We start from the raw sequence: 55814 nt of genomic DNA, 5'->3' as shown, positions 1-55814 counted from the left end.
TGTCAAAGTGTGTGGCGGGCTTCTATCCGCAATAGAACAAAGGGGTCGGGCTGCCATGCCTGCTATAGGAAAAAAGGCAATGCCAAAAATACCGCTAGGTCAATGGCCCCTCAGGGTGAATCTGTTGCAGATCTCATGCCGGAAGTTGCCGATCGTTTCATAAGGTGCCTCACAGACCCTTCGCGAAATCCTGGGAATTTGCGGTTGCGCAGCAATATCCTTTGCGAATGGCGCTGCCAGACGGGCCTTCATGTATTTACTGCAGGCGTGTTCGTGGTGACAGGGGCTAAAGAGCGGCGCTGCTGCAAGGGGCGCAGCGGATCCACGTAGATTTGCATTCATCGCCAGTTGGGTGACATCTGGTATTAAGTTGGATTAGAGTCATTTCGTGTCTAAGATGGATTTGGAAGCTATCGGTGAGTTGCTGCAGGAAGCACGGAAGCGGAGCCGCTGTTCGGGCGCTTCTCTGGCTGCACGTGCAGGGGTTTCGCAGCCGACCGTGTCCCGGGTGGAGAGCGGGCAACGCGTCGCCAGCGTGGAAGCGGTAGAGCAGTTGATCGCGGCTCTGCCGTTCTCGCAGGAAGAGGCCAAGCGGCTGACCCTGATGGCCCGGGATGCCTACGCGCTCGCCTCGTCGGAGAAGCGGGTGGATGCCGGGGTCTCCCTCGTTCCTGGTGCTGGGCGGAAGCTCCTCGCGTCAGCGTCGGCGGTATGGGGATTCCAAGACGCGATGGTTCCGGCGGTGTTGCGGGTTCCCGAGTACGCGACCGCTGCCGGTGGTGGCGCAGGCTCGTTTGCGGACTGGGACAGGGTTTTGGCGGACGAAGGCAAGTCCTTCCGACTGGTGGTGACCGAGTCGGCGCTACGCACCTGGCCCGGGTCGGGTGAGTTCATGCCCGCCCAGCTCGAACACCTCGCTGCGGTCGCTGAACGGCCGAACGTGTCCCTCGGGGTCATCCCTTGGGGTGTGGGCCTGCCGGTGATGCCTCCGCACGGGTTCACCGTGTGCGATGAGGCCGGGGTGCTGGTGGAGACCTTCACCGCCCAGATGACCCTGACCGGGCCCGAGCACGTCACCCCCTATCGGGAAGCCTTCGAAGCCCTGTTCGCCTCGCTGCTCGAACTGGCTCCGGTACGGCATCCAGCCCCAGGACGTTAAAGCCGGTCAGCGTCCCGGGTTCTGCCGCTCCAAAGCCCACCGACGCGAACACCTCGGCTACGCGGGCCGTCGCGTGTTGGTCTCCCGTAAGTGGTCCGGCAAGACCCTGGCCGACCACAAGGCGGACCGGCTGGCCTGGGTCCTGGACGCACTCGGTGTCGACCCCACAGGCGAGGGCCAGGGCGACGACGAACACCCGCGTTCCCCGGTGCTGACCTCGGTCAACTCCGATGACTACGCCTGGGAACTCGCACGTCCCACCGATCCGGACGTGGCTCCCCGAGAACAACGGCTCCTCCGCGCGGTGGGTGAAGCTCTCAAACGCCGTTCCCAGCTCGACGCCGCACGGCAGAACGATCTTTCGGCAACCACCGAGACGAGGGCCGCATGAGAACCGCTGGCACCACTCCGACCGTGCCCCGGTCCCGTGCTGAGGAAGGGCTCTGGTCGGTCAAGGACACAGCCGCCTACCTCCGTGTGCCCGCCAAGACGCTCTACGAGTGGCGCTACAAGGGCGACGGTCCTCCCTCCCACCGCATCGGCCGGTACGTGCGCTACGTGCCCGCTGAGGTCCACGCCTGGGTCCGAACCCGGTAACCCCCCCAAGGAGACTGACTATGGCCCGTGCCTGGGTCTACGACCGCACCAAGGACAAGGCGTACACCGAAGCCGTACGCAAGGCCAGAGCCGCCAAGCGCACCCCTCCCGCGCGGTGGATGGTCCGCTACTACGACCCCTCCGGGAAGATCAAAAGCGCCGGCACCTACAAGAAGAAGCCGGACGCCGAGAAGCGGCAGACCGAGATCGAGAACAGCCTGCGCGAAGGCTCCTACCGCGACCCCTCGGCCGCAAAAGTCACCCTCGGGCAGATGGCTGAGAAGTGGTTGACCACCCGTACCGACATCAAGCGGTCCACCTGGTGGCAGTACCGGGCCGTGCTCGACAACCACGTGCTTCCGCGCTGGGGAGACCAACCGCTCTCGGCAATCCACGGGGAGGACGTCGCCGTATGGGTGGCCCAGCTCCAGAAGCCGCGGGACGAGGGCGGATCGAACCTCGGGGCCTCCCAGACCAGGCACGCGCACGTCGTGCTGTCGATGGTGCTCGGCTGGTGCGTGCCCCGGCGCATCCCCTACAACCCGGCCAAGGGCGTGCCGCTGCCCAAGCCCTCCGAGTCCGAACACGTCTACCTCGACCACGTCCAGGTGGAGGCTCTGGCCAACGCCGCTGGCGGGCTGCGCACCAAGTACGGGCAGATCGCCTCGACCGCTCCGGTCAACCGTGCGCTGATCCTGCTGCTGGCCTACACGGGTCTGCGCTTCAACGAGGCTGCTGCCCTGCGGGTGGGAAGGATGGATCTGGAGCGGCGCCGGGTGCGGGTGGTGGTGGCCTTCGCTGAGGTGGAGGGCGAACTCATCGAACAGACCCCCAAGACGGGCAAGCCCTGCACGGTGCCCGTGCCTCCCTCGCTGGTGCCCGAACTGCGGCTGCTCCTGGAAGGGCGCGACCCCGATGAACTGGTGTTCACGACTCGTCGGGGCGCTCCGCTGCGCATCCGCAACTGGCGTTACCGAGAGTTCGGCAACGCGGTGCAGGCGGCCGGTCTGGCGGGCAAGGGGCTCACCCCGCACAAGCTCCGGCACACAGCCGCCTCACTCGCCATCGCCTCCGGGGCCGACGTGAAGGTGGTGCAGTCGATGCTCGGACACGCCACGGCCACGATGACCCTGGACCGGTACGGACACCTGTTCCCGGACCGCCTGGACGAGGTGGCCGAAGCCATGGACGTCGCCCGGCTGGCCGCACTGACCGCGTGAGCCCTCCTTCACCGACCCCAGCGGGGACAAGACCCCGGATACACCGAAGGCCGGTGGCCTATGGACCATGTGCACTGAATGTGCACCGGCCCGGGACCACCGGCCTTCGCCGTGTTCCTTGGAAGCCTCCCACCTGGGGAAACTCCCTGATTCTGCGGAGGGTATGGGATTTGAACCCATGAAGCCCCGTCAAGGACTTGGTGCTTTTCAAGAGCACTGCACTCGGCCGCTATGCGAACCCTCCCCCGGGACCTCTCGGTCTCCGTGGGTCATCGTAGCCCACGTGTCCAGCCGGCACGTGGTCGCCGGGGAACTTCCCGGCGCCAGGGTGGCGTGTGTGGGTTACTCACGAGTAACATTCGAGACATGGCAAACATGAACGCCGAGACGGCGGAGATGGTCAAGTCCGGTTTCCTGGCCGCGGTGCCCTTCGCCCGCACTCTCGGCCTCTCCTTCGTCGACCTGGACCTCGGCCGCGCCGAGATGCGCCTGCCCGACGACCCCGACCACCACAACCACATCGGTGGCGCGCACGCGGGCGCCATGTTCACCCTGGCCGAGTCGGCCTCCGGGGCCATCATCGTCGGTACCTTCGGCGACACCATGGACCGCGCCCTGCCCCTGCCCACCAAGGCCGAGATCCACTTCCTGAAGATGGCCACCGGCGACCTGACCGCCGAGGCCGTGCTCGGCCGCCCGCGCGAAGAGGTCATCGCCGAACTCGACGGGGGCCGGCGCCCCGAGTTCCCCATCGACGTGGAGATCCGTACGGCGGACGGCACCGTCACCGGCAAGATGACGATCATCTGGACGCTCAAGCCGAACCGGAAGTGACACCCGCCCCCACAGCCACATAACGAACACGATCGGCCCTGGTCGCGCCCCTTTTCACGGGTCCGTCCGGGGCTCGTCGCTTTGTCGTCGACGCTGGGTACGTTGACCCTGAAGCATGCCGACGAGGAGGCAGATCGTGAAACTGCGTGTGGACCGCGACGCGTTCGCCGAGGCGGTGGCCTGGACCGCGCGGGCCCTCCCCAGCCGCCCCGCCGTACCCGTGCTCGCCGGAATGCGACTGGAGGTCCCTCAGGGCGGTTCCACGATGGGGCTGTCCGGCTTCGACTACGAGGTCTCCACGCGGGCCTCGGTCGAGGTGCTGGTGGAGGAGGCCGGCGCGGTCCTGGTCCCCGGCCGACTGCTCGCCGAGATCGTGCGCACCCTCCCCGAGGGCTCGGTGCACATCGACACCGACGGCACCAGGGTGCGGATCAGCGGGGGCGCCGCCCGGTTCACCCTCATCACCATGCCTCTGGAGGACTACCCCACCCTGCCCGGCATGCCGGACAGGATCGGTTCGGTGCCCGCCGACACCTTCGTGGAGGCGGTCCGCCAGGTCACCCCCGCCGCGAGTCGTGACGACACCCTGCCGATGCTGACCGGCGCCTACCTGGACTTCACCGCCGACACGTTGAGCCTGGTGGCCACCGACCGCTACCGCATCGCGGTGCGCGAACTGTGGTGGAAACCGGACGACCCCGGCATCGACGTGTCCGCGCTGGTGCCCGCGCGCACCCTGCACGACATGGTCCGGGGCGTGATCGGCGGCTCCAACGTCGACGTCGCCCTGTCGACCGGGCCCGGAAGCGGCGGGTTGGCGCCGGGGGAGGGGACCATCGGCTTCGAGAACGGGGTGCGCAGCAGCACCACCCGATTGATCGACAGCGATTTCGTCAAGTACGCCGCCTGGTTCCCCGCCGAGTTCGCCGCCCGTGCCGAGGTGGCGGTGGCCCCCCTGATGGAGGCGGTCAAGCGGGTGGCCCTGGTGGCCGACCGGCACACCCCGCTGCGATTGGCGTTCAGCGAGGGCGAGGTGTCGCTGGAGGCGGGTTCCGGCGAGGACGCCCAGGCGGTGGAGGCGATCGCCGTCGACTACCGGGGCGATCCGCTGCGGGTCGCGTTCCGTCCGGACTATCTGATGGACGGCCTCACGGCGATCTCGACGGACATCGCCCACCTGAACTTCACGGAACCGACGAAACCCGCCGTGTTCACCGATGTCCCCTCCAAGGAGGGTGAGGCCCCCTCCTTCCGGTATCTGGTACAGCCGTTGCGGGTGTCCTGATCAGCGGATTCGGGTCTTTTCCCCGACTTGCCGGCGATCTTTCCACAGGTTTTCCACAGGCCGGCGGTCAGCCTGTGGATAACCCGGGGTAATCAGCCCCAGGAGCACCCGAATCGCCCCCGCTTCGCTCTCGCATTTACGCTTTGACGTGCGAGAACGTCGCAGGGGGCGTTTCTGTGCACAGCCTGTGGAAAACTTCGTGGATCGGAGCCTTCTCCGACCCCCCAAAGTGACGCAAACTAGGACATGAGGCGCAAGGCTCGCAAGTCTTGCCCGGTCACTCTTTTGTGGGCAGAGAGGACGTACCCCCGCCGGTTACGGACGTCTCCAGGCCCAACTGTGCCTGCCGCCCTCGCTGGTACCCCGCCCGTGCCCCGGCCGGACTGTGCGTCCGCTCCGGCCGGTGCTTGCGCAACTGCGGGAACTGCTTCTGGAACTCCTCCTGGACGCGGTGCACGTCGTCGCGGAGCACCAGTTCGGCGCCGCGGATCGAGGTCCCGTCCTTGCCGGCCGAGAAACCCCCCGTGCCGTTCGGCCCCGCCATCTCCTGCAAGCGCCGACGGAACTCCTTGATGCGCTCGGCGACCGCCTGCCCGTAAGCGCGCACGAACGACCGGTAGTACCTTTTGCGCTCGGTCTCCAGAGCCGACCGTGTGTAGTTGCGCAGTTCGCGGATATCGGTCACGTGCGCCGAGCTCATGAACTTCGCCGACGACTCCATCTGCATGGAGATCGACGGCATCAGCATGCGCAGCGCGTCCAGCGCGCTGACCGTGCCCACCAGGATGATCACCCGGTCGGTGTTCTCCGAGGAGTTGCCCCGGACCGCCGACTGGCATCCGTAGGCGGCGGCGATGTCGGCCAGGGCGCGCACGCGGGCCTTGCCGTGGCCACCCGCCCCGGAGACGGTGTAGTCCATGCGGCCGATCGCGTCGGGTTCCTCGCCCCGCTCCGCGCGGGTCTCGGCCTCCGCGATCGCGTGGCGGGTCATCAGCTCGGCGGCCTTGGCGGTGAACGCCTGGCTCTCGGCATCGGTGACCGAGGGGTCCTCCGCCATGCGGAGGAGCCCTCGGACCCGCTCGACCATCTTCTGACGAGCAGCTTCAGTCATCGGCGCCCGGTTGCTCCCGTAGGTGTGTTCTCCCTTTCCGCACCTGAGCGGAAAACACCGAGCCTACTTCTTGTCCCCGACCACCATGGCGATCACGCCCACCGTCGCCCAGATCGCGAGGGCGACGAAGATCGCGGTGAACGGGCTCAACGTGAGGATCCCGTAGCCCACACCGCCCACGATCGCGGGAACCGCGGCGTATCGGAAGGGGTAGGCGGCGGCGTACCGCCTGCCCCGTCGGTCGGCCTTCTTGCTGAGCACGCCACCCACGCCGCCGATCAGCGAGAAGAAGATCACGGCCGCGCCCAGGCCCGACATGACGGCGGGGAGGATGCCGCCGCTCAGGCTGGTCAAGAAGAAGAGGGCGCCACCGGCGGCCCCACCCAGCACGGACATCGTCCAAGGCCAGATCATCGTCGCCGAGGCGACGGGAGTGAATGCGTTACCGCGCTCCAGCGTCATGTCCACCGCTCCAGTCCGTTCGCGTGACGACCGCTCTCGGCCGGGCCGTCCCCATCAGAATGCAATGCCCAGGGTCGCACGCGCATCAGGGCACACCCCTGACTTACCCCCGAGGGACCGCCACCGCACTCCGGAGGGTGCGGCCGGTGGACGGACGGGGGATACGCGGACCACGTCGGCACAACGAACGGTCGACTCAAGAAGTGCCCGCCGGGGACGCCCCACCCGTTCGGCCGAGTCCGGTGGCCCTGGTGGCCCCGGTGACGCCGGGGGCGTCGACGCTCCTGCTCAGATCCGTCACCAGCGACGGCCAGGCCGTCCGGAAGGCGGGCAGCAGCGGCAGCGACTCCGCCGTCGTCACCGGCACCCACCGGATCTCGATGCTCTCCTCGTTGCCGGGTTCGAAGGGGGCCAGCTCCGGAACCCGCACCAGGAAGGTGTCGTAGCGCCACACCGCCAGGTCGTGTTCGTGCACCCCCACCACCGTGTAGCCGGCCAGGTCGCCGGCGATCTCCTCGCGGAACTCCCGGATCGCCGCCTCCAAGGGGGTCTCGTCCCGGTTGCGCGCACCACCGGGAATGCCCCACAGGCCGCCCATGTGCGTCCACTCGGCCCGGTGCTGGAGGAGGACATGGCCGGTTCCGGCCACGTCGGTGCCGTACAACAGCAACCCGGCGGCCCCGTAGACTCCCCAGCGCTTGGACCCGTCCGGCAGACCCACCCAGCCGTTCCCGTCGCCGTCCTCCATCAATGCCTCCCGATTCCCCGTGCGCCCTGCCTCGCGCACACCGTCCGTCATCCGTGATCCGTCGTTCGCCGAGGCGCCCGTGCGCGGACGGTGACGCCCACTACTCTCCTGAACCCACGGCACGCTCGACGACTTCCGCAATCCTCTTACCCGCGTACGCGCCCGGTCTCGCCGGACGCTACTGGGTCCCATCGTCGTGCGTCCACACCGCCGGAACGCTGCTGCACGCGGTGCTGCCGCGCGGGCCGGATCCGACTCGCCGACGTCGACCGGAGCCGCCCGCTCGCCGGACTCGGTCCGACCCCGATCACGTTCGTGATCATGTCCCAGGTGGTGCGCTCGGGACCGCCGCCGATCGACGCCGAACCGCGCGGAGGTGGTCCGGGAGGGACCGCCGGACCGGTTCGTCGAACGCGGGCGCGGGGGGCGCGGCGCCGCCCCGGCGGTCACGCCGTTCCTGCCGGTGAGGTCCCGATCGCGTTTCGTCCGATGCCGCCGGGGTATCGGAAAAACCGAATACGCTCTCGGAGTCGATTACCATTCCACTCCGTCCCGCCGTGCGCCGGCCCTCCCGCCCCGGTGCTCCGGGAAAAGCCACGGGTGCGTGATCGGGCATTCCGGAGCCCCCGCCCGGAGTGAGCCGCCAACCCGGTCTCCTCGCGGACTGTAAGTGGACTGAAAGCGCCCTGAAAGAGGGTGGCTCCAGTGTTGAACACGTTCGGCACGACCGGTCGTCGCGAGAGGACGGCTCGCGTACCCCTGGACCGGGTCGACGTTCGTTGGACACATGCCACCCGTGGCGTTCCCCGAGGCGGAGTTCGCCACGGGTGGCCCTGTCCGCCCGAAGGGCGGTGAGTTCCGTGATGACACTCAGACGACGTAGGGCCACCTTGCGGCTCTATACGAGCGCGGTGAGACGAGGAGTGCGAGTCCCCCAGATGCTGACTCTCGATGACCGTTTCGGGGCGATCGTCGCCGACGGGATGCCCGAGGCGAAGATGAGGCCCTACCAGGAGCCCGACCCGGTGGCGCCGACCCCCGCTTACCCGGAACCCGACCCGGTGGTGCCGGCCCCCGCCGAGGAGCCCGGTCAGGGAATACCGGTCGAAGAAGCGCCCAAGGAAGAGAAGTAGCGGCTTGAAGTAGCCAAAAGATCACTCCGGGTATCTGATGTGAGGGGAAGACGCTCGGAGCTTTTGGCGTGCCCGGAATCCGATTGTGCGCAATTCGCCTTGCTAGGGTTGCTGCTTGTGGAATTCGGTGTGCTCGGCCCCATCACCGTCTGGTCCGACGGGCGTCCGGTTTCGATCGGTGGACCGCGCCAGCGTTGTGTCCTGGGCGCACTTCTGGTGGATCTCGGCCGCGAGGTCACCGTGGACCGGATCATCGCCTACCTGTGGAGCGACGACCCGCCGCGCACCGCCCGTTCGGTCATCCAGGTGCAGGTCTCCCACCTCCGTCGGCTGCTCCCCGACCGCATCTCCACCACGGCCGGCGGCTACGTCCTGGACGTCGATCCGGAGAGCGTCGACCTGCACAGGTTCCGTCGTCTGCGGGACGAAGCGGTCCGCGCCGAACCCGAACACGCGGTGGAGCTCCTGGACCGCGCGCTGGCCTGCTGGAGTGGAGTCCCCTTCTCCGGTATCGGCTCGGAGGCCTTGGAGCACACCGTCATCTCGCCCCTCCGGGAGGAGCGCTGGGCGGCCGTCATCGCCTGGGCCACGTGCGCCCTGGGACTGGGCCGGTACGCCGAGGTGATCTCCCGCCTCACGCCGCTCGCCGGGGAGGAGCCCTTCCGCGAACGCCTGCACCACCTGCTCATCACCGCGCTCTGGCAGGACAACGAGAAGGCCCGCGCCCTGGCCGCCTACGAGGACTTCCGGGCGCGGCTGGCGGACGAACTGGGCGTCGATCCCGGCCCCGAACTCGCCGCCCTGCACGCGCGCATCCTCCACGAGGACGCCGCACAGGGACGGAACGCGGCGACGGAACCAACGGAACCCGGGGTCCGCTATCGGATCCGCAACGACCTGCCCCGGGACCTGCCCGACTTCACCGGACGGGGAGACGTCCTGCGGAGCCTGGAGGAAGTGGCACTGGCCGATGACGACCGGGCCCAGGTCTGCGTCATCACGGGTGCCGGCGGAGAGGGTAAGACCACCACGGCCGTGCGGTTCGGTTACGAATCCGCCAAACGTTATCCCGACGGCCAGCTCTTCATCGACCTGTACGGGTACACGGCGGGCAAGGAGCCCCTGGACCCGTCCTCCGCGCTCGGTTCCCTCCTGCGCGCCGTGGGCGTGGAACCGGAGACGATCCCCGAGACCCTGGAGGAACGGGCCGCCCTGTGGCGGGCCACCCTCATGGGGCGCCGGATCCTGCTCATCCTGGACAACGCCGTCAACCACGCCCAGGTCAGTCCGCTGCTGTCGTCCTCGCCCGGATCGCTCACCCTCATCACCACCCGCAACGAACTCTCCGGCCTGAGCGGGGCCCGGTTCCTCTCCCTCGGCATGTTCGACGAACAGTCCTCCCTGGAGCTCTTCTCACGGGTGCTGGGGGAGGCGCGCGTCAGGGACGAGGAGGACCGCGCCCGCGAGATCGCACGCATCTGCGGCGGCCTCCCGCTGGCCCTGCGCGTGATCGCGGGCCGTATGCTCAGCCGTCCCCGGTGGTCCTTCGAGCACGTGGTGCGCCGGCTCACCGAGCAGAACCGCAAGTTCCGCGAACTCCAGGTCGACGGACAGAGCGTCGAGACCGCCATCGACCTCTCCTACCGCAGCCTCACTGAAGAACAGAGCCATGCCTTCCTGACCCTGGGACTGATGATCGGCAACACCATCGACCTCGCGGGCGGGGCGGCGCTGCTGAACGTGTCCCTGGAGGAGGCCGACGACATCCTCCAGGAACTCGTGGGAGTGTGCCTGCTCGACGAGCCTCAGGGCGACGTGTACCGGATGCACGACCTCATAAGGGAGTTCTCGCTGGACCGGGCGACCGGCGAGTTCGGCGCGGAGCGCGTGGGCCGGATCAGGACGGGGCTCGCCGACCACTATCTGGCGACCGCCCAGCACGCCGCCGACCTGCTCGGGCCCCGCGCCATCCAGGACGAGGAGATGATCAAGCCCGGCTACCGCACCGAACTGATGAGCCGCGCCGACGCGGAGAGCTGGTTCGATCTGCACCGGGACAACCTCGCCGACACCATCGAGCACTTCGCCGCGCACGACAACGGGGAGCACGCCTGGCGCATGGCCGAGTCGGTGTGGCGCTTCTACGCCCTGTACGGCCAGATGGGGCTGCTCATCAGCTCCCAGGAACGGGCCCTCCAGATCAGTGACCGGCAGGGCAATCTCCGCGGCCGTGCCGTCACCCTCATCGGTCTGGGCATAGGACACTACTTCTCCGGCCGGTTCGAGGACGCGCTGCGGATGCTCGTCGAGGCCCGGGACCTGCTCACCCGCGTGGGCGACAGCCGGGGCATCATCCGGGCCCTGGCCAATCTCGGGATGGTCTACGAACGGGTCGGACGTCTGAGGGAGTCGGCCGAGGCCATCCAGGGTGTCCTCGAACACGCGGTGGCCTTGGGGGACCGGCGGCTGGAGGCCCTCCAGTGGGGCAACCTGGCGGTCGTGCGGCAGAGCCTCGGCCAGCACCGGGAGGCCCTCCACTGCGCGGAACAGGCGCTGGCCAAGGTCCCGAAGGAGGACGACCAGGACTCCAGGGCCCTGGTCAAACGGGTCATGGGGGAGGCCAGGGTCGGTCTCGGGGACGTGGAATCGGCGTTGCGCGACCTCGACGAGGCACTGGATCTGTCCCATCGGCTGGGGCTGGTCGCCAGCCGGATCTACATCCACAACTCCCTCGGTGTCGCCTACCGGGCGGCCTGCTGCTGGGACGAGGCGATCGAGGCCCACGAGGAGGCCCTGGCCCTGGCCGAGAGCTCCGGTCACCGCAGCGGCGACGCCGAGATCCTCACCGACCTGGGCATCACCCACGCCGAGGCGGGTCACCACGAGGAGGCCGTGATCGCCCTGGAGAAGGCCCACGCCCTCGCCGTCGAACGCGATGAGCGCTACATCGTCGCCCGTGCCTGCCTGGCCCTGGGCACCCTGCCCGCGCCCACGATGACCGCGGATCGGGGGGAGGGGTTCCTGCGGACGGCCGCGGAGATCTTCACCGAGGTGGGATCGCCCGACGCCGAGCGCGCCCGTGCGGCCCTGGCCGAACGGTTCGGCGGCTGAGACGGGCCGCTTCCCCGCGACGCATGGACCACAGACACACCGTGGCGGGCAGGACCCGCAACGGTCGGGGCAGACGCGGGTAGACGGTCCGCGTGACGCCGATGACCGCGTCGAAGACCCGCTGTCTGCGCGGCGACCAGGGCAGGCCGAACCCTTCGCGCAGGTCGGGGGGGAGCAGTCCGGTGGTCAGCAGCCGTTGCAGGGGCATCAGCGCCCGCAGCACCGGTTGACGGGGCCGGAACAGGCGGTGGGCGATGTCGCGCGCCTCGTCGCCGACCTTCAGGCCCGACACCGCCTTCTCCCAGTAGGCGTCGAACTCCTCGGGAGTGCCCGGCCAGGCCGACTCCGGCAGCCCCAGGGCGGTGCCGAGCACCGATGCCTCGCGCAGGAAGAGCGCGTACTCGTCGCGGTCCCGGAACCCGCCGAACACCATCGTGTGCAGGCGGGCCGCGTTGTGGCACAGCGTGGCGGCGACCCACAGCAGCAGGTCGTCGTCGAGCGCCCGGTAGCCGGGGCCGGTGACCTTCTTGTGCATCGCGCGGACGATGGCGTGCAGCCGTTCCCTCTCGGCCTCGGTGCCGTAGACCGTCCCGTACACGTAGGCGAGGGTGCCGAACAGGCGGGAGAACGGCCGGTGGTCGAAGTCGCTGTGGTGGAGCACCCCGTGGGCGACGCTCGGGTGGGCGATCTGGAGCAGCACGGCGTGACCGGCCCCGCCCAGGAGGCAGGACTCGGCGGTGATCCGCCGCAGCGGGGATGCGTCGGACGATCGGTCCATGTCCAGGATCGTAGGAGATAACCGCTTCCGCCTGCTGTGACACACGCCGTACCTTCGGGCGCGTGCGCGCCCCCGGCGATGGCGACACGGCTCTCCCGCTCCTCTCGTGTGACGGGGATCGTACCCGAGTCGACGCTCTCGTCCACGAGGGAAGGCCCCTCAGGGCGCCCGCCGCGGTGGGAGGCGTTCTCGCCCCGGGGCCGGTCTTCGGCCGTACGGCGCGCGGGGACCGTCCCGGAGTGGTTCCGGACACTCCGAAGCTCTCGGGCCGAGGCTCCGACCGGGTCCTCGGCGAACGGGTAAGGGAAATATGACCTTTTGGTCAGGTCTGGTGCCGTGACCTCGCTCACCCCGGATTGGTCTACTCCTTTCGGGAGCGGACCGGTCGCACGGCGTGTCCGAGTCCCCCCTGTTCCCTCTGCTCACACCCTTCCCCTCGGTGCCCGTACCAGCGCTCGGATCGCGCACATTGGGCCGGCGGGCGGTCTGGTCCGGCCGCTCCACGGCCCGCCACCAGGGCTCTTGACCGTTCGTCACGGACTGCTTACGTTCGTCCAGAACGGGCGGGAGACCCCGGTGCACAGGGGTCTCCGGGACATCGCCGTCCGGTGCCAGGGGCCCATCCGAACCCCGAGCGCCCAGCCCCGCCCTGGACCGGTCACGGTCCGGGTCATCCCGCTACGCGTCCCCCTCGGCGTGTTCCCGTGCGAAGGGGGACCATGACCCACCACAGAAGGGCCCCGCATGTCGATCCTTGAGTCCGCGCCCCCCGGCGCCACCCCGCGCAGGAAGCGCCGCCTCCGCGCCGCGACGGCCATCGCCGCCGCCACCACGCTGTTCTTCGGCCTCATGCCCGCCGGTGTCGCCAACGCCCACGGCTACATCTCCAATCCGCTGAGCCGGCAGGCCCAGTGCGCCGCCGGCATCGTCCAGTGCGGCTCCATCCAGTGGGAGCCGCAGAGCGTGGAGGGCCCCAAGGGCCTCACCAGCTGCTCCGGCGGTAACTCCCAGTTCTCCGAGCTCAACGACGACGGCCGCGGGTGGCGGGTGACGGACGTGGGCCGCACCCAGCCCTTCACGTGGACCATCACCGCCAACCACCGCACCTCCACCTGGGAGTACTTCATCGGCGGGCAGCGGGTCGACGTGTTCAACGACAACGGGGCGCAGCCGCCTTCGACCTTCACGCACAACGTGGACCTGTCCGGCTACAACGGCCGGCAGAAGCTCCTCGCGGTGTGGAACATCGCCGACACCCCCAACGCCTTCTACGTCTGCGTCGACATCAACATCCGCAGCTAGGGCGGGTTCGGGGATCCCGGGTCTCGGGTCCGCGGCTCCAACGGTCGGTGTACGACCGGGACACGAGCCGCGGACCCGAGCCCTTCGACGACGAGCGGGACCCGATCCGGCACCGCCGGAGCACGGAGAGCGCGTCGCCGGTCAAGCGGACGGCTCCGGACCGCCCCGTCCCCTGGGGGCGCGCGCTCCCCGGCCCGGAAACCCCGGCGCCGGGGTTTCCGGGCCGGGGAGCGGGGGCCGTCAGCGGTTCGCGCGGTAGGAGAGCCCGCGCAGCAGGGTCTCCGCCGGGCCGCGCACACCGGCGCGGTCCATCAGGAACGCCACCGCCACGGTGGCCGCCCACGTGGCGACCGCCACGAGCACCGCCGACCAACTGGACAGGTGCACGCCCCAGCCCAGGCCCCAGGCGGCGAGGAACGGGGCGAACACCAGTGACTGGGCGAGGTAACCGCTCAGGGAGCGGCGGCCCAGGGACACCAGCGCCCGGACCGGCAGTCGGTCCCGGGTTCCGCGCGCGCTGACGCGGTGGGCGATGAGGCCGAAGAGCGCGGCGTAGCCCACCCCGGTGAAGATGCCGGTGAAGAAGTGCGCGGAGGCGGTCACCGCCATGTGGTCGGGGCTCAGAACGCCCACGTGCTGGAGGGCGAACACCGCGCCGACGGCCCACCCGACGGAGATGCCCCAGAAGGCGACCCGGCGCAGCAGCGGCAGGTGGCGTCCGGGCTCCTCCAGGATCCGCCGCCGGGCGGCGAGCAGGCCCATGAGGAAGGCCGTGGGCAGGGCCAGCGTGAGCACGCCGGAGAACAGGGTGAGGAACCAGGTGGGCAGGCGGATCGCGGCGGAGACCAGGTAGTCGGTCTCGGAGATGCTGAGCCGCTGCACGTCGGCGGCCCCTCCGGCGGACGCGACCGGATCCGCGGCCAGGGAGAAGAACAGGGTGAGGGCGCCGAACAGGGCGCCCAGGGCGAGCAGCACGACCACCCCGATCTTGACGGTGCGGTCGCTGCGGTCGAAGAACAGCGGCAGCATGACGAGGCCGATCAGCCCGTAGACGCCCAGGATGTCGCCCTGCCACAGCAGGGCGGCGTGCACCGCGCCGAAGACGAGCATCCACAGGTGGCGGCGGCGCAGGATCCTGCGGGCGTCCCGTTCGCTCGTGCCGCGCGTCCTCTGCCGGGCGTACATCTGGCCGATGCCGTAGGCGAAGAGGAAGGCGAACATGGTGTGTGTGCGGGCGTCCACGACGATGATCGTCAGGGCCTGGGCGATCCGGTCGGCGAGGTTCCCCTCGGTGGGGTGCAGCAGGGCGGTGCCGCCGGGAGCGTCGTAGATGAACCAGGGCACGTGGGCCAGGGCGATGAGCAGCAGCATCATGCCGCGGGCGAGGTCCGGTGCCAGCACGCGTTCGGCGACCGGGGTGGAGCGCGCCGAAGGCCCGGCTTCGGGAGCGGACGGTGGGTGCTCGGTGTGAGAGGACATGACCTCACCGTCCCCCGGCGGCCCGCCCCGGGTCAGTGCCGTCGCGTCACCGTCCCGTGTGACGTGACGTCACACGGGACGGTTTCCCCGGCCTCCTCGGTCGCCCGTGGCGGTGGCCGGGCCGAGGTCGTCCTGGCTGTCGCCGAGCGAACACAACAGGGCGCGCAGCAACCGGTCGAGTCCCGCCCGATCCTCCTCGCTCAGCCCCGCCAACAGACGGCGTTCGGTGGCCAGATGGCCCTCCAGGACCCGGTCCACCCACGCCTCCCCCTCGGGGGTGAGGCTGATGAGCAGCCGACGCCGGTTGTCCGGGTCCACCTCGCGACCGACCATGCCCTTGGCGACCAGCCGGTCCACCCTGTTCGTCATCGCGGCCGAGCCGACCATGGTCATCGCCGACAGCTCCTTCGGGGTGAGGGTGTGCGGTGGTCCGGAGCGCACCAGCGTCGCCAGTACGTCGAACTCCCACGCCTCCATGTCCTCCCGGGCGAAGTTCTCCTTCAGCCTTTTCCCCACCAGGTGGGAGGCCCGCGACAGACGGCCGATCGGCCCCATGGGGGAGACGTCGAGGCCGGGGCGCTCACGCGCCCACTGGTCGAGGAACATGTCCACCGCGTCCCGCATCGTCGCGCAACCTTTCGACGTCGAACTGTTTGACATGCAGGTTATCAGTGTGCCTATGATCTCGGCATCGGAAAGTTCGACATCGAAAGGTTCGTGATCGAGTCATGAGTGCCATCGCCCGGGGAGGCTTATCCGACCTCCTCCTCACCACCCTCCCCCCGGTCGTGTGGGGCAGCACCTACCTCGTCACCACCGAACTCCTCCCCCCGGACCGCCCCCTGCTGGCCGCCACGGTCCGCGCCCTTCCGGCCGGCCTCGCCCTGATCGCCCTGGGCCGCGTCCTGCCCCGCGGTTCCTGGTGGTGGCGCTCCGCGGTCCTGGGCGTCCTCAACATCGGCGCCTTCTTCCTCCTCCTCTTCGTGGCCGCCTACCACCTGCCCGGCGGGGTGGCCGCGCTCGTCATGGCGATCCAGCCGATCCTCGTCCTGGGCCTGTCCGCCCTCCTGCTCGGCGACCGGGTCCGCCCGGTCCAGATCGTCGCCGCGACCACCGCCATCGCCGGGGTCGCCCTCCTCGTCCTGCGCCCCGACGCCGCCCTCGACACCGTCGGCGTCATCGCCGGTCTCCTCGGCGCGGTCAGCATGGCCACCGGTATCGTGCTCACCAAACGCTGGGGACGCCCACCGGGCACGACCCTGTTGACCTTCACCGGATGGCAACTGACCGCCGGAGGGCTGGCCCTGCTCCCCTTCCTGCTCCTCGTCGAGGGACTCCCCGACCGGATCACCGTCGGCAACCTCACCGGGTTCGCCTACCTGAGCGTCATCGGTGCGCTCATCGCCTACGCGCTCTGGTTCCGCGGCATCGAACGCCTGCCCGCGCCGACGGTCTCCTTCCTGTCCTTCGGCAGCCCCCTCGCCGCGGTCCTCCTCGGTTACCTGGTCCTCGGCCAGGCGCTGGCCCCCCTCCAACTGGTCGGTGCCCTCGCCGTCATCACCGCCGTCGTCCTGGCCGGTCGGCCGCCCCGAGCGCCGGCCGCCCGCACCCCCGTCCCCACCCCCGTCCGCTGAAAAGGAGACCGCCGTGTCCCGGCTCTTCACCCCCACCACCCTCGGCAAGATCCCCCTCGCCAACCGCCTGGTGATGGCGCCCATGACCCGCAACCGCGCCACCCCGGACGGTCGCGCCACCGCGCTCACCGCCGAGTACTACGCCCAGCGCGCCGGAGCCGGGCTGATCATCACCGAGGGCGTCCACCCCGACGCCGTCGGCCAGGGCTTCATCGACACCCCGGGCCTGCACACCGACGCCCAGGTCGCCTCCTGGCGTCCGGTCACCGAGGCCGTGCACCGCGCCGGCGGACGCATCGTCGCCCAGCTCATGCACGCCGGGCGCATCGGCCACCCGGACCTCAACCACGAGGGCCACCACCCGGTCGCGCCCTCCCCGGTACGGGCCGCCGGTCGGGCCTACGCCCCGGGCCGCGCCCTGGAGTACCCGGTTCCCCGCGAACTCACCGCCGACGACATCGCCCGCACCGTCGAGGGTTTCGCCAGGGCCGCCCGCAACGCGGTCGACGCCGGGTTCGACGGGGTGGAGGTCCACGCGGGCAACGGATTCCTCCTCCACCAGTTCCTCGCCGACAACGCCAACCGGCGCACCGACTCCTACGGGGGTTCCCCCACCGGGCGCTCCCGCGCCGTCGTCGAGACCGTCGACGCTGTCGCCGAGGCCGTCGGGGCCGATCGCGTGGGCCTGCGGATCTCCCCGGCCAACCCCTACAACGACATCGCCGAGAGCGACGCCGCCGACCTCTACCCCGTGCTCCTGTCCGCCCTGCCCCCGCTGGCGTTCCTCCACGTCGGCGAGACCGGGGACCGGGGCCTGACCGCCCTCGTCCGCTCCGCGTGGTCCGGCTCGCTCATCCTCAACCCGCACCCCGTTCCGGACGCGGGCCCGGTCACCCCCGAGCGCGCCGAGGAGACCATCGAGGGCGGCCTGGCCGAGGCGGTGTCGCTGGCCACCCTGTTCCTCGCCAACCCGGACCTGCCCGATCGCATCCGCGCCGGCGGCCCCTACAACACCCCGGACCGCCCCACCTTCTACGGCGGCGACCACCGCGGTTACACCGACTACCCCGCCCTCGCCTGATCCCTCCCGGTGGACGGGTCCCGGCCCCGGCCCCGGCGTACACTGCGGGGCCGGGGCGGAGGCCCGTCCGACACCTTGAGGACGCCCACGCCTTGTACCGGGCGCGGCGACGTTCGGAGCGCAAGGACGATCCCAGGTCTCCTCGGACCCCGACACCGATGGGCACATCTCGTCAGACTGGTTCCGTCGCCAGACCTGGAAGCCCGCCCTCAAGGCGGCCGACATCGGCATCGGTCTGTGTATGCACGACCTTCGCCACGCGCACGCCTCGTGGCTGCTCGCTGGCGTCGCGGACCTCCAGATCGTGAAGGAACGCCTCGGCCACGCCGACATCGCCACCACGGCGCGCTACCTGCACACCCTCCCCGACGCTGACGAGACCGCCCTCGACGCCCTCTCCCGCATCCGCAACCGTCCGAGTCGTGAAGCGCGGGAGTGACGAGCAGCCCGTGATCATCGCGCCCGGTGCTCGGAACGGCGGGGGAGACGGGGAGGACCCTGAGCACGCAGGACAGCGCCCAACTCGTCCACGTCGCCAGCGCACACCAACACTGCGTGTCCGGTGTGGAGTGCGTTCGACTTGAGCACGGCGATGTACTCGGGGGACCCAGAGGGGTCGTGCACCTTCATCAGTTCGTAGTGGGTGAACTCGCGCCGTGCCCGGTACAGGGCGGCGCTGGGGTTGAGTTCGTAGGTCATCGTCGTGAGTCCTCCGTCCACGTGAGCTGGAAGAAGACACCGCATTCAGGCCAGGGCAGCTCTCCCCACTCGTCGGCCAACGTGTCCACCAGTGCCAACCCTCTCCCGGACTCCGCGAGAGGGGTCGCATGGCGTACTACTGGAGCCCGGGCGGGATCACGTGGTTCCCCGGTACGGACGGTGACCCGCACAAGCCCCGGTTCGGCGATGACCACCACGACGAAGCTCTCTCCGTCGTCTCCACTGCGCGTGTGCCGGATCGCGTTCGTCGCCAGCCCGGAGGCGAGGAGTTCCGCCCGGTCCACCACGTCCTCGGGAACGTCAGCCTCCGTTTCCCTCAAGGTCGTGACGGTGAAGCGTCGGGCCTCGACCACGTTCTCCCCGGTGCCCGGGAGCCGTACGGAGCAAGTGGGTACCAAGGCGGTCTGTCGGGGGTTCTGGGTCATCAACCTCACCCTGTGTCCCAGTCGGCTGTTCTATCGTGGTGGTGACGTTACGGAGCGGTCATGCCTGGTCGAAGTGACTGCCAGTACGAGTCCGAACCCCCTTCGAGGCCCCCATGCCGAAGAACAGCCGACCAACACTGACCACGGGTCAGGGTTTCTCCGCCGCGCCCGACTCCGAACGCGAGGGGCGGGTGTCCGGCCACGTCCTCAAGGCCCTCCGGAGGGCGGTCGGGCACACGCAGGAGTCCCTTGCCGAACGGATCGGCGTGGACGTGAGCACCCTTCAGGGATGGGAGTCCGGACGGCGCCCGCTGATGGCGGTCAGCACTGGCCAGTACTTCCGGCTGCGGCACCTCCTGCACCGGCTCGGGGCCGCTCCCCGCCTGCTCACGCAACTCGACACGGCACTGGAAGCCGACCGCTTCCTGGGATACGTGCTCGGAGCAGGGCGCACGGTCGACCTTGAGAGCCATCCGCTCGCCACGTGGGTGATCACGAGGCCGTTCACCGACCTGGTGGCCTGGCCGTTCATCGGGGTCGCTCCGGCAGTTCTCGCGGAGACGGGTTCATCCGTCAGGCGTGGGCCGACGGGCAGCGGTCCCGAACTGGCGGCGGATGAGCGCCAGCACATAAGCGCGCACTTGAGGGCTGCGGCCGAACAGGCGTCACGCGACACGGTGAAGGGGTCTCTCCTCCGTCGGCAGGCGCACTACGTGACGGGGTTCGACACCTCTGCGGAGACCGCCGAATGGCTAGCTGTGATGCAGGGAGCGGAGAAGCGCCGTCTTCGCGCCGCCGCGGAGTGGTCGCCCTCATGGGCGGTCGTGCGCTCCGGTGCCCACTCACTGGCCCGGAAGGGGGATACGGAGGCGCTTCCCGAGTTCATCGACGCGCACGTGTCCACCGATGCGTGTGAGACCGCCAACCTGAACTACTGGGCGTACTGGCTGGGCGAGGTGGCCGATCCACAGTTGGCCGACACGTTCATGGTCGAGTTGGACGTGGACGCCTGGCGGGGCGATCGCATGCTCAATCACCTCACGGGCAAGCTCGACCCCGCGAATCCCTATGTCGACATCGTCGTCCACAGCCTGTGGGCACTCATCATCCGCAAGCCGGGCCTCCTGGATGACAGGAACGCGGCGAGCACGACTCCGATCGTGCTCCGCCTTCTGGACGAGGGGACGGTTTCACAGCGATCCCGACGCGAACTGGAGGCCGTCCTCTACGCTCTTCGGATGGCACAGCGGAGGTAGAGGAGCCCCATGGCAGACGAGCAGGACACCAGCACCGTCGACTTCCTGTACGAGATCGGCCTGCTGAAGCGCTACAAGCGCACGGGCTGGCAGATCGCCGGGGTGACGGACCCCGAGTCCATCGCGGACCACTCGCACCGCACGGCCGTCGTCGCTGCGGTGATCGCCTCGCTCGAAGGTGCGAACCCCGAGCGAGCGGCGTTCCTTGCGCTGTTCCACGACACCCAGGAAACCCGGGTGATGGACATCCCTTACGTTGGCAAGCGCTACCTCAAGGCCGCACCCAACACCGAGGTGACCGCAGACCAGACGGCCGGTCTTCCGGAACCGCTGGCGGAGGTGATCGGCTCTGTGGTCGGGGAGTACGAGGCCAAGGAGTCGTTGGAGGCCCGCTGCGCACGCGACGCGGACAAGTTCGAATGTCTGTTGCAGGCCGTGGAGTACCGAGAGCAGGGCAACACGCACACGCAGGCGTGGATCGACACGTCCCTGGCCGCTCTCAAGACCGCCTCGGCGAAGCGCCTCGCGGAGGAAGCTCTGGCGCGTGGTCCCCTGGAGTGGATGCACGAGGCCCGAGACCGGTAGCTGGCGTCCGACCCCATCAGCCACACGAAGCTCAGTTGTGCACACGGCTGGGTCTTTTTCCTGTGCCAGTGAGCCGAGAAGTCCGTCTCGATCGCAACAAGTGGGCAGGAGCGCTCGCACGGGACGGACGGGAGGTGATGACAAAGGAAGGCACGGGGCGACACTACGGATGGCGGTCTCAGCGATTGCCCACCTACGTCAACCGGGTGGCCGTTGAACCGGTCGTTGCCCCCGTCCCTATGAGGGGCTACCCCTGCGTATGTGGCCTCCCAGATCAGTATGGGTGCAGGGGTGGACCATGGGTCCCCGACACGTGTCGCTCGCGACCGCTGTCAAATGTGGGGCGGCGTCGTGGCAGTGAGCTTTCCGAAGTCGACAGATCGACTTCTCTGGAGGCCTTGTGGCTCTGACCCTGGATGAACTCAGACAACTTCCACCCACCATCGACCTGATGACCGCCGCCAGCATCCTCGGCATCGGTCGTACGAAGGCGTACGAGCCGGCGCGCTGCGATGACTTCCCATGCCGGGTAGTCAGGATCGGTGGCCTCTACCGTGTCCCCACGGCGGATCTGCTGCGCGTGATCGGGGCGGCGGACGTCGATCATTGAGGATCGCGCGGTGTCGGGGGTGGCCGGTCGCGGCCATCTCGTGACGTTCAATCTCACGGTCGAACCACGGTCAAACAAGAAGAGGCCCGATCGCGGATGTCCGCGATCAAGCCTCTCGCCTGCTACTTCACAGTCGGGGTGGCGGGATTTGAACCCACGACCTCTTCGTCCCGAACGAAGCGCGCTGCCAAGCTGCGCTACACCCCGAAGCAACGAGCCCAAGTCTAGCGGACATGGGGAGTGCTCGGGTAATCGATATCGGTGACGTCGCTCAACCGCCCCCGGGGCCGGCCACGAGGTCCAGCAGTGATGCCTCCGGGCGGCAGCAGAACCGCACCGGCGCGTACGGCGAGGTGCCCAGGCCGCCGGACACGTGCAACCACGCCCCCGCGTACTCGTTCAGCCCCCACGCCCGCGGTCGGTCGATCCCGCAGTTGGTGACCAGAGTCCCGTAGAACGGCAGGCACAGCTGGCCGCCGTGGGTGTGACCCGCGAGCATCAGCTGGTATCCGTCGGCCGCGAACCGGTCCAGGTTGGCCGGCTCCGGCGAGTGCAGCACGCCCAGCCGCAGGTCCGCGGTCGGGTCGGCCGCTCCCGCGATTTCGTCGTAGCGGTCCAGCTTGATGTGCGAGTCGTGCACACCCGCCAGCGCCACACCGAGTCCGCCGGCCTTCAGCGACCCCTTCCGGTTGTTCAGGTCCAGCCACCCCGACCCGGACATCGCCGCGCCCAGTTCGCGCCAGGGCAGGTCCGGCACCCGGCGCTTGCGGTAGTCGTCCTTGCTGGTCCGCCACAGGTAGCGGGCCGGGTTCTTGAACTGGGGGGAGAACAGGTCGTTGGATCCGTACACGAACGCGCCCGGCCGGTCCAGGAGCGGCCCCAGGGCGTCGATGAACGGCTCCACCGCCTCCGGGTGCGCCAGCGAGTCGCCGGTGTTGATCACCAGGTCCGGTTCGTACCTCTCCAGGCCCCGGATCCAGTCGATGAGCATCCGGCGCCCCGGCGTCAGGTGCGCGTCCGACAGGTGCAGGACGCGCAGTCGCGGGCTGCCCGGGGGCAGCAGGGGAAGCTCGTACCGGCGCAACCGGAACCAGTTGCGCTCGATGACCGAGGCGTAGGTCAGCCCCGCCACCCCGACGGCCCCCGTGATCGCCGCCGTACGGCCCACGTTGCGCAGGAGTCGTCCCTTGTCGATGCCCATGCCGCCTTCTTCCTCATCGGGCCCGGCTCAGGGATGCGGTGCCATTGGTCGGCGTGCCCCGTGCGGGACGGAGCGGTCGCGAATCGGCGTCCCCGCACCCCCGCTGATCGTCTCAGATCCGCGTCGCCCGTGCACAAAACGTTGGTGGGTCCGCCCGCCGCCACCGTAGGATCGGCCCATGTCCGAACTCAAAGACCGTCTCAAGAGCGACCTGACCACCGCCATCAAGGCGCGTGACAAGGTGCGCACCGGCACCCTTCGCATGGTCCTGGCCGCGATCTCCACCGAGGAGGCCGCCGGTTCCACCCAGCGCGTCCTCGGTGACGACGAGGTCGTCACGCTGCTGACCCGCGAGGCCAAGAAGCGCCGGGAGGCCGCCGAGGCGTTCGAGAAGGGCGGTCGGCCGGAGCAGGCGCAGGCCGAGCGGGCCGAGAGCGCGGTCATCTCCGACTACCTGCCGGCGCAGCTCACCGACGAGGAGCTGGCCACCATGATCTCCGACGCGATCCGGGAGACGGGCGCGGAGGGACCCAGGGGCATGGGCCAGGTCATGAAGGTCGTCAACCCGAAGATCGCCGGCCGGGCCGAGGGCTCCCGGGTGGCCGCCGAGGTCAAGCGGCAGCTGGCGGGCTGACACCCCGCGCACACGAGGGGGCCGCGGCGTGCGCCGCGGCCCCCTCGTCGTGCTCCGGTCAGTCCCGTGGTCCGGTCGTCGGCGTGTGCGCCGGTCGCACCCGGAACCATCCGTCGTCGTCATCGGTGGTTCCCGCGGTCCCACCGCCCTGGCTCAGGAACACGTTGACCGTGGCCCCGCGCGGCAGGCGCGTCCCGGGGTCGGGGTTGACCGCGGCCACCGCGCCCTCGGGCTCGGACGAGTTGAGGCGGGTGGCGGACACGTTCACCTCGTAGCCGGCCGCCTCCAGGAGCCTCACGGCCTCGGACTCGGTCTGGCCGACCACGTCGGGCACACCGCCGTCGTCGGACGCCGGGCTGGGGTCGTCGTCCGGTTCGGGTGAGGGAGGCCTGGGCACCGACGTCGAACCGAACCGGCCCGGCGCGGACGGCAGCTGCTTCACCTCCAGTCCCTCGTGCGCGCCCTGGAAGGTCTCCTTCCAGATCTGCCCGGAGATCGTCGCCCCGTACACCACCGGGAAGTAGCGATCGCCGATGGTGACGTTGGTCAGCGGGTACTGCTGCGGACCGCGCGGGTCGGCGACGAACACCGCCGCCGCCATCTGAGGTGTGAACCCGGCGAACCAGGCCGCCGCGGAACCGTCGGTGGTACCGGTCTTGCCCGCCGCCGGGCGACCGATGCCCAAGGCGCTCGCGGTACCGCCGTTGAAGGTCTGCGACAGCAGGTAGGAGACGCCGTGGGCGACGTCCTCGTCCAGCGCCCGCTCGCACTCGGGCTCGATCTCGATCGTGGTGTCGGACTGCTTGTCCTCGATCGTGGTGATGGCCTGCGGCTCGCAGTACATGCCGCCCGAGGCGAACGTGGCGTAGGCGTTGGCGACCCGCAGCGGGGACACCTCCTCGCTGCCCAGGGTGAAGCTGCTGTTGGCCAGCGAGTTCTCGTTCTCGGTGAACAGGGTGCCGTCGGCGCGCTTGAGGCCCAGCTTCTCGGCCATCTCCATCACGTCGCAGATGCCGACCTTGGCCTGCAACTGCGCGAAGTAGGTGTTGGACGACGCCTTGGTGCCCGAGACCATGTTGTGCGTGGTGCCCGAGGCGGTGTCACCGGCGTTGCTCGGTTCCCAGGTGGACAGGGATCCGCCGTTGCAGCTGCGCTGCCCCGACACGGACACCTTGGTGGGCGAGTTGAACGCCGTGCTGAACGGCATCCCCTCCTCCAGCGCCGCGGCCAGGGTGATCGCCTTGAAGGTCGACCCTGCCTGGAACCCGCTGCTGCCGCCCCGATCGGCGTCGGTGGCGAAGTTGATGGAGGTCTCGCCGAGCTTGCTCTCGTCGGGGCCGTAGTTGCGCCCCTGCGCCATGCCGAGGATGCGGCCGGTCCCCGGTTGGATGACGACCTCGGCCGCGACCTTGCGGGACTCGTTCTTGCGCGGCACCCACTTGTCCACCGCCTCCTGCGCGGACTTCTGGGTCTGCGGCACCAGGGTGGTGTGGATCTCCAGGCCGGCGGTGCGCAGCCAGCGCGCCCGCTCGGTCTCGTTGGGGCCGAAGCGATCGTCCTTCTCGATCTCCTGGACCACGTAGTCGCAGAAGAACGGCTGCTTGCTGGGCACGCACCCGTTGGGCGGGGTGTCCAGGTCCACTTCCAGCGGCTCGGCCTTGGCCTCCTCGGCCTCGGCCTCGGTGATGGCCCCGGAGGCGACCATGCGGTCGAGCACCACGTTGCGGCGTTCGACGGTCTGCTCGGGGAAGAACCGCGGGTTGTACAGGTACGGGTAGCGGACCAGGCCGGCGATGGTCGCGGCCTGGTGCAGTTCCAGCTCGCTGGCGGGGACCTTGAAGTAGTGCTGTGCGGCCGACTCGACGCCGTAGGCGCCATCGCTGAAGTAGGCGATGTTGAGGTAGCCCTCAAGGATCTCGTCCTTGGTCATCCGCTTCTCCAGGGCGATCGCGTAGCGCAGCTCCCGGATCTTGCGGGCGATCGTCTCCTCGCGAGCGGTCTCCAGCTCCTCCTGGGAGGTGGCCGCCTCGATCTGGACGTTCTTGACGTACTGCTGGGTGATGGACGAGGCGCCCTCGGTGTTGCCGCCGAGGGTGCGCAGGGCCGCGCGCAGCGTGCCCGACACGTCCAGGCCGCCGTGCTCGTAGAAGCGGGCGTCCTCGATGGAGAGGATGGCGTCGACCATCACCGGGGAGACGTCGTCGAGGGAGATGAGCTCGCGGTTCTGATCGAAGATCTCCGCGATGACACCGCCCTCGCTGTCATAGATGGTGGAGCGCTGCGGGGGAGGCGGCGTCTCCAGATTGCCGGGCATGTCGAGGAAGCCGGCGGCGACGTTGCGGGCGGTGATGCCGACACCACCGACGGCGGGCAGTGCCAACGCGGCGACCAGGAGTCCGGCGATGGCACTGACGACGACCAGTTGGCTGATTCTCTGAAGCAATGTCCCCTGACCCACCCCATCAGATTAGGTGACCACATGAGCGCCGAGAGGGGCGCTGTGGAACGGATGGTGCTCGGGCGTACCGAAACGCCCACGGCACCGCGCGGGCTCTGCCCCCAAAACATCTTTTCACGTGTTATCGCAGCCTCTACACCCTTCGGTTCGGTCACGAAGGGGCACCGGGTCATCACAGGTGGAGGGTCGACACCGTCCGCGCAATGGCCCGAGCGGACCATATTCGGTGGGATGGAAAGTGGGTCGAGTGGGTTCTGTCGCGACGGCCCCGGAGTCCGTAACTTTTTGCACAACGGGGCGGATCTCCGTCCGTCCCACTCGTCAGCCGGAGCCTACCCTTTCCCGGCAACCGCTCGGAGCACACGGATCGCCGGGCTCCCGCGGCCGCGGCTCACCACGGGGGAACAGCGCACATGTGGATTGACCAGTGGACGACCCGGGCACGCTGCCGCAGGATCGACCCCGACGCACTGTTCGTTCAGGGGTCGGCGCAGAACCGCGCCAAACTCATCTGCCATGACTGCCCCGTGCGCACCGAGTGCCTGGTGGACGCGTTGGACAACCGGGTGGAGTTCGGTGTCTGGGGCGGCATGACCGAACGCGAACGCCGCGCCCTGTTGCGCAAGCACCCCCAGGTCACCGATTGGGCGCCGGTCCTGGACGAGGTCCGGCGCGAGGGTGACGAGGACCTCGTCCGTGATCTGGTCCGCTACGCCGAGACCCACGCGGCCTCCGCGGACTGAGGTCGCCGCGTCGGACGGTGCGGTACGGCCGGCGCGACCGCGCCGGCCGGGGTTCACCCGCCGGCCAGGGCCCTCCCGATGCCCCGCAGGCCGTCCAGGTCGTGCACGTCCTCGGGCAGCGCGGGCACCTCCACCACCGGGACCTCCCGATGGTCGGCCGTCGACCGGTCCCGCAGTTCCCGCTCGCGCAGGTGGGTGCGGACCAGGTCGGCGTGCAACCGCAGTGCCGCCACGGTCTCCGGGTGCTCCCCGGCGGCGGCCAACGCGTCCGCCGACGCCGACGCCGTGTCCGCGTCCAAACCGGCGCCCGCCCCCTGTGGCAGCGGATGGGTGCGGTTGATCACCAACCCCGCCAGCGGCATCGCGTCGGTGGCCAGCCGTCGCATGAAGTAGGAGGCCTCCCGCAGGGCGTCGGCCTCGGGCGCCGCCACCACCACGAACGCCGTCCCCGGCGCCTGGAGCAAACGGTAGGTGCGCTCCGCGCGCTCCTGGAACCCTCCGAACACCGTGTCGAACGCCGTCACGAACGCTCGCAGGTCGTTCAACAGCTGCGTCCCCAGGACCTTGCCCAGGATCGACGTCACCAGCCCGACACCGGCGCCCAACAACCGGAAGGCCCCACTGGGCGCGGGGGCGCTCAGGAACCTGACCAGTCGTCCGTCCAGGAACCGCCCCAACCGTTTCGGTGCGTCCAGGAAGTCCAACGCGGACCGGCTGGGCGGGGTGTCCACCACGATCAGGTCCCACTCCCCGGACTGGCGCAGCTGTCCGAGCTTCTCCATCGCCATGTACTCCTGCGTGCCGGAGAAGCTCGTGGAGAGGGTCTGGTAGAAGGGGTTGGCCAGGATCTGCCGGGCCCGCTCCGGGTCGGCGTGCTCCTCGACGACCTGGTCGAAGGTCCGCTTCATGTCCAGCATCATCGCGTGCATGCTCCCGGTGGCCCCCTCCGGCAGCGGCACCGGACGCGGGGTGTCGTCCAACGACGCCAACCCCATCGACTGCGCCAGTCGCCGGGCGGGGTCCACGGTGATGACCACCGTGCGCCGGCCGCGTTCGGCGGCCCGCAGGCCCAGGGCCGCCGCCGTGGTGGTCTTGCCGACCCCGCCCGCGCCGCAGCACACCACGATCCGCGTCGAGGGATCGTCGAGCAGCGCGTCCACGTCCAGGCGTTCGGCGCTCACGGGCGCACCCCCTGTTCGATCATGCGGTTGGTCAGTGCCTCCAGTGCGGCCCGTCCCATTCCGCCCTCCATCAGGGGCAGGTCCAGCATCGGCGCGCCCGTGTCCGCGAGTTCCCCGCGCACCCGCCGTTCCAGGCGCACCCGCAGGGCGTGCGCGGTCACCTCACGCGCCAGCGAGACGGAGAGCGCGTCGGCGTCGTCGAGGCGGGCCGCCTTCAAACCGGTGGCCAACGCCTCCAGGTCGATCTCGCCCGCGGCGGCCGTGGCCAGCCCGGCCTCCGAGAGCAGGGACGGGCGCACCATGTTCACGACGACCATGCCGACGCGCAACCCCAGGTCGGAGATCTCGGCGATACCGTCGCGGGTCTCCTGGGCGGGCATCTCCTCCAGCAACGACACGAAGTGCACCCGGGTCCGCTCCGAACGGATCACCTCCATCACCCGGTCGGCGTGATTGCGGATCGGACCGACCCGGGCCAGCCCGGCCACCTCGGAGTTGACGTTGAGGAACCGGCCGATCCGACCGGTGGGCGGCGCGTCCATGACGACCGCGTCGTAACGGAAGGGGCCCTCCGGGCGACGCCGACCGCCCTCCCGTCGGCGCACCGCCTCGGTGGCCTTGCCGGTCAGGAGCACGTCCCGCAGCCCGGGGGCGATGGTGGTGGCGAAGTCGACGGCGCCCAGCCTCGTCAGCGCCTGCCCGGCCCGGCGTATCCCGTAGAACATCTCCAGGTACTCCATGAGCGCCGCCTCGGCGTCCGCAGCCAGTGCGAAGACGCTGCCGCCGCCGGGCACGGAGTCGATCTCGCGCTCCTCATAGGGCAACGGCGGAAGACCGAACAGCGTCGAGACGCCCTGCCGTCCCTCCACCTCGACCAACAGCACCCGGCCACCGTCGGAGGCCAGGGCCCGGGCCAGTGCCGCCGCCACCGTCGTCTTCCCGGTCCCGCCCTTGCCGGTGACGATGTGCAGTCGGGCCCCGGCGCACGTCCGACCGGGCTCCCGTGGTCCGTGTTCGTGCTCGCTCACCCCACGGAGTCTATGCGGGTGTCCTCGCCTCGCACGGTGGGCGGCCGGGGTGAGTAATGTGGCGGCGTCGACGTGCCCGGACCAGCCGGGCGCACCGCACAGGGGGTAAGTGACCACATGAGCAAGTGGGAGTACCAGACGGTGGCATTGCTGTCGCACGCCACCAAGCAGATCCTCGACAACTGGGGTGCCGACGGCTGGGAACTCGTCTCCGTCGTTCCCGCGCCCCTGCCCGAGGGCACCGACCCGCGCAACCAGCAGTACGTCGCCTACATGAAGCGGGAACTCTAGATGGCCACCCCGGAAGAGCGGATCACCGAACTCGGACTGACCCTGCCGCCGGTGGCGGCCCCCGTGGCCTCCTACGTTCCGGCCGTGCGCAGCGGATCCCACGTGTACGTCTCGGGCCAGCTGCCGTTCGTGGACGGGAAGCTGCCCGCCACCGGCAAGGTCGGCGCGGAGGTCACCCCGGAGGCCGCGCGGGAGCTGGCGGCGCTGTGCGCGCTCAACGCGATCGCCGCGGTGCGCTCCGAGGTCGGTGAACTGTCCAACGTCGTCCGCGTCGTCAAGGTGGGGGGCTTCGTGGCGAGCGCACCCGATTTCACCGGGCACCCCGGCGTCATCAACGGGGCCAGCGACCTCCTCGCCCAGGTGTTCGGCGAGGCCGGCGTGCACGCCCGCGCGGCGGTCGGTGTGGCGGCCCTGCCGTTGGACTCGCCGGTCGAGGTCGACATGATCGTCGAAGTCGTCTGAGGAGCGAGGAGGGAACGATGTCGAGCGGTTCGGAGCAGGGCGGGGCCCCGGTGCCCCGTCCGGCCGCCACGGTGGTGCTGCTGCGCCGGGCGGGCGAGGGCATGGAGGTCCTGCTCATGCGCAGGGTCCGCTCCATGGGCTTCGCCCCCGGCGCCTACGTCTTCCCCGGTGGCGGGGTGGACGAGCGCGACGCGGCCGGTGACCTGCCCTGGACGGGGCCGTCCCCCGAGGAGTGGGCGGCCGTGCTCGGCGTCGACGTGCCCCGGGCACGGGCCCTGGTCTGCGCGGCGGTCCGCGAGACCTTCGAGGAGACCGGCGTGCTCCTGGCCGGTGGGCCGGGGAGCGACGGCCTCGTCCTCGACACGACGTCGGAGGAGTGGGAACGGGACCGGTTGGGGTTGATCGACCGTTCCCGTTCCTTCACCGAGGTGCTGTCCCGTCGCGGTCTGGTACTGCGCTCGGAGTGGCTGCGCGCCTGGTCGCGGTGGATCACCCCGGTCGGTGAGAAGCGCCGGTTCGACACCTGGTTCTTCGCCGCCGAACTGCCGCGGGGCCAGCTTTCCCGGGACGTCGGCGGCGAGGCCGACCTGACCCGGTGGATCGACCCGGCGCTCGTGGAGGAGGAGTGGGCGCGGGGGCGGATGCCGATGCTGCCGCCGACCCTGGTCACCTGCGGTCAGGTGGCCGAGTGCGGCACCCTGGCCGGGGTGAGGAGCGCGAAACGGGATATCGTCGCCATTGAGCCCGAAGTGCGCGTGGTCGACGGTCGGCTCCGTGTCTTCGCCCCCGACGGGATCGACTATCCCCTTCCCAGTTGAGTGAGGTGCGATGAGGATCGACGGTTCAGGCACACTGCGCGCCGGCTGCGTCCTGTGCCCCAACCCGGGGCCGATGACCCTGGAGGGGACCAACACCTGGATCCTGCGCGAGCCCGGTGCCCGCGGGGTCGTGGTGGTCGATCCGGGCCCGCACGACGAGCGGCACCTCGAACGGGTGGCGCGCACCGTGCAGGAACAGGGCGCCCAGGTGCTCATGGCGATCCTCACCCACCGGCACCCCGATCACACCGAGGGCGCGCGCTACTTCTCCGAACTCACCGGGGCCCCGGTGCACGCCGTCGACCCGGACCTGCGGGTGGGCGGCCGGGGCCTGACCGACGGTGAGGTGTTGGACGTCGACGGTCTGCGGCTGCGGGTGCTGGCCACCCCCGGGCACACCGACGACTCGATCTGCCTGCTGGTGGAGGCGGACGGCGCGATCCTCACCGGCGACACGGTCCTGGGGCATGGGAGCACCGTCATCGACGGCGACGACGGTCTGGGGCCCTACATGGAGTCGCTGTACCGGCTGCGCGACCTGGTCCGCGAGGAGCAGGTGCGCACCCTGCTGCCGGGGCACGGGCCGATCATCACCACGCCCGCCGCGGCGCTGGACTCCTACATCGACCACCGCGAGTCCCGGCTCGGCCAGGTGTTGGAGGCGGTGGCCGCGGGTGCCGTGCGGGTGGAGGAGATCGTCGACCGGGTGTACCCGGACATCACCGAGCAGATCCGGTTCGCGGCGATGTCGTCGGTCCGCGCTCAACTGCGCTACCTGGCCGTGAACGGACGCCTGCCCGACGGCGTCGAGGTCTGAGCCGCACCCTCTCGAACCTCCGCCGCGGAAACGGCGACGGGCTCCGGTCCGCGCGATTCCCGACGAGGGGATTCGACGCGGGCCGGAGCCCGCCGGCCCGGGGCTCCCGCCGTGCGGGGCCGGGGCGTCGCCGACCTAACGGGCGCGGCGGCGCATGCGCTCGACGTCCAGCAGGACGACGGCCTTGGCCTCGATCCGCAGCCAGCCCCGCAGCGCGAACTCGGCGAGGGCCTTGTTGACCGTCTCACGGGAGGCGCCGACCAGCTGGGCGAGTTCCTCCTGGGTGAGGTCGTGGTGGACGTGCAGGCCGTCGTCGCCCTCCTTGCCGAACTTCTCGGCGAGTTCGAGCAGGGCCTTGGCCACACGGCCGGGCACGTCGGTGAAGACCAGGTCGGCCATCACGTCGTTGGTCCGGCGCAGACGCTCGGCGAGGGCCTTGAGCAGCTGGAGCGAGACCTGGGAGCGGATGGACAGGAACGGGCGCAGGTCGTCGTGGCCCAGTCCGGCCAGGACGGAGTCGGTCACCGCGACGGCGCTCGCCGTGCGCGGGCGCGGGTCGAACAGCGACAGTTCGCCGAACATCTCGCCGGGGCCGAGCACCCCGAGCAGGTTCTCGCGGCCGTCCACGGCCGTGCGGGTCAGCTTCACCTTCCCGCTGAGGATGACGTACAGGCGGTCGCCCTCGTCGCCCTCGTTGAACAGGGTCTGTCCACGACCCAGGCGCACCTCGTTGACCGAGGAGCGCAGCGCAGCCGTGTCCTCCTCGTCCAAGGCCTCGAACAAGGGGGCCTTGCGCAGAACCTCGTTGATGTCGTCCACCACACGTCCTCCTACTAAAACCTGACCGCCAACAGTGTGACGTATATCGCACCCGGGTGTGAAACCAGGTCGTTACCTCGGCTTGTCCGCCGGGAGACCCGCGCCCACGACTGGCAGACGTCAGCCTCTGCGATCTTAGTCGTGATCGGCTTCCAGCAGGGATCTCCGCGCCGTGCCACCGGGACATTGGTTACATAATCCCGTCGGTCGTCCTCCGTCCCGCGAGCGGGTGGGGTCCCACGGATCCGCGCGGATCCCCACGGCCCCCTACCCTGTGACGATGCCCCGTGACACGACGAACGCGAACATTCCAGAGCGCACCCCCACGGGCGAGAGCCGTCTCGCGCTGGTCCGTCGCGCCCGCAGGACGTACCGGGAACTCACCGGGCTCTACCCGGACGCCCACTGCGAACTGAACTTCACGACCCCGTTGGAGTTGTTGGTCGCGACGATCCTGTCCGCCCAGTGCACGGACAAGCGGGTCAACCAGGTGACCCCCACCCTGTTCGCGCACTACCCCGACGCCGAGGCCTACGCGTCCGCCGACCGTGACGAACTTGAGGGGATCATCCGACCTCTCGGCTTCTTCAGGGCCAAGGCGAACAGCCTCGTGGGCCTGGGGTCCGCGTTGTGCGAGCAGCACGGCGGCGAGGTCCCTGGGAACCTCGCCGACCTGGTCAAACTACCGGGTGTGGGACGGAAAACCGCAAACGTACTCCTCGGTAACGCCTTCGATGTGCCCGGAATCACCGTCGATACCCACTTCGGGCGTCTCGTCCGTCGATTCGGGTGGACCGACGAAGAGGACCCGGTCAAGGTCGAGCACGCCATCGGCGGCCTGTTCCCGCCCAAGGACTGGACCATGCTCTCCCACCGCGTCGTCTGGCACGGGCGCCGCGTCTGCCACGCCCGCAGGCCCGCCTGTGGGGCGTGCGGACTGGCCCGCTGGTGCCCCTCCTTCGGTGAGGGCCCCACCGACCCGGAGACCGCCGCCAAGCTCTTGCGCATGCGCTCCTTCGCCTGACGCGCCGCGTCGTCGCCCCGTCGGCATCCGGACGGGTCGACCGGGTGAACGGAGAGGGCGCCCACGGGGCACCCGGTCCCCCATGGCGTCCGCTCGGTCGGCTCGGCCCCGGCCTCGCCGTGCCCCGCACGCGCCCGACTCCGACGGGAGCCGGGCGCCGTACAACGAGAGGACCGGGCACCGCACCTCACGAGCCCGGGCCCGGCCGCCCCCGACGGGCGGCCCGCCCGCGCACCGTCGAGAACGGGCGGTCGCGCTTTGTACTCTGATGGTGTGAGCGTTGACACCGGAGAGCCGACCCGACCCCTCCACGAGCGCCATCCGGGCCCGGCCACGCGCCCTCGGCGTACCGAGGGCGTTCGCGTGGGGCGACGCGGGTCCGCATCCGCCTCGCCCGATGTCGCGGTCGGGGATCCGCACGCCCGCCGAGGTCCCATCACATGACGACCGACGGGAACGGCGCGGGGGATCCGCGTCGCGGGCGGGTGTCCGCCCGCCCGTGTCCACCGGTCCGCTCCCTCATCGAAGGCAGGTGCCGCCCATGAACCCCGTGCCGCCCTGGCTCGCCACGCTCGCCGACTCCGCGTCCGGCATGACCGTGCCGCCGCAGATGCGCCCGCCGCGCGACGGCGGCCGAGAGTCCGCCGTCCTCATCCTCTTCGGTGAGGGCCCCCACGGCCCCGACCTGCTGCTCATCCAGCGCAACGCCGGTCTGCGCCGGCACCCGGGACAGCCCGCCTTCCCCGGCGGTCGCATCGAACCCACCGATCCCTCCCCGGAGGCCGCTGCGCTGCGCGAGGCCGCCGAGGAGACCGGCCTGGTGCCCGCCGGGGTGGACGTCCTCGGCCGCCTCCCGGAGCTCTACCTCAGCTTCAGCGACTTCCGGGTGGCCCCCGTGCTCGGCTGGTGGCGCGACCCCAGCGAGGTGCGCCCCACCGACCTGCACGAGGTCGCCGCGGTCTCCCGGGTCCCCGTCTCCGACCTCGCCGACCCCGCGAACCGGGTCATGGTGCGCTACGGGGACGGCTCCCGGTGGGGTCCCGGATTCCGTGTGGACGGCATGCTCGTGTGGGGGTTCACCGGTGCGATCGTCGACCGACTGCTCGCCCTGGGCGAGTGGGAACTTCCCTGGCGTCGTGAGGGTCTCACCGATGTGTTCGAGGCGACACCGAACGGACTGCGCCCCGTCGGCTGAGGCCGGCACCGCTCACCTCGCTTCCGTGGGTAGCGCTCACCTTTGGAGGGCAATGTGCTCGACGTGATCCTGATCGTCCTGTTGCTGCTGTTCGCGGTGACCGGGTACCGACAGGGTTTCATCGTCGGTGTCTTCAGCTTCGCGGGGTTCATCGGCGGCGGCGTGCTCGCCGCCCTGACCGCCCCCGGGTACATCCAGCAGTGGGTGGCCGACCCCGGACGGCAGGCCCTCATAGCCATCGCCGTGGTGTTCCTGTCCGCCGCACTCGGCCAGTTCCTGCTCTCCTACCTGGGCACGATGGTGCGCAACAAGGTGACGTGGGACTCGGCCCGGGTCGTGGACGCCATGGGCGGCGCCGTCGTCAGCGGCTTCTCGGTGCTGCTGGTGGCCTGGTTCATCGGCAGCACGGTCGCCAACTCCGCGCTGCCCTTCGTCGCCGAACAGGTGCGGGGCTCCCGCATCCTCCAGTCGGTCGACACGCTCATGCCCGAGTCGGCGCACAGCGGCTTCTCGACCTTCCGCCGTGTGGTCGACCAGAGTGCCTTCCCGCAGGTGTTCAGCGGCCTGGGCACCGGGGAACTGGCCGAGGTCGAGCCGCCGGACCCCGACGTGCTCACCACCCCCGAGCTCATCGAGGCCAGCCGCAGCGTCGTCAAGGTGCTGGGTACCGCGCCCTCGTGCCAGCGCCGGGTGGAGGGCACCGGGTTCGTCTACTCCGACGGTCGCATCATGACCAACGCGCACGTGGTCGCCGGGGTCACCGACGACCTGCGGGTGGTCACCCGGGAAGGACACCAGCTCGACGCCACCCTGGTGCTGTTCGACGCCCAACAGGACCTGGCCGTGCTGCACGTCCCCGACCTGGAGCTGGCACCCCTGGAGTTCACCCACGACGCGCCCCAGGGCGGGGACGCCGTCGTCGCCGGCTTCCCGCGCAACAGCGGGTTCACCGCGGTCCCGGCCCGGGTGCGGGCCCGCCAGACCGCCCAGGGGCCGGACTTCTACCACTCCCAGCAGGTGAGCCGGGAGATCTACCAGGTGCGGGCCGTGGTGCGGCCGGGCAACTCCGGTGGGCCGCTGCTGGCCCCCGACGGCACCGTCTACGGGGTGGTGTTCGCCGCCGCCACCAACGAGCCCGAGACCGGGTACGTGCTCACCGCCGACGAGGTCGCCGCCAACGCCGAGAGCGGACTCACCGCCACCGCGGAGGTCTCCTCGCAGAACTGCGACTGAACGGGGACGGGGTCGGAGGGCGGCCGGCCCGCGAGACCCCGAGACCCCGAGAACGGCGAAGGGCGCCTCCCCCGCGGGGAAGGCGCCCTCATCGCACCGTGTCCGGAACCCTAGTTGGCACTCGGGTCCGGCGTGATCGGCCAGCTCATGCGCACGATGGTGCCGTGCTCGCCGGGATCGATCTTCACCTCGTCGGCCAGGCCGGTGATGACCGCCAGCCCCAGCCCCGGGGAGAACCCCGAGATCCCGCCGGGAGGGGTGTCCTCACCGTCGAGGAAGAGCCCGTCGAGGAGGGGCTCGGTGTGGTCGGTCTGCTCCAAGGCCTCCTGGGCGGGAGCCCTGTCGGAGACGACCACCTCGAAGCGTCGCGTCGCGCTCCCGTTGGCGCGCAGGATACGGCTCGCGGTGTCGGTTCGGGAGTCCGACACCGGCTCGGGCCCGCCGTCGTCGATCAGCTGCAACAGGATCGGCTGCGTCGGACAGTGCAGCTTGTGCGCCGCCACCGCCCGGGAGCACGCCTCACCGACCGCCAACCGGATCTCGTCGATCGTGGAGGCGGGGATCCCGGCACGCCGGGCCACGGTCGCGGCCATGAGCCGGGCCGTGCGCACGTGTGCCGGAAGCGCGCTGATCGTGAGCGTGATGGTCGCCATCGCTCGCTCTGTACTACTTCGCGGCACGCTTGTCGATGGCTTCCTGCACGGTGTTGTGGATACCGAAGACCTTGGTCAGACCGGTGATCCGGAAGATCTTGAGGATGCGCTCCTGGGTGCACACCAGATCGAGGGTGCCGTCGTGCGCGCGAACGCGCTTGAGCCCGCCCACGAGCACACCCAGACCCGTCGAGTCCAGGAACTCCACCTTCTCCATGTTGACCACGAGGTGGAAGTTGCCCTTGTTGACCAGGTCGATCAGCAGCTCGCGGAGCCGGGGTGCGGTGTAGACGTCGATCTCACCCTCAACGACGACGATCTCGGTGTCGCCCTCGGTGTAATGATCAAGTTTCAAATCCACTAGTCCTCCAGCGCCGATGATCTCTGCCGGGCGTTACCCCACCAGCACGCATTCAACCACGGGTGTCGTGTTCGTCCTCCCGTGATGCACGGAAAAACCCTGACACCGCGCGACCGTTCCCCCGGATGGCACACTGAAACCAATGTCCATCAGGAAGAACACGCCCGGTGAGGAGGGGTCTCGGATGAGGCGATCGGAGCCCGTGCTCCCCGGTGTGTGGCGTGACGAAACCCGGTACCCGCAGGTGACCCACGTCGAACACGTGGCCCGACATGACGGGGTGAGCGAGCGGTGGCCTGAGTGGGCCCCACCCCACCTGGTCGAACGTCTGGCCGCTCGGGGGATCACGGAGCCGTGGTCCCACCAGGTGGCCGCCGCCGACCTCGCACGCTCGGGCCGTGATGTGATCATAGCCACGGGTACCGCCTCGGGAAAGTCACTTGCCTTCCTTATGCCCGCGGTGGAGGCGGTTGACTCGGGTGGAACGGTGCTCTATCTCTCGCCGACCAAGGCGCTGTCCCGAGATCAGCTCCGCGCCATCGAGGAACTGGGACTTCCCGGGATGCGGGCGGCCGTCTACGACGGGGACACCCCACCGGAGGAACGCTCCTGGGTGCGCGAGCACGGTGACTATGTGCTCACCAATCCGGACATGCTCCATCACGGCCTGCTGCCCCGCCACGAGGGGTGGCGACGCTTCCTGCGCCGGCTGCGCTACGTCATAGTGGACGAGGCGCACCTGTACCGCGGGGTGTTCGGATCGCACGTCGCGCAGATCCTGCGCCGGCTCCGCCGGGTGTGCGCCCGCCATCGCGCCGAACCGGTGTTCGTGCTGGCCTCCGCGACCTCCGGCAGCCCCGGGGAGAGCGCCACCCGGTTGACCGGGATCCCGGTCACCGCCGTCACCGAGGACGGTTCGCCGCGCCCGGGGATGTCGGTGGCGCTGGTGGAGCCCGAACTCACCGACCTGACCGGCGAGCACGGTGCGCCGGTGCGCCGGACCGCGCCCTCCCAGGCCGCCGAGATGCTCGCCGACCTGGTACGGCAGGGGGTGCGCACGCTCGTGTTCGTGCGTTCGCGCCAAGGGGCCGAACTGGTGTCGCTCACCGCCCGGCGGATGCTGGAACCGGATCTGGCCCGGCGTGTGGCCGCCTATCGCGGCGGCTACACGCCCTCGGAGCGGCGCAGGCTGGAAGAGGCGTTGCGCTCCGGGGAACTGCTCGGGCTGGCCAGTACGAACGCCCTCGAACTGGGGGTGGACATCACCGGATTGGACGCGGTGATCATCGCCGGCTGGCCGGGGACCCGCGCCTCCCTGTGGCAACAGGCGGGCCGCGCGGGGAGGGGCGACGAGGACGCGCTGGCGGTGTTCGTGGCCCGTGACGACCCGTTGGACACCTATCTGGTGCACCACCCGGAGGCCATTTTCGGTCAGTCCGTGGAAACGGCCGTGCTCGACCCGGAAAACCCGCACATCCTGGGTCCGCACCTGTGCGCGGCTGCTCAGGAGTTCCCGATCACGGAGAGCGACTTCGGTGTCTTCGGGTCCACCATCGAGGAACGGCTGGCCGAACTCGTCGAACGGAGGCTTCTCAGGAAGCGTCCCAGAGGCTGGTTCTGGACAAGCAATGAAAGGGCAAGTGACCTGGCCGATATCAGGGGATCAGGCGGTTCGCCGGTCCAGATCGTCGACGTTTCCACCGGCGGTCTGCTCGGCGAGATCGACGAGGCCGCCGCCCACGGGACCGTGCACCCCGGAGCGGTCTACCTCCACCAGGGGGAGACCTACCTGGTCGACGGGTTGGACCTGGACGAGGGGGTGGCGCTGGTCCACCCCGCCGAACCGCCGTACGGAACGTGGGCGCGCGACACCACCGACATCACCGTCCGGTCGGTCATCCGCGAGGAGGAGTGGCCGAGCGGGATCACCCTTCGCTTCGGCGAGGTCGAGGTGACCCGGCAGGTGATCGGCTACCTCAAACGGGACGTGCGCACCGGTTCGGTCCTCGGGGAGCAGTCCCTCGACCTGCCCGCGCGCACCCTCCACACCCGGGCCGTGTGGTGGACGCTGCCGCCCGAGGCCGAACAACGCCTGCGCAAGGAGGAGGTCGGCCTGCTCGGCGCCGCCCACGCCGCCGAGCACGCCGCGATCGGCATGCTGCCGCTGCTGGCCACCTGCGATCGCTGGGACATCGGTGGGGTGTCGACGGCGACCGGCCGGGTGGAGGTGTACGTCTACGACGGGCACGAAGGCGGAGCGGGGTTCGCCGAACGCGGCTACGCCGCGGCCCGGGAGTGGCTCACCGCGACCCGCGCGGCCATCGCCGACTGCGAGTGCGAGGAGGGGTGCCCGTCCTGCATCCAGTCCCCCAAGTGCGGCAACGGCAACGAACCCCTGAGCAAGTCGGGCGCCCTGCGCCTTCTCGACGAGGTGCTCGCCACACCCTGAGACCTTCCGGGACCGCGGGGACCGGGACGCCCGCCCGATCGATGCCTCCTCGTACAGGTACCCGAACAGGGGCGGCACCCCGACCTCCGCTGTGGCCGTATCCGTGCGCGGGCCCATGTCGACCGGCTCCGCCGGTCCCCGGCCGCCGTTGAGGGCGGTGGGATGGGGGAGGTCTCCGGGCTGAGGGGGCGGTTGGGGTCCGCATCGATCAGGCGGAGGCGTTCGCGCGCGTCGGCGGGTACGGGAGGGGGCGTGATCCCGGCACCCCGGCCGCCTCCTCGGACGCCGCGAGAGGCGGTGTCGGGGCGGCGGGAAAGTTATCCACAGGCTGGGGAAAGTCCTTTCGCTCCGACCTCCCGCGACCGAACCTGGAATCGGGACCGACACCTCTGCCGGTCCTCCTACCAGGGAGGTCCCGTGTTCTCTTCGGCATGCCTTGCCGCTCTCGCCCGCTGTCCGTTCCCCCTCCTGCCGGCGGTGTCGCGCCGTGCCGCGCCCCCGGAGGCCGAACGGGGGATCACCACCACCGAGTACGCGCTGTGCATCATCACCGCCGTCGCGTTCGCGGGGGTCCTCTACGCGATCGTCAAGAGCCCGGCCGTCAACGACGCCCTCACCGGCATCGTCGTCAATGCGCTCGGCACGGGCTTCTGACCGGGGCGCCGTCACCGTCGAGGCCGCCCTCACCCTGCCCGCCCTCCTCATCGTCCTGGCGGTCGCGGTCGGTGCCGTCACCGCGGCCGACGCCCGGCTCGCGTGCGCCGACGCCGCCCGCGTGGGCGCACGGGCCCTGGCCCGGGGGGAGAGCGGGGAGCTGGCCCGGGAGGCGGCCCTCGACGCGGCTCCCGTCGGGGCCGAGGTCCACCTCGCCCGGGACGGGGGGACGGCCCGCGTCACCGTCACCGCCGAACTCCGCTTCGGCCGTGTCCACGTCCACCCCGTGGGGGTGCGCGGCACGGCCGCCGTCCTCCTCGAACCCGGGATCCCACCATGACCGCGGACTCCGGTGGGGCCACCGTCCACTGGATCACCCTGAGCACCCTGTTGTGGACCGTCGCGCTCGCCGCCGTCCTGGCGGCGACCGCCCGGCTCGACCGGGACCGTGCCGGCACCGCCGCCGACCTCGCCGCCCTCGCGGCGGCCTCCGTCGCCGTCCATGGAACGGACGCCGCCTGCGAGCGCGCCCGTCTGACCGCCGAGGCCAACGGGGCCTCCCTCGACACCTGTGAGATCGCCGGCCACACCGCCGAGGTGGTGGTCGCGGTCCCCTCCGTCCTGGACCTGACCGTCAACGCGCACTCACGCGCGGGGCCGGTCCACGGAACCGTCCCACACGAGGAAGAACCATGACCCTCACCGTCGTGATGTGCGCCCTGCTCCTGTGCGTCCCACCCCACCCCGAACCCGCGCCGTCCCTCTGTCCGCCGCCGTCGGCGGCCCCCGACCGGCCTCACCCGGATCCGGCGAGGACGGCCTGCCCGTCACCACGGGTGGTGCCGGTCGCCGAACCGGGACCGGAGGCCGTCCAGGGAACGGCGGAACGGGGAACGGCGGAACGGGGATCCGAGTCCGCGCCCGCCCCACCCGAGGAGCCGACCACGGTCCAGATGGTCCACTACGTCTCCACCACCCCCGCTCCGGCCGAGACCGTCGCCCGTTTCGTCGGCAACGTCTCCACCGTGTTCCTGTTCCTGCTCGCCGCGACGGTGCTCGTCCTGCGCCTCACGGTCGGCTGGCCCCGGTTCCCCACGCCCTACCTCGGGCGCCGCCGCGCCGGCTCCGCTCCGGACGACCCCTGGTGACCTCGGTCTCCGAACGTCCCCGCCCCGGACGCTCCCCCCGGGTTCCCGCCACGGGGGGCTCCGCCCCGGGTGCCTCGCCTCGGGCCTCTTGCCTCGGGTTCTCCGTTTCGGGTGCTCTCCCCGGGTGCCTCCGCCCCGGACGGCTCCGCCCCGGACGCTCCCCCGGGCGCCCTGCCAGGGATGCTCCGCCCTGAGTGTTCCGGCCGGGCCTCCCACCCGAGCGTCCCGCCTCGGGGCGGGTCCGCGTCCTTCTTCGGGAGCCTCCTGCTCTGGGGGAGCCTGTGTCGGAGAGGAGTGCCCTGAGCCGCGTCCGCGTTCTTCTCGGGGCGCCCTCGCCGTGGGGGAGCGCCCCGGGTCTGGTCCGTGTTCCCTCTCCCGGAGGTGGGACCGGGCCGTGGACGACTCCGTCCCACGGGCCTCCCGGCCACGGGCGGGATCGCGCCGCCCGCCGGGGCCTTTCGTGCGGGGCGCGGTCGTGCGGCGAGCACCCATGAGGCGGTGCGGGGCGGCGATGCGCGCGGGTCGCGCACACCAGGGCCGCCACGGCCTTACCCTCCGATGTATGGGACACCGACACCCGAGCAAACTCAAGAACACCGAGGTGGGACACGCGCGGGCGCGGTGGTTGTTGCGGGCCGAGCTGGCGGGGTGCGCGGAATGCCGGACCGAGGGCGATCGCGAGGCCTTGGGAGACCTCGCGGAGGAGGGTGTGTTCGACTCCTTCATCACCGGGTTCGTCCTCGCCCGGGTCCCCCAGTGGCGCCCCCCGGGCCGCACGCCCCGCTACCCGGCGACGGTGTACCGCCTCGCCCCGGTCGACGAACGCGACTTCTGGCGGGCGCCCACCCAGCACTGCATGCGCCTGTGCACGGTCGAGGGCCCGCGCGGAACACGGGTGGACACCCTGCCCGCGCTCAAGGAGCTGCGCCTGATGTCCCTGCGGGACCGCTCCCTGGTCCTGGGCGACCTCATCGACGGCTTGAGCGAGGACGAGGCCTGACCCTCACCGGCCCAGGGCCCGTGACAACAGGTCCACCACCATCGGCACCACCCCCACCAGAACGAACGCTGGCAGGAAGCACAACCCCAACGGCATCACCACGAGCACGCCCAACCGCTCGATCCGGGCGGCGGCCCGCGCCCGCACCTCCCGGCGCAGGTCGGACACGTGCCGGTCCAACAGGTCGGCCACCGGCGCCCCGGTGTCGGCGGCCCGGGCCAGATCGCGACCGGCGGCAGCCAACGGTTCGGGCAGCGCCCCGGGCTCGTCGGCCCAGGCCAGGGCCGGGTCGGCGCCGAGCCGCAGCCGTTCGGCCACCCGCGCCAGTTCCCCGCCCAACCGCCCGGGCGCGGCCCGGGCCACCGCCGTCAGGCAGGCGGGCAGGGGCGCCCCGGCCCGCATCCCCGCCGAGATGAGACCGATCACCACGGGGACGTCCCCGGTGACCTCGATCCGGTCCCCGGCCGCCGTGGAGCGCCCGCGCGCCCACCAGACGACGCCGCCGATCACCGCCGCACCCACTCCGAGCGGCCCGAACAGTGTCCCGAGCAACGTCACCGCGCCGGCCCCGGCCAAGGACACGAGCAAGGGGCGCCCGGGGAGGGGTCGCCGTGGTACGGGTGGTGGCCGCAGTCGGCCGCCGGGGCCACCGCCCAACGCGACCCATACCCCCGCGACCCCGCACACCACGGTGATGACGGCGAACACGATCCCCCCTCTCATCCGACCGCCGCGCGCACCAGCCGCAGCGTCCACCACAGACCCAGCAGGTTCAGCAGCACCCCGGAGACCAGGCAGAGCACCCCCAACGGGGTGGTGAACAGGAACGTCAACGGCGCGCCGCCCAACCCGGCCGACATCAGCAACCCGACCAGCGGGAGCACACCGAGGATGACCGCGGTGGTCCGAGGTCCACTGGTGCGCGCGGCGATCTCGGCCCGTAGCTCCTCCTGTTCGGTGAGCTCGGCGGCGAGCGCGTCCACGACCTCCGCCAGTCCGGCCCCGGTGTCCGTGGCCACCTCCCAGCACACCGCCAGGTAGGCCAGGGCGCGCAGATCCGGATCCGCCTCGGCGGCCTCGCGCAGCGCCTCGGGCCCGGGTTCTCCGCCGAACGCCCCGATCATGCCGGGTCCGGCCGCCGCGAGGCCGGTCCGCAACGCGTCCTCCGGTGGCCGTCCGGCCCGGAGCTCGGCGGCGAACACCCGGCACAGCGTGATCACCTCGTGCCGCTGTTCCCGTCCCCGTGTCGGTCCGGTCCACAGGGCTCGCGCCCGAGCCACCGCCCGCGCCACCGACGGACCCCGGTCCATCACCGGCACCCATCCGCCGGGCCCGGAGTCGGCCAGCACTCCCAACGCCACCAGCCCCACGGCGCACACCCACACCACCGTCATCGCACGGCCCCGTTTCTCGCGCTTGCGAGCTCCCGTTCACACCGGTCCCGTATCCGGCGTTTCCGCGTTCCCGTTCACACCGGCCCCGTTTCCCGCGTCCCCGTTCCCGTTCGCTGTGGCCACGGTCGGAGAAGCCATCCGCCGAACCGACGCCCGCCGCCCTCGGCGGCCCGGCCCGGTTCCGGGTCCCGGTGGTCGTGGGCGCACGTCCGGAGGTGGACCGGCGGGCCACCTTCCGGAGCCGGCCGGATTCACCGGCGCGGGCCTTCGCCGACCCGCGCGATCAGCTCGCCCATGCCCGGATGCTCCCGGTGGGCTCCGTCGGCGGTGAACGACACCGCGGGCACCGTGTGCACCAGGCCCTGACGGTCGTGCCCCAGCACCCGCACCTCCGACAACCGGCGCCCCCCGGCGTCCCGGACCAGGTGCACCACCAGCACCCGCGTGGCCGCCAACTGACTGTGCACCGCCTCGCGGCCGAGACCGGCCGCGCAGCCGAGCGCCTCCACCCGGGCCGGCACATCCCCCGCGCCGTTGGCGTGCAGGGTCCCGGAACCGCCTTCGTGCCCGGTGTTGAGCGCCCCCAACAGGGACACGATCTCCGGCCCCCGGGCCTCGCCCACCACCAACCGGTCCGGGCGCATCCGCAGCGCCTGACGGACCAGCACCTCCAAGGTCACCTCGCCGCTGCCCTCGATGTTGGCCGGGCGGGTCTGTAGACGCACCACGTGCGGGTGATCCGGGCGCAGTTCGGGGGAGTCCTCCGCCAGCACGATCCGTTCCCGCGGATCGACCGACGACAGCAGCGTCGACAACAGGGTCGTCTTGCCCGTGCCGGTGCCACCGCTCACCAGGAACGCCGCCCGCGACACGACCATCGCGCGCAACAGCCCCGCCCCGTGGGGTGTCAGGGTTCCGCAGGCCACCAACTCGTCCAGGGTGAAGGCCCGGCGGGGCGGCATCCGCAGGGACACGCACGCCCCCGTCGGCGAGATCGGCGGCAGCACCGCGTGGAGGCGCGCGTTGTTCGGTAGGCGGGCGTCCACATAGGGCACCGCCGCGTCCAGTCGCCGTCCCGCCTGCGCCGCCAGCCGCTGGGCCAACCGCCGCACCGCGTCGGCCGACTCGAACCGCACCGCCACCCGGCGCAGCCCGCCACCGTCGTCCACCCACACCTCGTCGGGTCCGTTGACCAGGATGTCGGTGACCCCGGAGGTCATCAGCTCCTCCAACGGCCCCGCCCCGGCCAGGTCCGCGGCCAACCGCCGGGTCAGGGACAGCACCTCGGTGTCGCCCAGCACCCCGCCCTCGGCCCGCAGCGCCGCCGCCACGTTGCCCGGGCTGACCGGCGTCCCCGACGCCACCAACCGGTTGCGCACCGACTCCACCAGCTCCGGGCCTTCGGCGTGCCGGCCGGGTGGGACGTCCGTGCTGAGGGGACCGTTCGTCGGAGGGCGCCACGGGGCCCCTTCGGCCGGCGCGCTCACCGGGGCACCCCCGTCAGGTCGGCGACGAGCCGGTCGGCGAACCCGGCCAGCGGCGAACGCGGATGGTCGGCCGGCCGCCGCCCCGCCGTGAGCGTCCGCGCCAGCCCCGGTTCCGGCGGCAGATCGGCCCCCAACGGCAGCCCCAGCCCCCGGGCCACCACGTCGGCGGTCAACCCGCCCGAGGCTCCGCGCACCACGGCGCGCAGTTCACGGGACTCCTCCCGTAACCGCGGCACCATCGCCGACGCCGCCACCACGGCGGCCACCTCGGCCGGGACGACCAGCAGCACCAGGTCGGACCGGTTGAGGAACGCCGTGACCGCAGATCCGAACGAACGCGGCAGGTCGACGACCACCAGATCGCACCCCTGCCGAGCCGAGTCCAGCATCGCCCGGGCCGCGCCGGCGGGCAGGGGACCACGACGCGGGTCGGGCCCGTGCATCCAGGTCAGCACCGAGATCCCGGTCGGGCCGGGCAGCCGCGGGGCCACATCGGACCACCGCAGGCGTCCGCGCCGCTCCACCAGGTCGTCCCAGCCGATGCGCCGCTCCACCGGATCCCGTTCGCAGCCCAGGAGGATGTCGGGGCCGCACCCCAGCGGGTCGGCGTCGAGCAGTGCCGTGCCGTGCCCGCCCCGCGCACCGGCCAACGCCAGGGCGACGGCCAGCAGACTCGCCCCGGCCCCGCCGCGTCCGCCGACCACCGCCACGGTCGGTGCCCGACGCCCGGCCGGCCCCCCGGCGGCGAGCAGCCCGGTCAGGACGTTCTCATCACGGGGCAGCAGCAGGGGGCGACCCGCGCCGAGGAGACCCGGCACCCGCCCCTCCCCGACGCCCCCCTCGCGGGCGACGACCACGAAGCGGGCGTGCGGTGGCCGCTCGCCGGAGCGCAGTGTCGGGTACAGGTCGGCGCCCAGCACGACCATCGGGGAGCGCGGCCACGACAGCAGCGCGCGGTCGACGCTGTCGGCGGTGGTCACCCGGACCGAGGCTGCGGCCGACAACCTCAGCAGGTCGTCGAGCAGTCCGGTGTCGGCGGTGGCGATGAGGGGAGGTGCGGCGTCCATGGGACCTCCGGGAACGGGAGGGTTACCCTTCGACCTTCGCCGATGCGGGGGACGCGGGAAAGCCCCGATCGCGCACCTGTGGACAACTCACCGGTTCGCGGAAGGGGTGGGGAGGGTGCCGGACCGGAGAGGTTCCGAAGACCTGCGGGCGGGATGCGCACACGGGGGCGGATGCACATCCCGCCCGACAGGCTCGGCGAGCGGGCCTCGTGCGACGTCCCGCGATAGGGGGGAGCGCGGGTGGGTCGCCGTCTCGGCCCTGGGGGGAGGGCCGGGCCCGCCCTTCGGAAGGGTCGACGAGGGGAGGGGATCCCCCGGACCACCGAAAAGCGCGTCGGCACGTGCGTTCCACGCGGGGCCGGTGCCGTCGGGCCGCGTAGGGAATACGCACACGCCGAGGCTTTTACCGAAGTGGTGGGAACCGGTTCCCGTCGGAACGACGGGAACGACGTTACCACGTGACGCTGTGTATCGGTTCGGGAATCCAGGATGAAAAGTTGGGTCAACCACCTTTTCGGATCCCGGCTCCTGTCGTACAAAGAAAGTGATCGGTGGCTGAGATCCACCCTGACAGGTGAACCGGGAACCCACGCGCCAGCAGGCCTCGTTAGGCCCGCCTCGATCGAGGTGCTCTGCGAAGCACCAGGTCAGGCTATATGAATGGACGCTTGCTAACCCGGTGCAACGTGTCGGAGACGGCGCCCGGCGGATTCTCCGCGGGGCGTCGTTCGTCGTGTTCGACAGGAGTGCGAAGCAACCCCGAAACATTCGGTAACGGGTGAGCGTGACCGAACCGGTATCCTTCGTGCCTCGACCGGACCGTAAATGGACGAGTGATGGGCGTTGTTTCCCGTTCACCGTCCCGACGGCCCCTGTTCGGAGATCCACCCGGTCCGGTCGCGGCCGGCGGAGAGCGAGCCCCCGCACCCGGCGGCTCCCGGGCCCCGGCCGGGTCTCAGCCGCGCTTGAGCGCCTCGCACGTGGCCAGCGAGTCCTGGGCCCCGGCCCGCACCGCACGGCAGCAGTAGGCGACCCACGCGGCCACACCCTCGGGCGTTCCGCCCATGTACCCGCGCAGCGCCGGCGCGTACTCCTCCGACAGCGTTCGATGACCCAGTTCGGAGGGCACCAACGACTTGGGGTCCAGCCCGCGCTCCACCAGCGTCAACCGCTCGGCGGCGCGCGCCACGATCCCGTCGCCCCAACCGAAGGGGCGGATCGCCATCAGTTCGCCGTGCACCACCGCCGAGGTGACCAGCGCCGGCACCGAGGTGCGCGCGGCCAGCAGCGCGTAGAGGCCCTCCATCCGGGCGTGCGCGACCTCGGGGGACAACGGTGCGCCCACCCCCAGCGGGTCCTCGACCCGCTCTCCGGCCAGCCGCGGCCGTCCCAGGGCGTCGGCGGACACCGCGTCCGCCGCGGCGAGCGTGTGCAGGCGGGCCAGCACCTGGCGGGGCGCCTTCGGCCAGGTCTCCACCAGGGTCCCCAGCTCTCCGCCGACCCGCAGCGCGCCCTTGATCCGGGTGTCGTACACGTGCCCGGCGCGGATCTCGTCCATCGACACCTCGGCGCCCTCCAGGGCGGCCGACGCGCACGCTCCGCGCAGGGAGGACTCCATGGACACGTCGCTGCTGCGACGGCGCAGGATCCGGTGACCCAGCAGCCGGTCCACCAGGGTCCGGGTCTCCTCCACGGCCTCGGCCACGCCGGGGAGCGCGGCGATCCGGGCCAGCGGATCGGTCTGGGCGGCAGAAGTCGTTTCGCTCACGCGCTCCAACATACGCGCCGGTAACACCGACCACCGACGTCCGGCGCGTCCCCGCCCGTCCCTTTCCGCCCTGTCGCGCGACCGCTCGTCGTCCCCCGGTGACCGTTCACCGACCGTTCGTCGCGTGCCGGGTCGTCCCCGGCGCTGGACCCGACCCTGGATGTTCCACAGGTACAGACCACATGATTAATTTGGTGTGAACCAGCCAACGTAAGGAGAATCACAGTGGCCGACAGCACTCCTCCGAGCCAGGAGACACTGTCCAACCTTCTCCACGAGACGCGCAGCTTCCCCCCGCCGGCCGAGCTGGCCGCGAGCGCCAACGTCAAGGCCGACGTCTACGACGAGGCCGCCGAGGACCGCCTCGGTTTCTGGGAGGAGCAGGCCCGCAGGCTCCAGTGGGACCAGCCCTGGGACAGCGTCCTCGACTGGCAGCCGCCCTTCGCCAAGTGGTTCGTCAACGGCAGGCTCAACGCCTCCGTCAACTGCGTGGACCGCCACGTCGCCAACGGCCTCGGCGACCGCGTCGCCTACCACTGGGAGGGTGAGCCGGGCGACACCCGCAGCATCACCTACGCCGAACTCAAGGACATGGTCTCCCAGGCCGCCAACGCCCTCACCGGGCTCGGCGTCACCAAGGGCGACCGCGTCGCCATCTACATGCCGATGATCCCCGAGACGATCGTCGCGATGCTGGCCTGCGCCCGCCTCGGCGCCGTCCACATGGTCGTCTTCGGCGGCTTCTCCGTCGACGCGCTCGGCCAGCGCCTGGACGACAGCCAGGCCAAGCTCGTCATCACCGCGGACGGCGGTTACCGGCGCGGCAAGCCCAGCGCGCTCAAGCCCGCCGTGGACGGCGCGGTCGCCGACCGCCCCGCCGTGGAGAACGTCCTCGTCGTCCGCCGCACCGGCCAGGACGTCGAGTGGACCGACCGTGACGTGTGGTGGCACGACCTCGTCGACTCCCAGAGCACCGAGCACACCCCCGAGGCGCACGACGCCGAGACGCCGCTGTACATCATGTACACCAGCGGCACCACGGCCAAGCCCAAGGGCATCCTGCACACCACCGGCGGTTACCTCACCCAGGCGTCGTACACCCACTGGGCGGTCTTCGACCTCAAGCCCGAGACCGACGTCTACTGGTGCGCCGCCGACATCGGCTGGGTCACCGGCCACTCCTACATCGTCTACGGCCCGCTCTCCAACGCCGCGACGACCGTCCTCTACGAGGGCACCCCGGACACCCCGCACCGCGGCCGGTTCTGGGAGATCATCGAGAAGTACAAGGTCACCATCGCCTACATGGCCCCGACGGCGATCCGCACCTTCATGAAGTGGGGGGACGACATCCCCGCCAAGTTCGACCTGTCGAGCCTGCGCGTCATCGGCTCGGTCGGCGAACCCATCAACCCCGAGGCCTACATCTGGTACCGCAAGCACATCGGCGGTGACCGCGCCCCCGTCGTGGACACCTGGTGGCAGACCGAGACCGGCGCCATCATGGTGAGCCCCCTGCCGGGCGTCACCTCCGGCAAGCCCGGGGCGGCCATGCGCGGCCTGCCCGGCATCGCCGCCGACGTCGTGGACGAGAACGGCCACTCGGTGCCCGACGGCGAAGGCGGCTTCATCGTCATCCGCGAGCCGTGGCCCTCGATGCTCCGCGGCATCTGGGGGGACCCCGAGCGCTACAAGGACACCTACTGGTCGCGCTTCGAGGGCCTGTACTTCCCGGGCGACGGTGCCAAGAAGGACGAGGACGGCGACCTGTGGCTGCTCGGCCGCGTCGACGACGTCATGCTCGTCTCCGGCCACAACATCTCCACCACCGAGGTCGAGTCCGCCCTGGTCTCGCACCCCACGGTGGCGGAGGCCGCCGTCGTCGGCGCCGCCGACAAGGTGACCGGTCAGGCCATCGTCGGCTTCGTGATCCTGCGCAACGGTGCCGAGGAGGTCTCCGAGGAGACGCTCAAGGCCCTGCGCGACCACGTCGGCGCCTCCCTGGGTCCGATCGCCAAGCCGGCCCGCCTGCTGGCCGTGCCCGAACTGCCCAAGACCCGTTCGGGCAAGATCATGCGCCGCCTGCTGCGCGACATCGCCGAGCACCGCGCGGTCGGTGACACCTCCACGCTCACCGACTCCTCGATCATGGAGGTCATCGCCAAGCAGCTGCCGCCCGCCCCGCAGGACGACTGACACGCGCACCGACGCACGGGGCGCCCCGGACCCTTCGCCGTTCCGGGGCGCCCCCTCCCAGCAGGGAACGCTCACCCCGATGAAGAGACCGGGGCCTCCCTTTGTGCGTGCCGTGAAGGACACCGATGGCGGTGCATGTGCGAGGATGCGGAGGATCATCCGCATGTTCGGACCGACAAGAAGGGAAACCCCGCGATGGTGGACAAGCCGGGTGCCGGTGGACCTGGCACCTCCAGTGACGGCGACCGCTCCGTCGGCGAACTCGTCTCCGACGTCACCGACAACCTCTCCCGTCTGGTGCGTCTGGAACTCCAACTCGCCAAGGTGGAGGCCAAGGCCGAAGCGGCCAAGGTCGGCAAGGGCATCGCCGGTTTCGCGGTGTTCGCCGTACTGGCGCACATCTTCGTGATCCTCCTTTCGGTGACCATCGCCTTCGTCCTGTACGAGGTGGCGGGTCTGCCGGGGTGGGCCTCCTTCGCCATCGTCACGGGTTTCTACCTGCTCATCGCGCTCGTGTCGGCGCTGTTCGGCCTGCTCAGCTTCCGCAAGCTCAGGGGCTTGGAGCGCACCCAGGTGACCGGGGCGCGCCTGGGCCAGATCCTGCGCCGTGAGGTCGTCCCCCCGGGCGCGCGCGACATCGCCACCACCGACCAGGCCGGTGCCACCGCCACCTCCGGACGCTAGTCGCGCCACCGTGCTGGACGACTCGGCCGCCTACGTCGACGGCCCGTGGGACCACCGGACCGTCGGGGCCGCGGGCACCCGCTTCCACGTCGCCGAACTCGGTGAGGGACCGCTGGTGCTGTTCCTGCACGGGTTCCCCCAGTTCTGGTGGGCGTGGCGGCACCAGATGACCGCCCTCGCCGACGCCGGGTACCGGGCGGTCGCCGTCGACCTGCGCGGATACGGAGGCAGCGACAAGACCCCGCGCGGATACGACCTGGTCACACTGGCCCAGGACGCCGCCTGTCTGGTCCGCGCGCTGGGTGCGCGCGAGGCCGCGGTGGTCGGCCACGGGGTCGGCGGTCTGATCGGTTGGACCATGACCGCCTACCACCCGGGCACGGTCCGTGCCCTGGCGGCGGTCTCGGCCCCGCACCCGCGCCGGGCCGCCCGGGTCCTGCTCGCCGGCGGCCTCGGGGCACGTCACATGCTCCGGGCCCAACTGCCGATCCTGCCCGAGCACCGCCTCCTCGCCGACGGCTGCGCCCGGGTCGGCGACCTGCTGCGGGAGTGGTCCGGCCCCGACTGGCCCGACGCCGAGGCCGAGAGGCTCTACCGGACCGCGTTCTCCATCCCCAAGGTGTCCCACTGCTCCTTGGAGTACCACCGGTGGATCGCCCGTTCCCGGCTGCGCCCCGACGGGCTGCGCTACCACGCGCGCATGGGCGCCCCGGTGCGGGTCCCGGTGCTCCAACTCCACGGCTCCCTCGATCCGGTGTGTCCGCCCGGGACGGCCCGCGCCTCACAGGGCTCGGTGACGGGGGCCTACCGTTGGAGGGGGATCCCCGGCGCCGGGCACTTCCCCCACGAGGAACGCCCGGACGCGGTCTCGGGCGCGCTCGTGGAGTGGCTCGGCGACCTCCCCGACGGTGACTGAGCGAGAAAGGCGGGACGTTCGATGGGCACGGTGAACGACGACCGGGACCGGGCCTCCGACGGCCGGGCGCAGAACCAGCGACCTCGCGACCGCTACGGCCGACCGATGCCGCACGGCTCCCTCGGGGAGGTCGAGCGGGTTCCCGACGACGCCGAGTTCTCCGCGGAGGAAGGTCTGGAAACCGCCCAACGTCTGCTCGACGAGGGGTACGCTTTCACCGCCCACGAAGTCCTCGAAGCCGTGTGGAAGTCCTCCCCCGAGTCCGAGCGCGAACTGTGGCGCGGACTCGCCCAGACGGCGGTGGGCGTCACCCACGCCCAGCGCGGCAACCTCGCCGGGGCCGCGCGCCTCCTGCGTCGTGGCGCCGACCGCGTCGAGCCGTTCGGTCCCGACGCGCCGCACGGCGTGGACACCGCCGGGGTGGCGGCCTTCGCCCGCGGGCTGGCCGACGGCCTGGACGCGGGTCGTGTGGCTCCCGGAGACGGGGTCGACCCGTCCGGTCTGCGCCTGCGCTGAGGCCCGAGGGGACGATGTGGTCCCTGAGGTCCACGAACCCCCCGATGCCTTTGCGGTCCCTCGGGTGTGTGAGGCCCCTGAGATCCGTGGGGCTCCCGAGGCCTCCGGGGCTCGATTCCCTTTTTCTGGGCTTATGCGTACTTTAACGTTAACACTGCATTAAGTCATTATGCAAGGCAAATATCGCAGATAAAGGCATTTATGCGTTTTTCGAGATCACCGATGGATCACATCTTTGATCATTCTCGAAAAAGTCGCCAATCCGCTCTCTTCTTTTTTCTTCGGGCTGCGTAGAATTCCCGGATCACCGCCCGCGAGCGCGTGGCGCGGGCAGTGGGCACCACAACCGAAGGTGGCACCGCTTCGACCCCCGACCACGTGCCGTCGGGCCAGCTCAGGCCCCTTCCGGACGACGGTACGCGCACGACCCGGCGAGGTATTCCCCTCGCCTCGCGTGTACGGGGGAGAAAAGGTCGTGCCCGTCTCAAGGAGGACGGATTGTCTGGGCTCAACCTCGCCGCTCAAAGCGGCACGGCCCTAGCACTGGAAGGCGTCGACTTCACACTCGTCATCATCGTCATGGCGGTGGCGCTTCTCGCCCTCGCCGTCGCGGGGGTGCTGGTACGTGAGGTCCTCGCCGCCGGACAGGGCACCGAGCGAATGCGCAACATCGCCGTCGCGGTCCAGGAGGGAGCGGGTGCCTACCTCAGGCGACAGTTCCGCACCCTCGCGGTCTTCGTCGTGGTCATTCCACTCCTGCTGCTCCTGCTGCCGGCCGACTCGTGGGCCATCGCCATCGGTCGCTCCCTCTTCTTCGCCCTCGGCGCGCTGCTCTCCGCCGCCACCGGCTTCATCGGCATGTGGCTGGCGGTCCGGGGCAACGTCCGCGTCGCCGCCGCGGCCCGCGGAGGCGGTGAGAACGACAGCCGCACCGCCATGCGGATCGCCTTCCGCACCGGTGGCGTCGCCGGCATGATCACCGTCGGCCTCGGCCTGTTCGGCGCGGCCCTCGTGGTGCTCCTCTACCGGGGCGACGCGCCCATCGTCCTGGAGGGCTTCGGCTTCGGCGCCGCCCTCCTGGCCATGTTCATGCGTGTCGGCGGCGGGATCTTCACCAAGGCCGCCGACGTCGGCGCCGACCTCGTCGGCAAGGTCGAGCAGGGCATCCCCGAGGACGACCCCCGCAACGCCGCCACCATCGCCGACAACGTCGGGGACAACGTGGGCGACTGCGCGGGCATGGCCGCCGACCTGTTCGAGTCCTATGCCGTCGTGCTCGTCGCCTCCCTCATCCTGGGCCGCGTCGCGTTCGGCACCGAAGGCCTGGTCTTCCCGCTGCTGGTCCCGATGATCGGTGTCATCACCGCCATCATCGGCATCTTCCTCGTCGCCCCCCGCGCCCGCGACAAGTCGGCGATGGCGGCGATCAACCGCGGTTTCTTCATCTCCGCGGCGATCTCCGCCCTGTTGGTCACCGCCACCGCCTTCTGGTACCTGCCCGGGAGCTTCGAGGAGCTGTCCGGCGTCAGCCAGGGCGTCCTCGACGAGATCGCCGCCGCCGGCACCGACCCCGACCCGCGCGTCATCGCGGTCGCCGCGGTCCTCATCGGTCTCGTCCTCGCGGGCGCCATCCAACTTCTCACCGGCTACTTCACCGAGACCGACCGGCGACCCGTCCGGGACATCGGCAACAGCTCCGAGACCGGGGCCGCCACCGTCATCCTCTCCGGTATCTCCGTGGGCCTGGAGTCGGCGGTCTACTCCGCGCTGCTCATCGCCGGCGCCGTCTACGCGGCGTTCCTCCTGGGCGGCGGTTCCATCACCCTGAGCCTGTTCGCCGTCGCCCTCGCCGGCACCGGGCTGCTCACCACCGTCGGCATCATCGTCGCGATGGACACCTTCGGCCCCGTCTCCGACAACGCCCAGGGCATCGCCGAGATGTCCGGCGACGTCCAGGGCAAGGGCGCCGAGATCCTCACGAGCCTGGACGCCGTCGGCAACACCACCAAGGCGATCACCAAGGGCATCGCCATCGCCACGGCGGTCCTGGCCGCCACCGCGCTCTTCGGCGCCTTCCGCACCTCCGTGCAGGAACAGCTCGGCGACACGGAGGTGTTCTCGCTGTCCCTGGACCACCCGGACGTCCTGGTCGGGGTGATCATCGGCGCCAGCGTGGTGTTCTTCTTCTCCGGTCTGGCGATCACCGCCGTCGGCCGCGCCGCCGGCCGGGTGGTGCTGGAGGTGCGCGAACAGTTCCGTACCCGCCCGGGGATCATGGACGGCACGGAGAAGCCCGACTACGCCCGGGTCGTGGACATCTGCACCCGTGACTCGCTGCGCGAGCTCATCACCCCGGGTCTGCTCGCGGTCCTGGCGCCCATCGCGGTCGGCTTCGCCCTGGGCTACGCCCCGCTCGGCGCCTTCCTCGGCGGTGCCATCGCCGCCGGTGTCCTCATGGCGGTGTTCCTGGCCAACTCCGGTGGCGCCTGGGACAACGCCAAGAAGCTGGTCGAGGACGGTCACCACGGCGGTAAGGGCTCGGAGGCCCACGCCGCGACCGTCATCGGCGACACCGTCGGAGACCCGTTCAAGGACACGGCGGGCCCGGCCATCAACCCGCTGCTCAAGGTGATGAACCTGGTCGCGCTGATCGTCGCGCCCAGTGTCGTGATCTACGCGGACAACGTCGTGCTCCGGGTCGGCGTCAGCGTTCTCGCGGTGGCCGTCCTGGTCGGCGCGGTCCTGTGGTCCAAGCGTCTGGGCTCGGGCACCGAGACCGAACCGGCCGAACTCGAACGCGACGCTCCCAAGGCCGACGACGACCACGGCGCGCCCACGGACGACGTTCCGGCGGTGGAGGAGGGCTCCACCGTCACCGACGAGAGCACGGAGCGGGACAACAAGGAGGAGGCCCGCACCCAGTGACCCGCTGATGCCCGGGTGACACCGGGTAAGGGGCCGTCGGAGGAGCGCCTCCGACGGCCCCTTCTACCCTGGGGGCAGCACAACGTATTCAGGGGGTGGTTCCCGGTGTCGGGAATGAAGGGTCTGCTCGTCATCGTGGGGGTCATGGTGGGCTTCATCGCCGTTCTCGCCATCGTCGCGTCGGTGATCGCGTCGTGAACGGTCGTACGCTCCTCCTGCTCCGTCATGCCAAGGCCGAGGTGGGATACGGGGTCGTCGATCACGACCGCTCCCTCACCGACCGGGGAAGGGGTCAGGCCGAGGCGGTCGGGCGTCTCCTCGCCGAGCAGGGGTACGCCCCGGACCACGTGATCTGTTCGTCGGCGAAGCGCACCCGCCAGACCTTGGACGGTGTCCTGGGGGTACTGGGGGAACAGGAGACGTTCACCGCCCCGGAGATCGACTACTCGGAACCGGCGTACACGGCGGGCGTGGACTCCCTGGTCGAGCTGATCACCTACGTCGACCCGCGAGTGCGCACCCTCCTGGTGGTGGGGCACAACCCGACCATCGCCCAACTGGCCGCCTCGTTCGTGGGCAACGAGGCCCTGGTGTCGTACTCCCCGGCCACCGTCTCCGCGGTGGAACTGGAGGTCGAGTGGCTCTACACGGCCCCGGGCACGGGGACGGGACGCCTGCTCAACTGAATGTGACCCAGGACACGCGCCGGATCGTTTGCATCGAACCGGAGCGAGGGGTAACGTTCTCCGAGTCGCCTCCGACGGGCCCAAGGCTCCGAGGGGCACGACCGAACGAAACGAACGCGAAAGCGGGCGAGTCGGTCGATCTTCTTCTCTCCGAAATTGAGCGGTCCGAAGCAGTGCTGCGGACATGTAAAATCGGAGAGCGCTTCCAAAGGAAACAGAGGAAGCGAGTCCTTCACTTCAGAAGGTTCCGGAAAACGCCGGTTTGGCGGGACACGGAAACGCTGATAAAGTGAAGACACAACAAAGCGGAAACGCAAACGTCTTCCACGGAAGAGCATCAGCGGACCTCGTGGTCCGGGGCTTGTACGGGAAGAACGGTTGTTTCTTGAGAACTCAACAGCGCGTGTTCGATTTTCTTTAAGCCATGTTTGTTTTGGCCCCGTCACACACGATCAGTGCGATCGGGTGTGCGAGGT

The 55814-nt window shown here is 70.5% G+C and carries 56 protein-coding genes, 2 tRNA genes and 1 pseudogene (1 of these 59 running past the window's edge); 37 read left to right on the top strand and 22 right to left on the bottom strand.

Annotation, left to right across the window (positions count from 1 at the left end; translation table 11 throughout):
• The 5 genes and pseudogenes from RM479_RS21415 to RM479_RS21395 all read left to right on the top strand — a co-directional run.
• A protein-coding gene (locus tag RM479_RS21415) for a zinc-ribbon domain-containing protein (protein WP_311513550.1) crosses the window boundary here: on the top strand, positions 1-330 show its final stretch. It extends 510 nt beyond the left edge of the window; 330 of the gene's 840 nt are visible here — the last part of the coding sequence; its start codon lies off the left edge, out of view; it ends in the stop codon at positions 328-330.
• Between the two features lie 67 nt (positions 331-397).
• The gene (locus tag RM479_RS21410) at positions 398-1159 is read left to right on the top strand and encodes a Scr1 family TA system antitoxin-like transcriptional regulator (protein ID WP_311513600.1); all 762 of its coding nucleotides are present in this window, start codon (positions 398-400) and stop codon (positions 1157-1159) included.
• Positions 1098-1550, top strand: a pseudogene (locus RM479_RS21405) (replication initiator); the annotation flags it as partial. The gene RM479_RS21410 and the pseudogene RM479_RS21405, both read left to right, overlap by 62 nt.
• Positions 1547-1756 (top strand): helix-turn-helix transcriptional regulator, encoded by a 210-nt coding sequence (locus RM479_RS21400; RefSeq protein WP_311513549.1) that lies wholly within the window; start codon positions 1547-1549, stop codon positions 1754-1756. The pseudogene RM479_RS21405 and the gene RM479_RS21400, both read left to right, overlap by 4 nt.
• Positions 1757-1776: 20 nt before the next feature.
• Entirely contained in the window at positions 1777-2976 is a 1200-nt protein-coding gene (locus RM479_RS21395; protein WP_311513548.1) for a tyrosine-type recombinase/integrase, read from the top strand.
• Positions 2977-3131: 155 nt separating this feature from the next.
• On the opposite strand, the gene RM479_RS21390 is transcribed toward RM479_RS21395, so the two are convergent.
• Positions 3132-3220 (bottom strand) — tRNA-Ser (locus RM479_RS21390).
• 131 nt (positions 3221-3351) lie between these two features.
• Between RM479_RS21390 and RM479_RS21385 the strand changes: the two genes are divergently transcribed.
• Complete coding sequence (locus RM479_RS21385; RefSeq protein ID WP_311513598.1) at positions 3352-3810, top strand: DUF4442 domain-containing protein; 459 nt, start codon at positions 3352-3354, stop codon at positions 3808-3810.
• A 136-nt stretch (positions 3811-3946) separates the two neighbouring features.
• Positions 3947-5095 carry a DNA polymerase III subunit beta gene (gene dnaN, locus RM479_RS21380; RefSeq protein ID WP_311513547.1) on the top strand — a complete coding sequence of 383 codons (1149 nt, stop codon included), beginning with the start codon at positions 3947-3949 and terminating at the stop codon, positions 5093-5095.
• A gap of 277 nt (positions 5096-5372) precedes the next feature.
• Here the strand turns inward: dnaN and RM479_RS21375 are convergent, their stop codons facing one another.
• The 3 genes from RM479_RS21375 to RM479_RS21365 form a co-directional block, all read right to left on the bottom strand.
• On the bottom strand, positions 5373-6182 hold the full coding sequence (locus RM479_RS21375; protein ID WP_274812324.1) for a DUF2786 domain-containing protein: 810 nt from the start codon (positions 6180-6182) through the stop codon (positions 5373-5375).
• 87 nt (positions 6183-6269) lie between these two features.
• Positions 6270-6668, bottom strand: a complete 399-nt coding sequence (locus tag RM479_RS21370) for a hypothetical protein (protein ID WP_274812259.1) — start codon at positions 6666-6668, stop codon at positions 6270-6272.
• Positions 6669-6864: 196 nt separating this feature from the next.
• Entirely contained in the window at positions 6865-7416 is a 552-nt protein-coding gene (locus tag RM479_RS21365) for an NUDIX hydrolase (RefSeq protein ID WP_311513546.1), read from the bottom strand.
• 938 nt (positions 7417-8354) lie between these two features.
• On the opposite strand from RM479_RS21365, the gene RM479_RS21360 reads away from it, so the two are divergent.
• A complete protein-coding gene (locus RM479_RS21360; RefSeq protein WP_311513545.1) occupies positions 8355-8549 on the top strand; it encodes a hypothetical protein in 195 nt (64 codons plus the stop codon).
• A 117-nt stretch (positions 8550-8666) separates the two neighbouring features.
• Positions 8667-11660: an AfsR/SARP family transcriptional regulator gene (locus RM479_RS21355; protein WP_449590054.1), complete on the top strand. Its 2994-nt coding sequence runs from the start codon at positions 8667-8669 to the stop codon at positions 11658-11660.
• Here the strand turns inward: RM479_RS21355 and RM479_RS21350 are convergent.
• Positions 11593-12438, bottom strand: coding sequence for an oxygenase MpaB family protein (locus tag RM479_RS21350; RefSeq protein ID WP_311513544.1), 846 nt, complete (start codon positions 12436-12438; stop codon positions 11593-11595). The two genes, RM479_RS21355 and RM479_RS21350, sit on opposite strands and share 68 nt — an antisense overlap.
• A gap of 744 nt (positions 12439-13182) precedes the next feature.
• Between RM479_RS21350 and RM479_RS21345 the strand changes: the two genes are divergently transcribed.
• Positions 13183-13740: a lytic polysaccharide monooxygenase auxiliary activity family 9 protein gene (locus tag RM479_RS21345; protein WP_311513543.1), complete on the top strand. Its 558-nt coding sequence runs from the start codon at positions 13183-13185 to the stop codon at positions 13738-13740.
• Positions 13741-13980: 240 nt separating this feature from the next.
• Here RM479_RS21345 and RM479_RS21340 read toward each other — a convergent pair whose 3' ends face one another.
• Both RM479_RS21340 and RM479_RS21335 read right to left on the bottom strand, forming a co-directional pair.
• The gene (locus RM479_RS21340) at positions 13981-15219 is read right to left on the bottom strand and encodes a DUF418 domain-containing protein (RefSeq protein WP_311513542.1); all 1239 of its coding nucleotides are present in this window, start codon (positions 15217-15219) and stop codon (positions 13981-13983) included.
• Between the two features lie 69 nt (positions 15220-15288).
• Positions 15289-15843 carry a MarR family winged helix-turn-helix transcriptional regulator gene (locus RM479_RS21335; protein WP_274812265.1) on the bottom strand — a complete coding sequence of 185 codons (555 nt, stop codon included), beginning with the start codon at positions 15841-15843 and terminating at the stop codon, positions 15289-15291.
• A 104-nt stretch (positions 15844-15947) separates the two neighbouring features.
• Here RM479_RS21335 and RM479_RS21330 point away from each other — a divergent pair, with 104 nt between their 5' ends.
• The 3 genes from RM479_RS21330 (at position 15948) to RM479_RS21320 (ending at position 18373) form a co-directional block, all read left to right on the top strand.
• Positions 15948-16853 (top strand): EamA family transporter, encoded by a 906-nt coding sequence (locus tag RM479_RS21330; RefSeq protein ID WP_311513541.1) that lies wholly within the window; start codon positions 15948-15950, stop codon positions 16851-16853.
• Between the two features lie 13 nt (positions 16854-16866).
• Complete coding sequence (locus RM479_RS21325) at positions 16867-17934, top strand: alkene reductase (protein ID WP_311513540.1); 1068 nt, start codon at positions 16867-16869, stop codon at positions 17932-17934.
• Between the two features lie 241 nt (positions 17935-18175).
• Positions 18176-18373: a tyrosine-type recombinase/integrase gene (locus tag RM479_RS21320; protein WP_311513539.1), complete on the top strand. Its 198-nt coding sequence runs from the start codon at positions 18176-18178 to the stop codon at positions 18371-18373.
• Positions 18374-18387: 14 nt separating this feature from the next.
• Here the strand turns inward: RM479_RS21320 and RM479_RS21315 are convergent, their stop codons facing one another.
• Positions 18388-18633, bottom strand: a complete 246-nt coding sequence (locus RM479_RS21315; RefSeq protein ID WP_311513538.1) for a hypothetical protein — start codon at positions 18631-18633, stop codon at positions 18388-18390.
• The gene (locus tag RM479_RS21310; protein WP_311513537.1) at positions 18630-19079 is read right to left on the bottom strand and encodes an ATP-binding protein; all 450 of its coding nucleotides are present in this window, start codon (positions 19077-19079) and stop codon (positions 18630-18632) included. The genes RM479_RS21315 and RM479_RS21310 overlap by 4 nt, the downstream gene beginning before the upstream one ends.
• Before the next feature lie 113 nt (positions 19080-19192).
• Between RM479_RS21310 and RM479_RS21305 the strand changes: the two genes are divergently transcribed.
• The 3 genes from RM479_RS21305 to RM479_RS21295 all read left to right on the top strand — a co-directional run bounded on the left by RM479_RS21305 (position 19193) and on the right by RM479_RS21295 (position 21530).
• Positions 19193-20335, top strand: a complete 1143-nt coding sequence (locus tag RM479_RS21305) for a helix-turn-helix transcriptional regulator (protein ID WP_311513536.1) — start codon at positions 19193-19195, stop codon at positions 20333-20335.
• A gap of 9 nt (positions 20336-20344) precedes the next feature.
• Entirely contained in the window at positions 20345-20920 is a 576-nt protein-coding gene (locus tag RM479_RS21300) for an HD domain-containing protein (RefSeq protein WP_311513535.1), read from the top strand.
• Between the two features lie 400 nt (positions 20921-21320).
• Positions 21321-21530, top strand: coding sequence for a MerR family transcriptional regulator (locus RM479_RS21295; protein ID WP_274812275.1), 210 nt, complete (start codon positions 21321-21323; stop codon positions 21528-21530).
• A gap of 133 nt (positions 21531-21663) precedes the next feature.
• Here RM479_RS21295 and RM479_RS21290 read toward each other — a convergent pair.
• Both RM479_RS21290 and RM479_RS21285 read right to left on the bottom strand, forming a co-directional pair.
• Positions 21664-21737 (bottom strand) — tRNA-Pro (locus RM479_RS21290).
• Positions 21738-21801: 64 nt separating this feature from the next.
• Positions 21802-22731 (bottom strand): metallophosphoesterase, encoded by a 930-nt coding sequence (locus tag RM479_RS21285; RefSeq protein WP_311513534.1) that lies wholly within the window; start codon positions 22729-22731, stop codon positions 21802-21804.
• Between the two features lie 178 nt (positions 22732-22909).
• Here RM479_RS21285 and RM479_RS21280 point away from each other — a divergent pair, with 178 nt between their 5' ends.
• Complete coding sequence (locus RM479_RS21280) at positions 22910-23365, top strand: GatB/YqeY domain-containing protein (protein ID WP_274812294.1); 456 nt, start codon at positions 22910-22912, stop codon at positions 23363-23365.
• Between the two features lie 58 nt (positions 23366-23423).
• On the opposite strand, the gene RM479_RS21275 is transcribed toward RM479_RS21280, so the two are convergent.
• Positions 23424-25808 carry a penicillin-binding protein gene (locus RM479_RS21275; RefSeq protein WP_311513533.1) on the bottom strand — a complete coding sequence of 795 codons (2385 nt, stop codon included), beginning with the start codon at positions 25806-25808 and terminating at the stop codon, positions 23424-23426.
• 428 nt (positions 25809-26236) lie between these two features.
• Between RM479_RS21275 and RM479_RS21270 the strand changes: the two genes are divergently transcribed.
• Entirely contained in the window at positions 26237-26566 is a 330-nt protein-coding gene (locus tag RM479_RS21270) for a WhiB family transcriptional regulator (protein WP_274812295.1), read from the top strand.
• 53 nt (positions 26567-26619) lie between these two features.
• On the opposite strand, the gene RM479_RS21265 is transcribed toward RM479_RS21270, so the two are convergent.
• Positions 26620-27747, bottom strand: a complete 1128-nt coding sequence (locus RM479_RS21265; protein WP_311513532.1) for an ArsA family ATPase — start codon at positions 27745-27747, stop codon at positions 26620-26622.
• Entirely contained in the window at positions 27744-28775 is a 1032-nt protein-coding gene (locus RM479_RS21260) for an ArsA-related P-loop ATPase (protein ID WP_311513531.1), read from the bottom strand. The genes RM479_RS21265 and RM479_RS21260 overlap by 4 nt, the downstream gene beginning before the upstream one ends.
• A gap of 117 nt (positions 28776-28892) precedes the next feature.
• Between RM479_RS21260 and RM479_RS21255 the strand changes: the two genes are divergently transcribed.
• The 4 genes from RM479_RS21255 to RM479_RS21240 are packed head-to-tail and all read left to right on the top strand — an operon-like array spanning position 28893 to position 31163.
• Positions 28893-29066 carry a DUF4177 domain-containing protein gene (locus RM479_RS21255; protein ID WP_013156298.1) on the top strand — a complete coding sequence of 58 codons (174 nt, stop codon included), beginning with the start codon at positions 28893-28895 and terminating at the stop codon, positions 29064-29066.
• Positions 29067-29528, top strand: coding sequence for a RidA family protein (locus tag RM479_RS21250; RefSeq protein WP_311513530.1), 462 nt, complete (start codon positions 29067-29069; stop codon positions 29526-29528).
• 17 nt (positions 29529-29545) lie between these two features.
• A complete protein-coding gene (locus RM479_RS21245) occupies positions 29546-30346 on the top strand; it encodes an NUDIX hydrolase (protein WP_311513529.1) in 801 nt (266 codons plus the stop codon).
• Positions 30347-30356: 10 nt separating this feature from the next.
• Positions 30357-31163: an MBL fold metallo-hydrolase gene (locus RM479_RS21240; RefSeq protein ID WP_311513528.1), complete on the top strand. Its 807-nt coding sequence runs from the start codon at positions 30357-30359 to the stop codon at positions 31161-31163.
• A 135-nt stretch (positions 31164-31298) separates the two neighbouring features.
• Here the strand turns inward: RM479_RS21240 and RM479_RS21235 are convergent, their stop codons facing one another.
• Positions 31299-31985: a Crp/Fnr family transcriptional regulator gene (locus tag RM479_RS21235; RefSeq protein WP_274812301.1), complete on the bottom strand. Its 687-nt coding sequence runs from the start codon at positions 31983-31985 to the stop codon at positions 31299-31301.
• Positions 31986-32262: 277 nt separating this feature from the next.
• Between RM479_RS21235 and nth the strand changes: the two genes are divergently transcribed.
• The 3 genes from nth (at position 32263) to RM479_RS21220 (ending at position 35434) form a co-directional block, all read left to right on the top strand.
• Positions 32263-33006 (top strand): endonuclease III, encoded by a 744-nt coding sequence (nth, locus tag RM479_RS21230; protein ID WP_311513527.1) that lies wholly within the window; start codon positions 32263-32265, stop codon positions 33004-33006.
• 541 nt (positions 33007-33547) lie between these two features.
• Positions 33548-34201 carry an NUDIX hydrolase gene (locus RM479_RS21225; RefSeq protein ID WP_311513526.1) on the top strand — a complete coding sequence of 218 codons (654 nt, stop codon included), beginning with the start codon at positions 33548-33550 and terminating at the stop codon, positions 34199-34201.
• 54 nt (positions 34202-34255) lie between these two features.
• Positions 34256-35434, top strand: a complete 1179-nt coding sequence (locus RM479_RS21220; protein WP_311513525.1) for a MarP family serine protease — start codon at positions 34256-34258, stop codon at positions 35432-35434.
• A gap of 110 nt (positions 35435-35544) precedes the next feature.
• Here the strand turns inward: RM479_RS21220 and RM479_RS21215 are convergent, their stop codons facing one another.
• Positions 35545-36087 (bottom strand): ATP-binding protein, encoded by a 543-nt coding sequence (locus RM479_RS21215; RefSeq protein WP_311513524.1) that lies wholly within the window; start codon positions 36085-36087, stop codon positions 35545-35547.
• A gap of 13 nt (positions 36088-36100) precedes the next feature.
• Complete coding sequence (locus RM479_RS21210; protein WP_274812306.1) at positions 36101-36448, bottom strand: STAS domain-containing protein; 348 nt, start codon at positions 36446-36448, stop codon at positions 36101-36103.
• Positions 36449-36632: 184 nt separating this feature from the next.
• On the opposite strand from RM479_RS21210, the gene RM479_RS21205 reads away from it, so the two are divergent.
• The 6 genes from RM479_RS21205 to RM479_RS21180 all read left to right on the top strand — a co-directional run bounded on the left by RM479_RS21205 (position 36633) and on the right by RM479_RS21180 (position 41699).
• Positions 36633-38897 carry a DEAD/DEAH box helicase gene (locus RM479_RS21205; protein WP_311513523.1) on the top strand — a complete coding sequence of 755 codons (2265 nt, stop codon included), beginning with the start codon at positions 36633-36635 and terminating at the stop codon, positions 38895-38897.
• 417 nt (positions 38898-39314) lie between these two features.
• Positions 39315-39551 (top strand): DUF4244 domain-containing protein, encoded by a 237-nt coding sequence (locus RM479_RS21200; RefSeq protein WP_397222777.1) that lies wholly within the window; start codon positions 39315-39317, stop codon positions 39549-39551.
• Complete coding sequence (locus tag RM479_RS21195; RefSeq protein ID WP_311513522.1) at positions 39529-39891, top strand: TadE family type IV pilus minor pilin; 363 nt, start codon at positions 39529-39531, stop codon at positions 39889-39891. The genes RM479_RS21200 and RM479_RS21195 overlap by 23 nt, the downstream gene beginning before the upstream one ends.
• Positions 39888-40247: an Rv3654c family TadE-like protein gene (locus RM479_RS21190; RefSeq protein ID WP_311513521.1), complete on the top strand. Its 360-nt coding sequence runs from the start codon at positions 39888-39890 to the stop codon at positions 40245-40247. The genes RM479_RS21195 and RM479_RS21190 overlap by 4 nt, the downstream gene beginning before the upstream one ends.
• On the top strand, positions 40244-40699 hold the full coding sequence (locus RM479_RS21185) for a superantigen-like protein SSL4 (RefSeq protein WP_311513520.1): 456 nt from the start codon (positions 40244-40246) through the stop codon (positions 40697-40699). Before RM479_RS21190 ends, RM479_RS21185 begins: the two co-directional genes overlap by 4 nt.
• A 562-nt stretch (positions 40700-41261) precedes the next feature.
• Positions 41262-41699, top strand: coding sequence for a hypothetical protein (locus RM479_RS21180; RefSeq protein ID WP_274812311.1), 438 nt, complete (start codon positions 41262-41264; stop codon positions 41697-41699).
• A gap of 3 nt (positions 41700-41702) precedes the next feature.
• Here RM479_RS21180 and RM479_RS21175 read toward each other — a convergent pair whose 3' ends face one another.
• The 5 genes from RM479_RS21175 to RM479_RS21155 form a co-directional block, all read right to left on the bottom strand.
• Positions 41703-42410: a type II secretion system F family protein gene (locus RM479_RS21175; protein WP_311513594.1), complete on the bottom strand. Its 708-nt coding sequence runs from the start codon at positions 42408-42410 to the stop codon at positions 41703-41705.
• Between the two features lie 8 nt (positions 42411-42418).
• Positions 42419-43093 (bottom strand): type II secretion system F family protein, encoded by a 675-nt coding sequence (locus RM479_RS21170; RefSeq protein ID WP_311513519.1) that lies wholly within the window; start codon positions 43091-43093, stop codon positions 42419-42421.
• A gap of 251 nt (positions 43094-43344) precedes the next feature.
• A complete protein-coding gene (locus RM479_RS21165) occupies positions 43345-44484 on the bottom strand; it encodes a TadA family conjugal transfer-associated ATPase (protein ID WP_311513593.1) in 1140 nt (379 codons plus the stop codon).
• 92 nt (positions 44485-44576) lie between these two features.
• The gene (ssd, locus tag RM479_RS21160; RefSeq protein ID WP_311513518.1) at positions 44577-45647 is read right to left on the bottom strand and encodes a septum site-determining protein Ssd; all 1071 of its coding nucleotides are present in this window, start codon (positions 45645-45647) and stop codon (positions 44577-44579) included.
• Positions 45648-46602: 955 nt separating this feature from the next.
• Entirely contained in the window at positions 46603-47427 is an 825-nt protein-coding gene (locus RM479_RS21155; protein WP_311513517.1) for a Fic family protein, read from the bottom strand.
• 213 nt (positions 47428-47640) lie between these two features.
• On the opposite strand from RM479_RS21155, the gene acs reads away from it, so the two are divergent.
• From acs to RM479_RS21125, 6 genes are all read left to right on the top strand, one after another.
• On the top strand, positions 47641-49611 hold the full coding sequence (acs, locus tag RM479_RS21150; protein ID WP_311513516.1) for an acetate--CoA ligase: 1971 nt from the start codon (positions 47641-47643) through the stop codon (positions 49609-49611).
• A 195-nt stretch (positions 49612-49806) separates the two neighbouring features.
• A complete protein-coding gene (locus tag RM479_RS21145; protein WP_274812316.1) occupies positions 49807-50295 on the top strand; it encodes a phage holin family protein in 489 nt (162 codons plus the stop codon).
• A 10-nt stretch (positions 50296-50305) separates the two neighbouring features.
• A complete protein-coding gene (locus RM479_RS21140; RefSeq protein WP_311513515.1) occupies positions 50306-51211 on the top strand; it encodes an alpha/beta fold hydrolase in 906 nt (301 codons plus the stop codon).
• Between the two features lie 21 nt (positions 51212-51232).
• The gene (locus RM479_RS21135) at positions 51233-51727 is read left to right on the top strand and encodes a DUF309 domain-containing protein (RefSeq protein ID WP_311513514.1); all 495 of its coding nucleotides are present in this window, start codon (positions 51233-51235) and stop codon (positions 51725-51727) included.
• 498 nt (positions 51728-52225) lie between these two features.
• On the top strand, positions 52226-54652 hold the full coding sequence (locus RM479_RS21130; RefSeq protein ID WP_311513513.1) for a sodium-translocating pyrophosphatase: 2427 nt from the start codon (positions 52226-52228) through the stop codon (positions 54650-54652).
• A 194-nt stretch (positions 54653-54846) separates the two neighbouring features.
• Positions 54847-55338, top strand: coding sequence for a SixA phosphatase family protein (locus RM479_RS21125; protein WP_311513512.1), 492 nt, complete (start codon positions 54847-54849; stop codon positions 55336-55338).
• The last annotated feature ends 476 nt before the right edge of the window (positions 55339-55814 follow it).

Source organism: Nocardiopsis lambiniae, from assembly GCF_031845465.1.
Taxonomy (GTDB): domain Bacteria; phylum Actinomycetota; class Actinomycetes; order Streptosporangiales; family Streptosporangiaceae; genus Nocardiopsis; species Nocardiopsis lambiniae.
Note: the sequence above shows the minus strand (reverse complement) of the source record. Positions and strands in the feature narration are given on the sequence as shown.

Bases quoted from the DNA above. Each gene is read 5' to 3' on its own strand.
- RM479_RS21170 (WP_311513519.1), bottom strand. From the start codon at position 43,093: ATGACGGTGGTGTGGGTGTGCGCCGTGGGGCTGGTGGCGTTGGGAGTG.
- RM479_RS21350 (WP_311513544.1), bottom strand. From the start codon at position 12,438: ATGGACCGATCGTCCGACGCATCCCCGCTGCGGCGGATCACCGCCGAG.
- RM479_RS21225 (WP_311513526.1), top strand. From the start codon at position 33,548: ATGAACCCCGTGCCGCCCTGGCTCGCCACGCTCGCCGACTCCGCGTCC.
- RM479_RS21410 (WP_311513600.1), top strand. From the start codon at position 398: ATGGATTTGGAAGCTATCGGTGAGTTGCTGCAGGAAGCACGGAAGCGG.
- RM479_RS21270 (WP_274812295.1), top strand. From the start codon at position 26,237: ATGTGGATTGACCAGTGGACGACCCGGGCACGCTGCCGCAGGATCGAC.
- RM479_RS21215 (WP_311513524.1), bottom strand. From the start codon at position 36,087: ATGGCGACCATCACGCTCACGATCAGCGCGCTTCCGGCACACGTGCGC.
- nth (WP_311513527.1), top strand. From the start codon at position 32,263: ATGCCCCGTGACACGACGAACGCGAACATTCCAGAGCGCACCCCCACG.
- RM479_RS21180 (WP_274812311.1), top strand. From the start codon at position 41,262: ATGGGACACCGACACCCGAGCAAACTCAAGAACACCGAGGTGGGACAC.
- RM479_RS21400 (WP_311513549.1), top strand. From the start codon at position 1,547: ATGAGAACCGCTGGCACCACTCCGACCGTGCCCCGGTCCCGTGCTGAG.
- RM479_RS21250 (WP_311513530.1), top strand. From the start codon at position 29,067: ATGGCCACCCCGGAAGAGCGGATCACCGAACTCGGACTGACCCTGCCG.
- RM479_RS21360 (WP_311513545.1), top strand. From the start codon at position 8,355: ATGCTGACTCTCGATGACCGTTTCGGGGCGATCGTCGCCGACGGGATG.
- RM479_RS21255 (WP_013156298.1), top strand. From the start codon at position 28,893: ATGAGCAAGTGGGAGTACCAGACGGTGGCATTGCTGTCGCACGCCACC.
- RM479_RS21345 (WP_311513543.1), top strand. From the start codon at position 13,183: ATGTCGATCCTTGAGTCCGCGCCCCCCGGCGCCACCCCGCGCAGGAAG.
- RM479_RS21155 (WP_311513517.1), bottom strand. From the start codon at position 47,427: ATGTTGGAGCGCGTGAGCGAAACGACTTCTGCCGCCCAGACCGATCCG.
- RM479_RS21375 (WP_274812324.1), bottom strand. From the start codon at position 6,182: ATGGTCGAGCGGGTCCGAGGGCTCCTCCGCATGGCGGAGGACCCCTCG.
- RM479_RS21395 (WP_311513548.1), top strand. From the start codon at position 1,777: ATGGCCCGTGCCTGGGTCTACGACCGCACCAAGGACAAGGCGTACACC.
- RM479_RS21240 (WP_311513528.1), top strand. From the start codon at position 30,357: ATGAGGATCGACGGTTCAGGCACACTGCGCGCCGGCTGCGTCCTGTGC.
- RM479_RS21135 (WP_311513514.1), top strand. From the start codon at position 51,233: ATGGGCACGGTGAACGACGACCGGGACCGGGCCTCCGACGGCCGGGCG.
- RM479_RS21335 (WP_274812265.1), bottom strand. From the start codon at position 15,843: ATGCGGGACGCGGTGGACATGTTCCTCGACCAGTGGGCGCGTGAGCGC.
- RM479_RS21340 (WP_311513542.1), bottom strand. From the start codon at position 15,219: ATGTCCTCTCACACCGAGCACCCACCGTCCGCTCCCGAAGCCGGGCCT.
- RM479_RS21300 (WP_311513535.1), top strand. From the start codon at position 20,345: ATGGCAGACGAGCAGGACACCAGCACCGTCGACTTCCTGTACGAGATC.
- RM479_RS21385 (WP_311513598.1), top strand. From the start codon at position 3,352: ATGAACGCCGAGACGGCGGAGATGGTCAAGTCCGGTTTCCTGGCCGCG.
- RM479_RS21245 (WP_311513529.1), top strand. From the start codon at position 29,546: ATGTCGAGCGGTTCGGAGCAGGGCGGGGCCCCGGTGCCCCGTCCGGCC.
- RM479_RS21365 (WP_311513546.1), bottom strand. From the start codon at position 7,416: ATGGAGGACGGCGACGGGAACGGCTGGGTGGGTCTGCCGGACGGGTCC.
- RM479_RS21285 (WP_311513534.1), bottom strand. From the start codon at position 22,731: ATGGGCATCGACAAGGGACGACTCCTGCGCAACGTGGGCCGTACGGCG.
- RM479_RS21280 (WP_274812294.1), top strand. From the start codon at position 22,910: ATGTCCGAACTCAAAGACCGTCTCAAGAGCGACCTGACCACCGCCATC.
- RM479_RS21190 (WP_311513521.1), top strand. From the start codon at position 39,888: ATGACCGCGGACTCCGGTGGGGCCACCGTCCACTGGATCACCCTGAGC.
- RM479_RS21330 (WP_311513541.1), top strand. From the start codon at position 15,948: ATGAGTGCCATCGCCCGGGGAGGCTTATCCGACCTCCTCCTCACCACC.
- RM479_RS21205 (WP_311513523.1), top strand. From the start codon at position 36,633: ATGAGGCGATCGGAGCCCGTGCTCCCCGGTGTGTGGCGTGACGAAACC.
- RM479_RS21370 (WP_274812259.1), bottom strand. From the start codon at position 6,668: ATGACGCTGGAGCGCGGTAACGCATTCACTCCCGTCGCCTCGGCGACG.
- RM479_RS21310 (WP_311513537.1), bottom strand. From the start codon at position 19,079: ATGACCCAGAACCCCCGACAGACCGCCTTGGTACCCACTTGCTCCGTA.
- ssd (WP_311513518.1), bottom strand. From the start codon at position 45,647: ATGGACGCCGCACCTCCCCTCATCGCCACCGCCGACACCGGACTGCTC.
- RM479_RS21185 (WP_311513520.1), top strand. From the start codon at position 40,244: ATGACCCTCACCGTCGTGATGTGCGCCCTGCTCCTGTGCGTCCCACCC.
- RM479_RS21145 (WP_274812316.1), top strand. From the start codon at position 49,807: ATGGTGGACAAGCCGGGTGCCGGTGGACCTGGCACCTCCAGTGACGGC.
- RM479_RS21315 (WP_311513538.1), bottom strand. From the start codon at position 18,633: ATGACCTACGAACTCAACCCCAGCGCCGCCCTGTACCGGGCACGGCGC.
- RM479_RS21305 (WP_311513536.1), top strand. From the start codon at position 19,193: ATGCCGAAGAACAGCCGACCAACACTGACCACGGGTCAGGGTTTCTCC.
- RM479_RS21320 (WP_311513539.1), top strand. From the start codon at position 18,176: ATGCACGACCTTCGCCACGCGCACGCCTCGTGGCTGCTCGCTGGCGTC.
- RM479_RS21195 (WP_311513522.1), top strand. From the start codon at position 39,529: ATGCGCTCGGCACGGGCTTCTGACCGGGGCGCCGTCACCGTCGAGGCC.